Origin of the sequence: Cryobacterium cheniae (genome assembly GCF_004403395.1) — a bacterium.
GTDB lineage: Bacteria > Actinomycetota > Actinomycetes > Actinomycetales > Microbacteriaceae > Cryobacterium > Cryobacterium cheniae.
Window position 1 is genome coordinate 1 of record NZ_SOGN01000024.1, and the last position, 55,910, is coordinate 55,910.

Annotated in this window: 53 protein-coding genes, 2 tRNA genes and 2 pseudogenes (1 of these 57 running past the window's edge); 23 read left to right on the plus strand and 34 right to left on the minus strand. The window is 67.6% G+C overall.

All coding sequences use genetic code 11. The features are described from left to right. Both E3T23_RS03780 and E3T23_RS03785 read right to left on the minus strand, forming a co-directional pair. Positions 1 to 2,540: non-ribosomal peptide synthetase (locus E3T23_RS03780; RefSeq protein ID WP_134369083.1), on the minus strand; the 2,540-nt coding region annotated here is incomplete at its 3' end. Positions 2,541 to 2,662: 122 nt separating this feature from the next. After that, positions 2,663 to 3,520: a Cof-type HAD-IIB family hydrolase gene (locus tag E3T23_RS03785; RefSeq protein WP_166806192.1), complete on the minus strand. Its 858-nt coding sequence runs from the start codon at positions 3,518 to 3,520 to the stop codon at positions 2,663 to 2,665. 261 nt (positions 3,521 to 3,781) lie between these two features. On the opposite strand from E3T23_RS03785, the gene E3T23_RS03790 reads away from it, so the two are divergent. Further along, on the plus strand, positions 3,782 to 6,136 hold the full coding sequence (locus tag E3T23_RS03790) for an FdhF/YdeP family oxidoreductase (RefSeq protein ID WP_134369085.1): 2,355 nt from the start codon (positions 3,782 to 3,784) through the stop codon (positions 6,134 to 6,136). A 5-nt stretch (positions 6,137 to 6,141) separates the two neighbouring features. Here E3T23_RS03790 and E3T23_RS03795 read toward each other — a convergent pair whose 3' ends face one another. The 7 genes from E3T23_RS03795 to E3T23_RS03825 all read right to left on the minus strand — a co-directional run bounded on the left by E3T23_RS03795 (position 6,142) and on the right by E3T23_RS03825 (position 11,882). Beyond that, positions 6,142 to 6,456, minus strand: coding sequence for a DUF6457 domain-containing protein (locus E3T23_RS03795; protein ID WP_134369086.1), 315 nt, complete (start codon positions 6,454 to 6,456; stop codon positions 6,142 to 6,144). Between the two features lie 141 nt (positions 6,457 to 6,597). Continuing rightward, positions 6,598 to 7,677, minus strand: coding sequence for a YihY/virulence factor BrkB family protein (locus E3T23_RS03800; RefSeq protein ID WP_134369087.1), 1,080 nt, complete (start codon positions 7,675 to 7,677; stop codon positions 6,598 to 6,600). 112 nt (positions 7,678 to 7,789) lie between these two features. Further along, positions 7,790 to 7,861: transfer RNA gene (locus E3T23_RS03805), tRNA-Arg, on the minus strand. Between the two features lie 159 nt (positions 7,862 to 8,020). Further along, complete coding sequence (locus tag E3T23_RS03810) at positions 8,021 to 8,947, minus strand: CHAP domain-containing protein (RefSeq protein WP_166806193.1); 927 nt, start codon at positions 8,945 to 8,947, stop codon at positions 8,021 to 8,023. 224 nt (positions 8,948 to 9,171) lie between these two features. Further along, entirely contained in the window at positions 9,172 to 9,669 is a 498-nt protein-coding gene (locus E3T23_RS03815) for an HNH endonuclease (protein ID WP_134369089.1), read from the minus strand. A 361-nt stretch (positions 9,670 to 10,030) separates the two neighbouring features. Continuing rightward, positions 10,031 to 10,744, minus strand: coding sequence for a C40 family peptidase (locus E3T23_RS15435; RefSeq protein WP_198416175.1), 714 nt, complete (start codon positions 10,742 to 10,744; stop codon positions 10,031 to 10,033). 430 nt (positions 10,745 to 11,174) lie between these two features. Further along, positions 11,175 to 11,882: an iron-dependent transcriptional repressor DtxR gene (locus tag E3T23_RS03825; protein ID WP_134369090.1), complete on the minus strand. Its 708-nt coding sequence runs from the start codon at positions 11,880 to 11,882 to the stop codon at positions 11,175 to 11,177. A gap of 73 nt (positions 11,883 to 11,955) precedes the next feature. Between E3T23_RS03825 and serC the strand changes: the two genes are divergently transcribed. Both serC and E3T23_RS03835 read left to right on the plus strand, forming a co-directional pair. Further along, entirely contained in the window at positions 11,956 to 13,074 is a 1,119-nt protein-coding gene (gene serC, locus E3T23_RS03830; protein WP_134369091.1) for a phosphoserine transaminase, read from the plus strand. Positions 13,075 to 13,082: 8 nt separating this feature from the next. Further along, a complete protein-coding gene (locus E3T23_RS03835; protein ID WP_134369092.1) occupies positions 13,083 to 13,316 on the plus strand; it encodes a DUF2530 domain-containing protein in 234 nt (77 codons plus the stop codon). A gap of 207 nt (positions 13,317 to 13,523) precedes the next feature. On the opposite strand, the pseudogene E3T23_RS15960 reads toward E3T23_RS03835, so the two are convergent. Further along, a pseudogene (locus tag E3T23_RS15960) lies at positions 13,524 to 13,898 on the minus strand (DUF3027 domain-containing protein); the annotation flags it as partial. Beyond that, complete coding sequence (locus E3T23_RS03845; RefSeq protein WP_134369093.1) at positions 13,891 to 14,271, minus strand: cold-shock protein; 381 nt, start codon at positions 14,269 to 14,271, stop codon at positions 13,891 to 13,893. The gene E3T23_RS03845 and the pseudogene E3T23_RS15960, both read right to left, overlap by 8 nt. Before the next feature lie 92 nt (positions 14,272 to 14,363). Between E3T23_RS03845 and E3T23_RS03850 the strand changes: the two genes are divergently transcribed. From E3T23_RS03850 to E3T23_RS03860, 3 genes are read left to right on the plus strand one after another with little or no spacing between them, the layout of a single operon-like run. Next, positions 14,364 to 14,639, plus strand: coding sequence for a hypothetical protein (locus tag E3T23_RS03850; protein WP_134369094.1), 276 nt, complete (start codon positions 14,364 to 14,366; stop codon positions 14,637 to 14,639). A gap of 2 nt (positions 14,640 to 14,641) precedes the next feature. Then, positions 14,642 to 16,516, plus strand: coding sequence for a helicase-associated domain-containing protein (locus E3T23_RS03855; RefSeq protein WP_134369095.1), 1,875 nt, complete (start codon positions 14,642 to 14,644; stop codon positions 16,514 to 16,516). Positions 16,517 to 16,556: 40 nt separating this feature from the next. Then, a complete protein-coding gene (locus E3T23_RS03860) occupies positions 16,557 to 18,212 on the plus strand; it encodes a DNA repair helicase XPB (protein WP_134369096.1) in 1,656 nt (551 codons plus the stop codon). A gap of 106 nt (positions 18,213 to 18,318) precedes the next feature. On the opposite strand, the gene E3T23_RS03865 is transcribed toward E3T23_RS03860, so the two are convergent. Genes E3T23_RS03865 through E3T23_RS03875 form a run of 3 tightly spaced genes read right to left on the minus strand, consistent with a single transcriptional unit; the run spans position 18,319 to position 21,198 of the window. Beyond that, entirely contained in the window at positions 18,319 to 19,032 is a 714-nt protein-coding gene (locus tag E3T23_RS03865) for a pyrimidine reductase family protein (protein WP_134369097.1), read from the minus strand. A gap of 2 nt (positions 19,033 to 19,034) precedes the next feature. After that, positions 19,035 to 19,943: a dihydropteroate synthase gene (folP, locus tag E3T23_RS03870; RefSeq protein WP_134369098.1), complete on the minus strand. Its 909-nt coding sequence runs from the start codon at positions 19,941 to 19,943 to the stop codon at positions 19,035 to 19,037. 10 nt (positions 19,944 to 19,953) lie between these two features. Beyond that, positions 19,954 to 21,198 (minus strand): NAD(P)/FAD-dependent oxidoreductase, encoded by a 1,245-nt coding sequence (locus tag E3T23_RS03875; protein ID WP_134369099.1) that lies wholly within the window; start codon positions 21,196 to 21,198, stop codon positions 19,954 to 19,956. Between the two features lie 108 nt (positions 21,199 to 21,306). On the opposite strand from E3T23_RS03875, the gene E3T23_RS03880 reads away from it, so the two are divergent. The 3 genes from E3T23_RS03880 to E3T23_RS03890 all read left to right on the plus strand — a co-directional run bounded on the left by E3T23_RS03880 (position 21,307) and on the right by E3T23_RS03890 (position 24,225). Next, the gene (locus tag E3T23_RS03880; RefSeq protein ID WP_134369100.1) at positions 21,307 to 21,999 is read left to right on the plus strand and encodes a response regulator transcription factor; all 693 of its coding nucleotides are present in this window, start codon (positions 21,307 to 21,309) and stop codon (positions 21,997 to 21,999) included. 30 nt (positions 22,000 to 22,029) lie between these two features. Then, positions 22,030 to 23,745 carry a sensor histidine kinase gene (locus E3T23_RS03885; protein ID WP_134369101.1) on the plus strand — a complete coding sequence of 572 codons (1,716 nt, stop codon included), beginning with the start codon at positions 22,030 to 22,032 and terminating at the stop codon, positions 23,743 to 23,745. Between the two features lie 189 nt (positions 23,746 to 23,934). After that, positions 23,935 to 24,225 carry a WXG100 family type VII secretion target gene (locus tag E3T23_RS03890; RefSeq protein ID WP_134369102.1) on the plus strand — a complete coding sequence of 97 codons (291 nt, stop codon included), beginning with the start codon at positions 23,935 to 23,937 and terminating at the stop codon, positions 24,223 to 24,225. A gap of 93 nt (positions 24,226 to 24,318) precedes the next feature. Here the strand turns inward: E3T23_RS03890 and groL are convergent, their stop codons facing one another. The 5 genes from groL to E3T23_RS03915 all read right to left on the minus strand — a co-directional run bounded on the left by groL (position 24,319) and on the right by E3T23_RS03915 (position 28,595). Beyond that, complete coding sequence (groL, locus tag E3T23_RS03895; protein ID WP_134365272.1) at positions 24,319 to 25,938, minus strand: chaperonin GroEL; 1,620 nt, start codon at positions 25,936 to 25,938, stop codon at positions 24,319 to 24,321. 119 nt (positions 25,939 to 26,057) lie between these two features. Further along, positions 26,058 to 27,032 (minus strand): DUF3048 domain-containing protein, encoded by a 975-nt coding sequence (locus E3T23_RS03900; protein ID WP_166806194.1) that lies wholly within the window; start codon positions 27,030 to 27,032, stop codon positions 26,058 to 26,060. 199 nt (positions 27,033 to 27,231) lie between these two features. Next, complete coding sequence (locus E3T23_RS03905) at positions 27,232 to 27,435, minus strand: cold-shock protein (RefSeq protein WP_134369104.1); 204 nt, start codon at positions 27,433 to 27,435, stop codon at positions 27,232 to 27,234. Positions 27,436 to 27,647: 212 nt separating this feature from the next. Continuing rightward, positions 27,648 to 28,220: a LytR C-terminal domain-containing protein gene (locus tag E3T23_RS03910; RefSeq protein ID WP_134369105.1), complete on the minus strand. Its 573-nt coding sequence runs from the start codon at positions 28,218 to 28,220 to the stop codon at positions 27,648 to 27,650. Between the two features lie 57 nt (positions 28,221 to 28,277). Further along, positions 28,278 to 28,595, minus strand: a complete 318-nt coding sequence (locus tag E3T23_RS03915; RefSeq protein ID WP_134369167.1) for a DUF3263 domain-containing protein — start codon at positions 28,593 to 28,595, stop codon at positions 28,278 to 28,280. Positions 28,596 to 28,795: 200 nt separating this feature from the next. Between E3T23_RS03915 and msrB the strand changes: the two genes are divergently transcribed. Beyond that, positions 28,796 to 29,197 (plus strand): peptide-methionine (R)-S-oxide reductase MsrB, encoded by a 402-nt coding sequence (gene msrB / locus E3T23_RS03920; RefSeq protein ID WP_134369106.1) that lies wholly within the window; start codon positions 28,796 to 28,798, stop codon positions 29,195 to 29,197. Positions 29,198 to 29,200: 3 nt separating this feature from the next. Further along, positions 29,201 to 29,749, plus strand: coding sequence for a nitroreductase family protein (locus tag E3T23_RS03925; protein WP_338145443.1), 549 nt, complete (start codon positions 29,201 to 29,203; stop codon positions 29,747 to 29,749). A 4-nt stretch (positions 29,750 to 29,753) separates the two neighbouring features. Here E3T23_RS03925 and E3T23_RS03930 read toward each other — a convergent pair. Further along, a tRNA-Thr gene (locus E3T23_RS03930) sits at positions 29,754 to 29,826 on the minus strand. 72 nt (positions 29,827 to 29,898) lie between these two features. Next, positions 29,899 to 30,813, minus strand: a complete 915-nt coding sequence (locus E3T23_RS03935) for a DsbA family protein (protein ID WP_134369107.1) — start codon at positions 30,811 to 30,813, stop codon at positions 29,899 to 29,901. A 255-nt stretch (positions 30,814 to 31,068) separates the two neighbouring features. Here E3T23_RS03935 and E3T23_RS03940 point away from each other — a divergent pair, with 255 nt between their 5' ends. Together E3T23_RS03940 and E3T23_RS03945 are read left to right on the plus strand one after the other, a co-directional pair. Further along, positions 31,069 to 32,166, plus strand: coding sequence for an ABC transporter ATP-binding protein (locus E3T23_RS03940; RefSeq protein WP_134369108.1), 1,098 nt, complete (start codon positions 31,069 to 31,071; stop codon positions 32,164 to 32,166). Positions 32,167 to 32,261: 95 nt separating this feature from the next. Next, positions 32,262 to 33,590: a DUF4032 domain-containing protein gene (locus E3T23_RS03945; protein WP_134369109.1), complete on the plus strand. Its 1,329-nt coding sequence runs from the start codon at positions 32,262 to 32,264 to the stop codon at positions 33,588 to 33,590. A 94-nt stretch (positions 33,591 to 33,684) separates the two neighbouring features. Here the strand turns inward: E3T23_RS03945 and rlmB are convergent, their stop codons facing one another. The 4 genes and pseudogenes from rlmB to E3T23_RS03965 all read right to left on the minus strand — a co-directional run. Beyond that, positions 33,685 to 34,812 (minus strand): 23S rRNA (guanosine(2251)-2'-O)-methyltransferase RlmB, encoded by a 1,128-nt coding sequence (gene rlmB, locus E3T23_RS03950; protein ID WP_134369110.1) that lies wholly within the window; start codon positions 34,810 to 34,812, stop codon positions 33,685 to 33,687. Then, positions 34,812 to 36,227, minus strand: a complete 1,416-nt coding sequence (cysS, locus tag E3T23_RS03955; RefSeq protein ID WP_134369111.1) for a cysteine--tRNA ligase — start codon at positions 36,225 to 36,227, stop codon at positions 34,812 to 34,814. The genes rlmB and cysS overlap by 1 nt, the downstream gene beginning before the upstream one ends. After that, a complete protein-coding gene (ispD, locus tag E3T23_RS03960; protein WP_134369112.1) occupies positions 36,224 to 37,444 on the minus strand; it encodes a 2-C-methyl-D-erythritol 4-phosphate cytidylyltransferase in 1,221 nt (406 codons plus the stop codon). Before ispD ends, cysS begins: the two co-directional genes overlap by 4 nt. A 176-nt stretch (positions 37,445 to 37,620) precedes the next feature. Then, a pseudogene (locus tag E3T23_RS03965) lies at positions 37,621 to 38,088 on the minus strand (CarD family transcriptional regulator); the annotation flags it as partial. A gap of 164 nt (positions 38,089 to 38,252) precedes the next feature. On the opposite strand from E3T23_RS03965, the gene E3T23_RS03970 reads away from it, so the two are divergent. After that, positions 38,253 to 38,729: a hypothetical protein gene (locus E3T23_RS03970; RefSeq protein ID WP_134369113.1), complete on the plus strand. Its 477-nt coding sequence runs from the start codon at positions 38,253 to 38,255 to the stop codon at positions 38,727 to 38,729. Positions 38,730 to 38,793: 64 nt separating this feature from the next. Here the strand turns inward: E3T23_RS03970 and E3T23_RS03975 are convergent, their stop codons facing one another. Next, on the minus strand, positions 38,794 to 39,474 hold the full coding sequence (locus E3T23_RS03975) for a response regulator transcription factor (RefSeq protein ID WP_134369114.1): 681 nt from the start codon (positions 39,472 to 39,474) through the stop codon (positions 38,794 to 38,796). Further along, positions 39,471 to 40,625 carry a sensor histidine kinase gene (locus tag E3T23_RS03980; protein WP_134369115.1) on the minus strand — a complete coding sequence of 385 codons (1,155 nt, stop codon included), beginning with the start codon at positions 40,623 to 40,625 and terminating at the stop codon, positions 39,471 to 39,473. Before E3T23_RS03980 ends, E3T23_RS03975 begins: the two co-directional genes overlap by 4 nt. Positions 40,626 to 40,806: 181 nt before the next feature. On the opposite strand from E3T23_RS03980, the gene phoU reads away from it, so the two are divergent. After that, positions 40,807 to 41,463, plus strand: coding sequence for a phosphate signaling complex protein PhoU (gene phoU / locus E3T23_RS03985; RefSeq protein WP_134369116.1), 657 nt, complete (start codon positions 40,807 to 40,809; stop codon positions 41,461 to 41,463). 79 nt (positions 41,464 to 41,542) lie between these two features. Here the strand turns inward: phoU and E3T23_RS03990 are convergent, their stop codons facing one another. The 4 genes from E3T23_RS03990 to E3T23_RS04005 form a co-directional block, all read right to left on the minus strand. After that, positions 41,543 to 42,295 (minus strand): phosphoglyceromutase, encoded by a 753-nt coding sequence (locus E3T23_RS03990; RefSeq protein WP_134369117.1) that lies wholly within the window; start codon positions 42,293 to 42,295, stop codon positions 41,543 to 41,545. A 53-nt stretch (positions 42,296 to 42,348) separates the two neighbouring features. After that, positions 42,349 to 43,521: a CAF17-like 4Fe-4S cluster assembly/insertion protein YgfZ gene (gene ygfZ, locus E3T23_RS03995; protein ID WP_134369118.1), complete on the minus strand. Its 1,173-nt coding sequence runs from the start codon at positions 43,519 to 43,521 to the stop codon at positions 42,349 to 42,351. A 43-nt stretch (positions 43,522 to 43,564) separates the two neighbouring features. Further along, positions 43,565 to 44,173 carry a heme-binding beta-barrel domain-containing protein gene (locus E3T23_RS04000; RefSeq protein WP_134369119.1) on the minus strand — a complete coding sequence of 203 codons (609 nt, stop codon included), beginning with the start codon at positions 44,171 to 44,173 and terminating at the stop codon, positions 43,565 to 43,567. 206 nt (positions 44,174 to 44,379) lie between these two features. After that, on the minus strand, positions 44,380 to 44,643 hold the full coding sequence (locus tag E3T23_RS04005) for a hypothetical protein (protein WP_166806191.1): 264 nt from the start codon (positions 44,641 to 44,643) through the stop codon (positions 44,380 to 44,382). A 72-nt stretch (positions 44,644 to 44,715) separates the two neighbouring features. On the opposite strand from E3T23_RS04005, the gene E3T23_RS04010 reads away from it, so the two are divergent. The 8 genes from E3T23_RS04010 to pstB all read left to right on the plus strand — a co-directional run bounded on the left by E3T23_RS04010 (position 44,716) and on the right by pstB (position 53,731). Next, positions 44,716 to 45,408 carry a winged helix-turn-helix transcriptional regulator gene (locus E3T23_RS04010; protein ID WP_174843835.1) on the plus strand — a complete coding sequence of 231 codons (693 nt, stop codon included), beginning with the start codon at positions 44,716 to 44,718 and terminating at the stop codon, positions 45,406 to 45,408. Beyond that, positions 45,383 to 46,291 carry a mycothiol synthase gene (gene mshD / locus E3T23_RS04015; protein ID WP_206750236.1) on the plus strand — a complete coding sequence of 303 codons (909 nt, stop codon included), beginning with the start codon at positions 45,383 to 45,385 and terminating at the stop codon, positions 46,289 to 46,291. Before E3T23_RS04010 ends, mshD begins: the two co-directional genes overlap by 26 nt. Positions 46,292 to 46,347: 56 nt before the next feature. Beyond that, positions 46,348 to 48,522: an RNA degradosome polyphosphate kinase gene (locus E3T23_RS04020; protein WP_134369123.1), complete on the plus strand. Its 2,175-nt coding sequence runs from the start codon at positions 46,348 to 46,350 to the stop codon at positions 48,520 to 48,522. Next, entirely contained in the window at positions 48,519 to 49,457 is a 939-nt protein-coding gene (locus E3T23_RS04025) for an NUDIX hydrolase (RefSeq protein ID WP_134369124.1), read from the plus strand. The genes E3T23_RS04020 and E3T23_RS04025 overlap by 4 nt, the downstream gene beginning before the upstream one ends. Before the next feature lie 174 nt (positions 49,458 to 49,631). Further along, on the plus strand, positions 49,632 to 50,720 hold the full coding sequence (gene pstS, locus E3T23_RS04030) for a phosphate ABC transporter substrate-binding protein PstS (protein ID WP_134369125.1): 1,089 nt from the start codon (positions 49,632 to 49,634) through the stop codon (positions 50,718 to 50,720). Between the two features lie 144 nt (positions 50,721 to 50,864). Beyond that, positions 50,865 to 51,809 (plus strand): phosphate ABC transporter permease subunit PstC, encoded by a 945-nt coding sequence (gene pstC, locus E3T23_RS04035; RefSeq protein ID WP_134369126.1) that lies wholly within the window; start codon positions 50,865 to 50,867, stop codon positions 51,807 to 51,809. Continuing rightward, a complete protein-coding gene (gene pstA / locus E3T23_RS04040; protein WP_134369127.1) occupies positions 51,809 to 52,909 on the plus strand; it encodes a phosphate ABC transporter permease PstA in 1,101 nt (366 codons plus the stop codon). Before pstC ends, pstA begins: the two co-directional genes overlap by 1 nt. Before the next feature lie 42 nt (positions 52,910 to 52,951). Next, positions 52,952 to 53,731: a phosphate ABC transporter ATP-binding protein PstB gene (gene pstB / locus E3T23_RS04045; RefSeq protein ID WP_134369128.1), complete on the plus strand. Its 780-nt coding sequence runs from the start codon at positions 52,952 to 52,954 to the stop codon at positions 53,729 to 53,731. A gap of 40 nt (positions 53,732 to 53,771) precedes the next feature. Here pstB and E3T23_RS04050 read toward each other — a convergent pair whose 3' ends face one another. The 3 genes in view from E3T23_RS04050 to sigK are tightly spaced (at most 33 nt apart) and all read right to left on the minus strand, a layout consistent with a single transcriptional unit that may run on beyond the window. Next, the gene (locus E3T23_RS04050; protein ID WP_134369129.1) at positions 53,772 to 54,674 is read right to left on the minus strand and encodes an aminodeoxychorismate lyase; all 903 of its coding nucleotides are present in this window, start codon (positions 54,672 to 54,674) and stop codon (positions 53,772 to 53,774) included. A gap of 33 nt (positions 54,675 to 54,707) precedes the next feature. Next, positions 54,708 to 55,697: an anti-sigma factor gene (locus E3T23_RS04055; RefSeq protein ID WP_134369130.1), complete on the minus strand. Its 990-nt coding sequence runs from the start codon at positions 55,695 to 55,697 to the stop codon at positions 54,708 to 54,710. Then, on the minus strand, positions 55,694 to 55,910 hold the 3' end of the coding sequence (gene sigK / locus E3T23_RS04060; RefSeq protein ID WP_241977591.1) for an ECF RNA polymerase sigma factor SigK. It continues 368 nt past the right edge of the window; the window shows 217 of its 585 coding nt (coding positions 369-585); its start codon lies off the right edge, out of view — the gene reads right to left on this strand; its stop codon occupies positions 55,694 to 55,696. The genes E3T23_RS04055 and sigK overlap by 4 nt, the downstream gene beginning before the upstream one ends.

The window sequence follows — 55,910 nt, forward strand, 5'->3', positions numbered from 1 at the left end:
CAGCGGCTCCCGCGCGGCGGGCGCTCGGCCGGCCAGGAGCCGCGGGCGGCGCCCACTCGGGCGGCCGGGGACCCCGCCCAGCGTTCGCCCGGTGGCACCGGCCCGGAGACGGCCGAGGCCGGCTCGATCACGGCGCCACGCCCGATGTCGGCGCCGCCGAACAGGGCGCTGCGGGAGCCGACCGTGGCGCCGGCGCCGATCCGCACCCGCCCGATGCGCAGCACGTCGCCGTCGATCCAGTATCCGGACAGGTCCGTCTCGGGTTCGATGGCCGCCCCCTCGCCGATTTCCAGCATCCCGGTCACCGGCGGCAGGGAGTGCAGGTCCGCGTTCGGGCCGATGCGGGCGCCGAGGGCCCTGGCGTAGTAGCTGATCCACGGGGCACCGGCCAGGCTCACGGCGTCCGAGAGCAGCGCCACCTGCTCGGCGAGCCACAGGCGCAGGTGAACGGACCCGCCGCGCGGGTAGTTGCCCGGTGCCACGCCGCGCAGCAGCAGCCGGGCGGCGACGACGGAGATGACCATCTTGCCGGGCGGGGTGACGAAGATCACGAACCCGAGCGCCACCCACCACCAGGAGATCGTGGGCGCGAAGGAGGCACCGGCCCAACCGGCGAGCAGGTTGTTCGCCGCCGCCAGGTAGACCAGCCAGCGTGCGCCGACCAGCACGTGCAGCGGCACCCCCAGCAGGGTGAGGGCGAGACCGCTACGCCGGGGTACCGGCAGAACCTCTCGCACCGCGCTCGGTGCCGCGGGTGCGCGGCCGTCGAGCTCGTCGGCGAGGGACCCGATCCGGGGGTAGTCGTAGATGTCGGAGACGCGGGTGTCGGGGAACCGCCCGCGGATGGTCGAGACGAACTGGGCCGCGGAGAGCGATCCGCCGCCGTGGGCGAAGAAGTCCGCGTCGGGGCCGTCGGCCGGCACTCCGAGGATGGCCGCCCAGCCGGCGGCGAGCCACTCAGCCGTGGGCGAGAACGCCTCCGCCTGCTCGCCGCCGGCGGCCGGCAGCGGCCAGGGCAGGGCGCCGCGGTCAACCTTGCCCGAGGTGCGGGTGGGAAGTTCGTCGACGACATGCAGCAGGGGCACGAGCGCGGCCGGCAGCTCTTCCCGCAGACGGATGTTGGCCGCCGACCGGTCGAAGACGGCCCCCTCCACCTGGGCGAGGTAGCCGACCAGGATCTGGTTGCCGGCCGGGGTTCTCTGCACGACCGCGGCGGCCCCGGCCACTCCCGGGAGCGCGCGCAGCGCAGCCTCGATCTCGCCGAGTTCGATCCTCCGGCCGCCGAGCTTGACCTGGTCGTCGGCCCGGCCGACGAACACGAGGCCCTCCTGTTCGTAGCGCACCAGGTCGCCGCTGCGGTAGGCGCGGTTCCAGCCCAGCTGGGCGTGCGGGGCGTACTTCTCGGCGTCCTTGCCGGCGTCGAGGTAGCGGGCCAGCCCGACCCCGCCGATGATGAGCTCCCCCGTCTCGCCGTGGGCCACCCGGGTGCCGGCGGCATCCACCACGGCGAGGTTCCAACCGGCGAGGGGCAACCCGATCCGCACCGGTCCCCGGCCGTCGAGCAGGGAGGCGCAGGCGACGACGGTGGCTTCGGTCGGGCCGTAGGTGTTCCAGACCTCCCGCCCGCGCACGGCGAGGCGCGCGGCGAGCTCGGGTGGGCAGGCTTCGCCGCCGAAGATCAGCAGCCGCACCCGCTCCAGCGATTCCTCCGGCCACAGCGCCGCGAGGGTCGGGACCGTCGACACCACGGTCACGCCGTGCTTGATCAGCCACGGGCCGAGGTCGACGCCCGAGCGCACCAGGGAACGGGGCGCCGAGACGAGGCAGGCGCCGTTTCGCCAGGCCAGCCACATCTCCTCGCAGGACGCGTCGAAGGCCACGGACAGGCCGGCCAACACCCGGTCCGCGGGCCCGATCGACTCGGACCGGAGGAACAGGTCGGCCTCCGCGTCGACGAACGCGGCGGCGGAGCGGTGGGCCACCGCCACCCCCTTGGGCACCCCGGTGGAGCCGGAGGTGAAGATCACCCAGGCATCATCGTCGGGAGTCGGCATGGCGCCGATGGTGCCGGCGAGGGCCAGGTCGTCGCCGGGCGCCAGCGTCCGTTCGGCGAACAGTTCCGCGTCGATGCCGCTGCGCACCTCGAACACGCCTCGCGGCCCGATCACCCCCACCACCCGGGCCTCGCCGAACACGAGCCGGGCGCGTTCCTCGGGGTCGTCGGCGTCGACCGGCACGTAGGCGGCGCCGACCAGGAGGGTCGCCAGGATGGAGAGGTACAGTTCCCGGGTTCCCGACGGGATCCGGATGCCCACGGTGTCGCCGCGGCGCACCCCGCTGCGGCCCAGCTGCACCGCCTGCTCGGTGACCAGGCGCATCAGGTCCCGGTAGTTGAGGGCCCCGTCGACGTCTTCGAGGGCGAGGGCGCTCGGATGCCGGGCGGCGGTTTCGAGGAGAATGTCGACGAGGGTGCGGGCCGGAGGTGCGCGGTGTCCGGCCGCGAGCACGTCCTGGCCGGGCTGAATCGGGGTCAGGGTCACGCAGGCTCCTCGTCGGGGTCGCGATGCCAGTCACCGCGCGCCATCAGTTTAGAACGCTCGGGTGACGGGGAGGTGTCCGTTACCGGACCCCGCGTCACTCGCTTCGTGGGCGCGCCTCCCGGTCAGACCAGACCGTTTCGGCGGAAGGCGTTCCAGACGCCGTCCTCGAGCACGGAGGTGGTGACCTCGTCGGCGTGGGCCTTGACGGCATCCGTGGCGTTGCCCATGGCGATGCCGACCCCGCAGACCTGCAGCATCTCGATGTCGTTGCTGCTGTCGCCGATGCCGATGGCGGATGCCGCGTCGAGGCCGAGCCGGTCGAGCAGCCGCAGGATCGTGGAACCCTTGTTCACGCCGTTGAGCGTCACCTCGCCGCTGCCGCGGCCCATGTGCGGGATGGTGCCGGTGATGACATGGAAGTCAGCGCTGAGCGCTTCCGAAACACGGTCGTACGCCCGGAGGTCGCCGGCGAGGAACACCGACTTGGCGATGCCCGTGAGGCTGTACGGGCGAACATCGGCGAAAGCCTTCAGCGCCGGGTTTGCAGCGGCACCGGTGACGGATGCCGGGTCGGACGCGGTTCCCGCCTGCCGTCTGCTGTCGGACGCGTAATACTCCGCGAAGCGGTCGTGCACGCCGGGGCTCGGGTAGAGCTCGTCGAAGGACTGCAGGTAGAAGTCATACCCGGACTCCTCGTAGAAGCCGATCATCCGGGTGACCGCTTCTGCGGGCATCGTGCGTTCGATCACAAGGTCATCGCCGATTTCCGCGAACCCTCCGCCGGAGCTGATGGCTCCGTCGAATCCGATCTCACGGATCGCCGGGTAGATCTCGACCGACGCCCGCCCCGTGCTGAGGTACACCAGGTGCCCGTTGTGTCTGGCGGTGCGCACCGCCTCGATGGTCGAGTCTGCGATCTCCGAGCCGGTCTCGATCAGGGTGCCGTCGACGTCGACGAATGCGATGCGGGGGGAAATCATGAGGTGCTCCAGACGAGGTCGTCTCCGGGCCGTTGCATCATCGGAGACGACCGGAGCGGGGTGATCGTGCATGACGACGCTATCTGAGATTCAGTTCCATGCTCCACGACGGCACCCGCACTCCCGACGACACCCCACAATCGCCCGACGAAAAGTGGCATTCCTTTCCGATGACCCTCGTCGGGTGATTACTGTTGATCGGGGGTGCAACCCCGCCTTCGGGGGCCTCCTTCGAAGTTACTGGATCTGAAGGGGACGGCCATGGTGAGCAAGACTCCGAAAATTGAGGAAGCCGACGAGAGCCAACTCGAGGTCAGTAAGCCCAAGGAATGGGCCGCCGGAATCCCCGGCGTAGTGCATTCCCTTGTGCCGGCGCTCGAGCACATGGGAGTCGACCGCACCCGGAAGACATTGCTTGCCATGAATCAGAAGAAGGGCTTCGACTGCCCCAGTTGCGCCTGGCCTGACCCGCACCACCGCAAGGCGTTCGAATTTTGCGAGGAGGGCGCCAAAGCCGTCACCTGGGAGGCGACTCCCGTCGTCATCGGTCCTGACTTCTGGGCCGAGCATTCCGTGAGCGACTTGCGGGGACGAAGCGAGTACTGGCTTGGCATACAGGGCCGGCTGACCGAGCCCGTTTACAAGCCCGCCGGTGAGGACCACTACCGCCCCATCCCCTGGGACGAGGCAATCGAACTGGTCGCCACGAAGCTCAACGCCCTGGCCTCCCCGGAGGACGCGGCCTTCTACACCAGCGGCCGCACGTCCAACGAGGCGGCGTTCCTGTACCAGCTGTTCGTGCGCGGTTACGGCACCAATAATCTGCCGGACTGTTCGAACATGTGCCACGAGTCCTCCGGCTGGGGCATGGGCCAGACAATTGGCATCGGCAAGGCAACGGTCACCTTTGACGATTTTGCGGCGGCGGACCTGATCATTTTGATGGGTCAGAACCCGGGCACGAACCATCCCCGAATGCTCAACGAGCTGGAGGCCTGCAAGCGCAATGGAGGCTCCCTGGTCGCTGTGAACCCCCTGCCCGAGGCGGGGCTGAAGCGGTACAAGAATCCGCAGACGGTCCGCGGCGTCGCCGGTAAAGGCACCGAATTGGCCGACCAGTTCCTGCAGATCAGGCTTGGCGGCGACATGGCCCTACTTCAGGCCGTTTCCAAACGGGTACTCGAGGCCGAGGCCCGGAACCCCGGCACGGTTTTGGACCACACGTTTTTGGCGGAGCACTGCGAAGGCCTTGAAGACCTGAAAGAGCACCTTGCTCAGCTCGACGAGCAGGAGGTGCTCGACGCGACCGGTCTGCGGATCGAGGAGATCGACGAGCTCGCCGAGCGCTACCTGAAAGCGGACAAGGTCATCATCACCTGGGCCATGGGTATCACGCAGCAGAAGAAGGGGGTCGCCACCATCAAGGAGATCATCAACCTGCTGCTGCTGCGCGGCAACATCGGCAAGCCTGGGGCCGGTGCGTCCCCGATCCGCGGCCACAGCAACGTCCAGGGCGACCGGACCATGGGCATCTGGGAGCAGATGCCCCCTGCGTTCATGGACGCCCTGGGGAGGGAGTTCGACTTCGAACCTCCACGGCAGCACGGTGCCGACGCCGTGGAAACGATCCGTCGCATGCGGGAAGGAAAAATCAAGTTCTTTCTGGCCCTCGGTGGAAACCTGGTAGCGGCGATCTCGGACACGCAGGCAGCGGAAGCGGCGATGGAAAATTGTGACTTCACCGCCCAGATCTCCATCAAGCTCAACCGTTCCCACACCGTCACCGGCAAAGCAGCCCTCATCCTCCCCACGATGGGCCGGACTGAGATCGACGTTCAGGAGACCGGCACGCAGTTCATCTCCGTCGAGGACACCGTGTGCGCGGTGCACGCGTCCTGGGGCACTGTGGAACCTGTTGCGCACACACTCCTGTCCGAAGTCACGATCATTTCTCGGCTCGCCAAAGCGACCCTCGGTGACAGGATCAACGCCGACTGGGACGGCTTCGAGAAGAATTATGACTTGATCCGCGATCACATTTCCCGGGTCGTGGAGGGGTGTGAGAATTACAACGAGCGGATCCGGGAAGACGGCGGCTTCATCATGCCGAACGGCCCCCGCGATTCCCGCACCTTCAACACACCCACCGGCAAAGCCGTGTTGACCGCGAACGACTTGGAGCCGGTGGAACGGCCCGTGGGGACCCTGATCCTGCAGACCCTGCGTTCCCATGATCAGTGGAATACGACCATCTACGGCTTCAACGATCGATACCGCGGCATCCGGAAGGGCCGCGACGTCATCATGGTCAACGCCGAAGACATCACCGAACTCGGTTTGGCCGACGGACAGCTGGTGGACATCGTCGGCGAGTACAAGGACGGCAAAAATCGCGTACTGCGAAAATTCCGCGTGGTCTCCTACCCGACGCCGCGCGGGTGCGCCGCTGCTTACTATCCGGAGGCCAACGTCCTGGTGCCGCTTGATCACGTCGCGGATGGCAGCAACACGCCGGTCTCGAAGGCGGTCATCGTTCGCCTGAAGCCGTCCGAGTCCGTGGCTGAACCGGCTGGGCCGGCGGCGACGACCAGTGCCGGGACAGCCGCCCCGGCCTAGCGCCTTTACTGGGCTGAGTCCACCCAGCCCTGGTTGTCCGGGCCGCCCTGAGTGCCATCGGCCACGAGCCCGTGGACCTTCTTCAGGGCGGTCTCGACGGCGGACTGAACGTTCTTCTTGCCGCTATTGGTCGCCTGTCCGGCAGCGAAGCCCACAATGAAGGTACTGACGGGTCCGGCGGAGGGACTCACCGACCGTGATTCCTCGGCCAGCCGCAGGATCGCCTGGGTGTCGACTTCGAGGTCCAGGATCTGCAGGGCCTGCGTCAGCCGTCGACTCCACTGGTCCAGGGCCAGCTCTTCCTCGGATGAAACGGTCATCGGTTCTCCTCTTCTGGTGGCTCATCCCGGAAGGCCCCGAAACAGCATCCGTCAAGACTGGCACCGCCGGCGGCAATGCACAACGCGGGGCGCAGGGCGGGGGTGACGAGACTTATTTCGGGGCTTGCCAGGGACGCGCGTTCATTTCTTCTTCTTCGGTTCGGGGTCGTCACTCGTCTTGCTCTTCAGCCGCAGTCGTCGGCCGAGTGTGATATCCTCACGGGCCTTGTCGGCGGCCTTGTCGCTCTTGCGGGTGTCCCGCGGCGGCAGCTGGATCTCTTCTTCGGCGGCGATGCCCGCCTGCAGCTGCCGGCCCCGTTCCAGTTCGGCGTCGAATTCGGCGCCGAGAAGCAGGGCGAGGTTGGCTATCCAGAGCCAGAGCAGGAACACCACGATGCCGGCCAGGGAACCGTAGGTGCGGTCGTAGCTGGAGAAGTTGGCGACGTAGAGGCCGAACAGGAACGAGGAGATCACCAGGGTGATGAGCGCGAGTAACGCACCCAGGCTGATCCACCGGAACTTGGGCTGCTGGGCGTTGGGTGTTGCGTAGTACAGGATGGCGATGATCAATACGGCTGCCAGCGCCAGGATGGGCCACTTGATCACGGACCAGACGATCTGCACGGTCTGCCCCAATCCGAGCGCGCTGCCGAGGGCGTCGGTGACCGGACCCGACACGATCAGGGCAACGAGCACCACCACGATGAGCAGAATGCAGATCACGGTCACGCCCAGTTGCATCGGGCGCAGCTTCCAGAACGGCCGGCCCTCGTCGATTTCGTAGATGCGGTTCATGGCCCGGCTGAACGCACCGACGTACCCGGATGCCGACCATAGGGCCAGCAGGATGCCCACGACGAGGGCGACGCCGGCCGCCGGCGACGAGCTGAACTGCTCGAGCGGGCCCCGCAGCGTGTCGGCGGTCCCGCCGGGGGCGACCTGGTCGATGAGTGAGAGAATCGAGTTCGTCGAGTTCGCCCCCTGACCGAACACTCCCAGGAGCGAGACGAGCGCGATCAGTGCGGGGAAGATCGACAGCACGGCGTAGTAGGTGAGGGCGGCGGCGAGGTCGGGGCATTGATCGACCGAGAACTCACGCAGGGTCTTGCGCAGCACATACTTCCAGGACGGCTTCGCGATCTCGCTCAGGGAATCGGGTTTGCGGGAATCGTCGGGCGCCGGGGCCCCATCGCTCTTTTCGCGGGTGGTGTTTCTAACCATGGGGTGCTCTCCTCGGCTTCGCCAACGAACGATTTCTGATGGAGGTATGCCCGCCGCTTGCGGAACGGATCGGCGACGAAGCGATGCCGCTGCATCGACAGGTGAATCCGGGTGCCCCTGGAGGGATTCGAACCCCCAACCGTTTCCTTAGGACGGAACTGCTCTTCCGTTGAGCTACAGAGGCTGGCCCTTGAAGTTTAGCGGTTGTCCGCCGCCGCCGCAGCGCATCCGCCGTCTCGCGGCGCAGGGCAGAGAGAGCGGCGCACGTTCCACCTTGCGCCCGCTTCCACAGGGTGCGCCACGGGGCAGCGCAGCAGGGGCCGCGCGGCCGGTTCGCCGGCGGCTACTTGGGCGGGTAGAGGAAGAGCGGAACCTCACTGGCCGACACGGTGCGTGTGTTGTACGCGTGGCTGCCGTTCCAGTTGTATTCCTCGAGCACGACCGAACCGTCGCTGTTGACCGACTGCACATAGGCGACGTGGTTGTAGTTGAACCAGGCGACCGCGCCCACGACGGGAGTGTCACCGGTGGCCCAGCCGTGGTCGGCCCAGGCGCCGGCCCAGGCGCTCCCGTCTCCGCCGCCGGGGGTGAGGTTGCCCCAGGTCCAGGTCCATGGGGAGCCGCTCGACCCGGCGTCGCGATTGAGCCGCCACGCCACGAAATCCACGCATTCGCGGTAGTAGTAGCCGAGCGGGGACAGTCCGCCGCCCTGGTCGTCGGTGGCCCGGTCGTACCAGGGGTAGTCGTCGCCTTCGGCCCGCACGCTGTAGACGGCGAAGTCGGCGGCGGCCGATCGGGTCGCCGCGGCGGACTCCTGCGCAGCCAGGGAAGCCTGCGCGGCCTGCGCGGCCTGCGCGCGCTGGGCTGCGGCACCGCGCTGGGCGAGTTCCTCGGTCGTGGTCGCCGTGAAGCCGTCGCGGGCGACGGTGATGGCGGCGGCGCCACTGGCCACGGTGACACCCTGCGCCTCGGCACCCGACGAGGTCGCGGCGGCGGTTTCGCTGCCGCCGGGCGAGAACGCATAGGCGGGAAGACCGGCGGTGAGGAATAGTCCGGGGATGGCCAGCAGGGTCACCGCGATCTTCAGCGGCCTCCGCCGATGCGACCGGGGCACCGGGCGGGCGGCGGCGACTCTCGGCGGCGTGACCGGCGCGAGCCGATTGCTCCGCGTCACGATCGACGCCACGTCGACGTCTGGAATTGCGGTTTTCGCGCCCACATCCCGGATGCGAACGCCAACCGGCACCTCCACGCTCACCGGACTGATCACGGTGGCGTCCGCCTGGGCCGACGTTGCCTCGCGGTGCGCACGCAGCTCGCGGCGCGTGGGAGGAGAAATCGGGGTCTCTGGCGAACCAGAAGTGCCAGGTACGCCGGACTGGGGCAAAAGATGATCCTCTAACGCACCAAGATCGGAGTTCGGCGCTCTCCAACCTTAGGGGACCAGGACCGGGAAGTCACTTTCTGGCGTTACATCCCCGTTACATTTCGCGATCAGGCCGCGGGAGCCAGGAATTCGTCCCACTGCGGCAATGGTCGTTCAGCTCCGCGCACCACCCAGGTGCTGCCGACCGGCAATCCCGGGTGGAAGAGGAGCTTCCAACCCATCTCGGCCGGCGTACGGTCGCTTTTAAGGTTGTTGCAGCGCAGGCAGCAGGCCACGAGATTGTCCCAGGTGTCCCGGCCGCCCCGCGACCGCGGCAGCACGTGGTCGATCGTGCTGGCCGTCTTTCCGCAGTACCCGCACCGGTGCTCGTCCCGGCGCAGCACGCCCCGCCGACTGACCGGCACGGCCCGAGACCGCGGAATACGCACATACCGCGTGAGCAGGATGACACTCGGCCGCTCCCAGGAGCCGGACGCGGCACAGATCGGGTGCCCCTGGTCGGCCTGCACGATCGTTGCCTTGTGATTCATCACGAGCACGAGTGCTCGCTTGAAAGACACCACGGCAAGGGGCTCATACCCCGCATTGAGGACCAGTGTGCGCATGCGTTCCCTTTCGAAAAGGGCTGGACGGCTTCCAGCCATTCGAACTACGACAGTCAGCAAGAAGGAGCGAACAGGCAAACAAAAAGGGCGCCGTCACAATGACAACGCCCTACCGGCCACACCGTGTCCTCGACACGCGCAACTCAGGTGTGCTCGACTGCTCCGCCGCAACGCGGAGCGGCAGCGCACATCCATGGTGTGGATCGTGCGTCGCCCGCGCTTTGGCTCTCCCGAAAACTCGCAAAACATCAGAGCATCAGGTTAACCCACATTCGGCACCCCTGCGAAGTGACGGGCGCCGAATGTGCTACGTGTTACGAAACATTCATCTTGGGCCGGGCGGCCCTGTTGCTACGGGACTTCAGGTTCCGAGCCGGACAATGTAGTAAAAGCTGGTCCAGATCGGCTGTACACGCACGGACGCACCCTCATACGGGGCGTGCAGGATGTTGCCGTTGCCGGCATAGAAACCGTCGTGGCCGTCCATGATGACGAGGTCCCCCGGCTGGGCCTCCGAAACGGGGATCCGGGTGCCCGCCGCGCCTTGCCCGGTGGAGGAATGCGGCAGCGAAATGCCGAACTGCGCGTAGACGTACATGACGAGACCGGAGCAGTCGAACCCGGCCGGGGTGGCCCCGCCATAAACATAGGGAACGCCCTGGTAACCGGAAGCGACGCTGTAGACGGATCCCAGGTCGACAGTCGAGTAGGCAGGGGTGGCCAGGTAGTCGGCCGACGACGGTCCGGAATACGACGCTGCGTAGGAGGTCATCGCCGCAGCGGCTTTCTGTCGAAGCTCCTCGGCGGCCACCGCCTCGGCGGCGGCAACGGCTGACGCGGCGGCTGCCGCTTCAACCGCGGCCGCTTCGGCCGCAGCTGCCAGCTCCTCGGGGGTGGTGGCCGTGAACCCGTCGCGCGCGACGCTGACGGTATCGGCCAGGGCAGCAACCTCCACGGACTGCGCACCCGTTTGCGTCAACTCGGCCGACGCCGTGGCGGCGTGTTCCGCGTCGGTCGGGGCGAACGCATAGGCCGGGATGGCCATGGTCGCGACCAGCCCACCGGCGAGCGTCATGAGGACGATGTGCGCCACAGCACCGCGGCGGCGTGACCGTGGGACAGAGCGAGGACCGGCGGCCCGGAAGTGACTGAGCTCCGCATGTTCAATGTCACGGGGGATCGAACCGTTGGTGATGGATGTCGAGTTCGGGGCTCGATGGGACAGTCTGTTACCTGATGCAGCCAAAGTGTTGACCTCCGGCGCCTCGACAACACTAGGGAGTTGTCCCGTCCACTGCGCTCATCGCGGGTGTAAGAACCGAAGCAAGAGACGGGAAAGAAAGGCGACTTGATCCGTGCCCGTCGGCCGGAGGGCCTGTGGACGCCTCCAAGTTACGGGACGCTCATCCGTTTGTCACGCGAAATGCCATTCTTTCTAACAGATTGATAACGAAGTGGTGGGCAACGAGGGCACATCGGCAATGTCGACGGCAACGCCCACGCAGCTACGCGGCAGCGGCCGGAGTGGTGACGAAAATGTGACCGGCGACCTCGTTGGGCAGCTCGAGACCGACCTCGAACCCGTGCACCTGCACGAGCACGTAGGACCCCATGGCGGAGAAAACCCCCGTAGCCCCGGGGAGCACCCCGGAGTTCTTCAGCTGTGCCAGGAGTTCGGGGTCCACCTGTACGGGTTCGCCCAGGCGGCGCACGACGGCGGTGATCCGGCCGGTGGAACCGGCGACCAGGTCGACGAGGCTCGTCACCCCGGCCATGAACGCGACCGCCGGCGAATCGCCCAGCTCATCGAGGCCGGGGATCGGGTTCCCATACGGCGACTCGGTGGGGTGGCCGAGCATTTCAAGGATTTTGCGCTCCACCCGCTCACTCATGACATGCTCCCAGCGGCATGCTTCATCGTGGACGAATTCCCATTCGAGCCCGATCACGTCGCTGAGCAGGCGTTCCGCCAAACGATGCTTGCGCATCACGTGCACGGCCTTGCGGCGCCCGTCGACGGTCAGCTCGAGGTGCCGGTCGCCGGAGACGACTACGAGGCCGTCCCGCTCCATCCGGGCCACGGTCTGAGACACGGTCGGGCCGGAGTGCCCGAGGCGTTCGGAGATGCGAGCCCGGAGGGGAACAATGTTCTCCTCTTCGAGGTCGAGAATCGTGCGAAGGTACATTTCGGTGGTGTCGATCAGATCCGTCATGTCCAGCTTTCCTCTCGGCTCGGGTGCACTGCCCCACCTTATCGCCGCGGCTGGCGGCCATTAGAATCGCCATATGTCGAACCTGATAATTCCCCCGGAACTTCTGCCCAGCGATGGTCGATTTGGCTGCGGCCCGTCAAAAGTCCGGAAGGAACAACTCGAAAACCTCTTAAAATTCGGCGCGAGCGTGATGGGCACCTCCCATCGTCAGGCACCCGTCAAGAACCTGGTGGGTCGCGTTCGCACGGGCCTGGCGGACCTCCTCCGCGCCCCTGCCGGTTATGAAGTCATCATCGGCAACGGTGGGTCCACCGCCTTCTGGGACGCCGCCGCATTCTCCCTCATCCTCCGCCGCAGCCAGAATCTCGTTTTCGGCGAGTTCGGCGGCAAGTTCGCCGCGGCCGCGGCCGCACCGTTCCTCGAAGCGCCCGACGTGGTCAAGGCACCGGCCGGATCGCGTAGCGAGTTCGTTGTGACCGAGGGCGTTGACGCCTATGCCTGGCCCCAGAACGAGACATCGACCGGCGTGATGGCCCCGGTCACCCGCGTGGTTGCCGATCCCGGCGCCCTGACCGTGATCGACGCCACCAGCGCGGCGGCCGGCATCGACTATGAGGCCGACCAGGCGGATGTCTACTACTTCGCTCCGCAGAAGAACCTCGCTTCCGACGGCGGCCTGTGGATGGCCCTGTTCTCCCCCGCCGCGATCGAGCGCGTCGAGCAGATCGCCGCGAGCGGCCGATACATCCCCGAGTTCCTCAGTCTGAAGAACGCGATCGACAACTCTCGCCTCAACCAGACGCTGAACACGCCGGCCGTGGCCACGCTTCTGCTGATCGAGAGCCAGCTCGACTGGATCAACGGAAACGGCGGCCTGGCGTGGGCATCCGCGCGCACCCGTGAATCGTCATCCGTTCTCTACGACTGGGCCGAGAGCGTGTCGTTCGCGACACCGTATGTCGCCAACCCGGATCACCGGTCACAGGTGGTCGCGACGATCGACTTCGACGACGCGATCGACGCCGCCGCCATAGCCAAGACCCTGCGCGCCAACGGGATCTCCGACACAGAGCCCTACCGCAAGCTCGGCCGCAACCAGTTGCGGGTCGCCACCTTCACCGCGATCGAGCCCGAAGACGTGCGTCAGCTCGTCCGTTCGATCGAGTTCGTGGTGCAGGACCTGGGCAAGTAGGCCTCGGCATGCGGCTTTGGCTGAAGGACAGTGAACGTCGGCCAGACCCGCTGCCGGCTCGAACGGATGCCCGCAAGGCTTTCCTTGCGGGCTCCGCCGGCTGGCTAGTAGCCCTGGTGCTCGCGGTCGCCTTCCGGGGCGAACTCGCCGCCGCCGGAGTCGGCTGGTGGCTCTGGGCTGCCATCATCGGTCTCGGCCTCGGTCTGGTCGGACTCGCCTGGGTGCGGCACCGACGCCGTTAGGGCTTCACCGAAGTCGATCCCGTCGAGCACGTCCTCGCCGCGGTCCTCGTCCTCTTCGTCGTCGTCTTCGTCGTCGTCGTCGTCTTCGTCGTCGTCTACGTCGTCGTCGTCTACGTCGTCGTCGTCTACGTCTTCGTCGTCTTCGTCGTCTACGTCTTCGTCGTCTACGTCTACGTCTTCGTCTTCGTCTTCGTCGTCCGCTTCGCCCGATTCGTCGTCGTCAACGTCCAGCGATTCGGCCAGGGCAACGGCTGCGGCGAGCTCCTGAGCCGTGCGGTAGTCGGCCAGACGGTCAGACCATGGCACCCACTCCGGCGCGATCAGGGCGTCGTCGCCCGGCGTGAGCTCGGCTTCCAGAACCGACGGCTCGGAAATCCCGTCCACGCGGGCAAGGGTGACCGTCCAGCGCCAGCCCGGGTAGCCGGACAGGTTGCAGTCGAACAGCAGTGAGAGCACACGCTCACCCTCGACAATGTGACCGAGGGGTTCGCCGATGCTGTCGGCCGGAGTGATCTCCAGCAGCGCGGTGCGCGCCTGGTCTACCGCGGCCAGAAGGCGCTCGTCGGCGATGGCCTCAGGCATCGAGTTCCTCCGCGACCTTGCGCAGCATGGCCGCGATCTTGTGGCTGTGGGCGCTGTCGGGATAGCGGCCGCGGCGCAGGCTCGCTCCGATGCCGTCGAGGAGCTTCACCAGATCCTCGAGGATGATGGCCATGTCGTCAGCCGGCTTGCGACTGAGTTTGACCAGGCTCGGCGGCGCTTCGAGGATGCGCACGGACAGCGCCTGAGCGCCTCGCTTGCCGTCGGCGATGCCGAATTCGAGCTTCGTTCCGGCCTTGACCGTTACTCCGGCGGGCAGTGCAGAAGCGTGGAGAAAGACCTCGTGGCCGTCATCAGAGGCGATGAAGCCGAAACCCTTCTCCTCGTCGTAGAACTTGACCTTGCCGGTGGGCATCTGGACCTCGCTGGATTCCGGGCGCGCGGAATACGCGCCAACCGGTCCAGCCTATTCGGTCGGACCGGTTCCTGCCCCGTATCCTTGACTCTGTGACCAATCAACCCCCACACGCCGCGAACCGGCTCGAACGCATCCTTGCTTACATGGTTGCGGGTGTGGTGGGTCTGTCCATCCTCGCGTTCCTTGCCGTCATCCTCGGCACGGCGGCCGGGGCCGGGGCGGACAACGGTTTCGGCCAGGGGGTCTGGCCGGCGGTGCTTGCTTTGCCGCTGTTTGGATTGCCTCTCGGATTCGTGCTGATCATCATCCTCATGGTGATGTCCGGCATGCGTCGCACTCGTGAGGCACGACAGAATAAGGAGTAGCAATGCTCACACTCGCTTCGCGCCTTCGGGCGCTGGATGACGCAACGTTGCGTCGCACGATCGACATTCGCGCGGTCTCGCCCACGGGCATCCGTGACTTCTTCGATCTGGCCGAGGCGCTCCTCGAGCCGGACGCGATCCAGCGGGTGCTGGCCCGGCTCGACCGGGCCACCCTCTCTGTCCTCGCGGTCGCCGGTGAGCTCAGCCAGGGGTTAGAGGTCGGCACGGATGCCGCGCCGTCACTGTTCGACCTCGCCCAGCGCCTGTCCGAACTGGCGGGTTCGCCCGTCGACGTGGCCGAGGTCGCCGGCCGCGCGGCCGAGCTGGACTCGCTGATGCTCGCGCGCCTGGCGGACGGGCGCTTCAGCCCCTACGCGGCGGTGGCCGCGCAGCTGCTGACCTGGCCTGACCAGGGCCTGCCGACCGCACTCGAACTGGCGTCAACGCCCTCACCCGCGGCGCTGGCCAGCGTCGACAATACGGATGCCCGGTTCACCGACCGTCTTGCGGCGGAGCGCGCCTTCGCCGCGGTGTCGTCCATCGCCGAACTGGTCACCGAGCTCGCCCGCGAGCCGGCCAGGGAACTCAGCCGGGGCGGACTCGGCCTGCCTGACACCAAGCGCCTCGCCGCCGTGATGGGCGTCGACCTCGAATCCGCGCCCGCCTTCGTCGCGACCGCGGCCCGGGCCGAACTCATCGCGCAGTGCGAGGGGTACTGGAATGAGACCGGGACCGGGGAGGCCTGGCTGCTGGAAAGCACCGCCCGCCGCTGGGCGACCCTGGCCGAGGCTTGGCAGGCGGCCCTGCCGCCGGATGTGCGCGGCATCCTCGCCCGCCGGCCCGGCGTTTCCTGGGGTGACGTGCTGCGCAACTTCGTGGCGTGGCTCTACCCGGCCGGCGGCCAGTGGATGGACGACCGGGTCACCGAGTTCGCCGGGGACGCCGAGTTGATCGGCATCACCGCCCACCAGACCACGAGCTCGGCCGGTGCCGCAGTGCTGGCCGGAGACCTTGAGGCGGCCGTCGCCACCATGGCAGCATCGCTGCCGGCAACCGGCGGCGCGGTGTACCTGCAGAACGACCTGTCCATCGTGTCCCCCGGGCCGCTCGCGCCCTCGATCGACACGCGCCTGCGCGGGCTCGCCGACGTGGAGAGCCGGGAACTGGCCCTGAGCTACCGCATCACCGCCACCTCGGTGAACCGTGCCCTGGCGGCCGGCGAGACGGCGGAGACCCTGCTCGAGTTCCTGCGCACGGTCTCCCTGACCGGCATCCCGCAGCCCGTCGATTACCTGATCCGGGAGTCCGCCGCCCGCTACGGGCGGGTGCGCGTCGGCCCGGCCGACGACGTGGAGTCCCCGGCGCAGGCCTACGTCCAGTCCGACGACGCAGCCCTGCTGAGCACCATCGCCGTGGACCAGACGCTCGCCTCCCTCGGTCTCATTCCCGCCGCCGAAAGCCGGCTGACCAGCCGGTTCCCCTCCGACGTGGTCTTCTGGGCGCTCAGCGATGCGCGCTACCCCGTCGCCGCGGAGGACGCGACGCACGAGATCGTGCACCTGCGCCGGCACCAGCTCGCCCGGGTCGCGCCGAAAGACGCGCCCGATCCGGCCGTCGCACTGGTCGAGACGCTGCGCGCCGCAGACGGCGGCGAAGGTCAGGCAGCGGATGCCTGGCTCGCCCGCCAGCTCGACTCGGCGATCAAGGCGAAACAGACCGTTGTCGTCAGCATCGCCATGCCCGGCGGCGTGGTGGTGGACTACCTCCTCGAGCCGGCCAGCGTGGGCGGCGGGCGTTTCCGGGCCCGGGACCGACGCGCGGACATCGAACGCACTCTGCCCCTGTCCAGCATCATCAGCATCACTCCGGCGCCGTAGGTGCGAGCCTTCACACTGACGGGGCGTAGGATCGACGGTTATGTCTGATGGCCCGCTGATCGTCCAAAGTGACCGCACGGTTCTGCTCGAAGTCGCGCACCCTCTCGCTGAGGATGCGCGCCACGACCTGGCCGTCTTCGCCGAGCTGGAGCGTGCGCCCGAGCACATCCACACCTACCGCATCACCCGGCTGGGGTTGTGGAATGCCCGTGCCGCGGGGCACGACGCGTCCAACATGCTGGCCACGCTGGAAAAATACTCGAAGTTCGCCATCCCGCAGACCGTCAGCGTGGACATCGCCGAGACGGTGGGCCGGTACGGCAGGCTCGTCATCGACCGCGACTCCGAGGGTCAGCTCATCCTGAAGAGCAACGACGAGGCCGTGCTCACCGAGATCGCCGGGGCCCGGCGCATCGCGCCCCTGCTGATCGGGAATCCGTCGCCGGACTCGTTCCTGGTCGAACCGTGGGCCCGCGGCCAGCTCAAGCAGGAGCTGGTGAAACTGGGCTGGCCTGCCGAGGACCTCGCCGGCTACACGCCGGGAACGCCGCATCCGATCGATCTGAAGGAAGACGGCTGGGCGCTTCGCGACTACCAGAACAAAGCCGTCTCCAGCTTCTTCGACGGCGGCTCCGGCGTGGTCGTGCTGCCCTGCGGGGCAGGCAAGACGCTGGTCGGCGCCGGGGCCATGGCCACCGCCAAGACCAACACTCTCATCCTCGTCACCAACACGGTCTCCGCCCGCCAGTGGCGCGACGAGCTACTCAAGCGCACGACCCTCACGGCCGACGAGATCGGCGAGTATTCCGGGCAGGTCAAAGAGGTCAAGCCGGTCACGATCGCGACCTACCAGATCCTCACCGCCAAGCGGAAGGGCGAATACGCGCACCTCGAGCTGCTTGACGCCATGGACTGGGGCCTCGTCATCTACGACGAGGTGCACCTGCTGCCGGCCCCCGTGTTCAAGCTGACCGCGGAGCTGCAGGCCCGCCGCCGCCTCGGCCTCACCGCCACCCTGGTGCGCGAGGACGGTCGCGAAGGCGACGTCTTCAGCCTGATCGGCCCCAAGCGGTTCGACGCACCCTGGAAGGAGATCGAGGCCCAGGGTTTCATCTCCCCGGCCTCCTGCTACGAGGTGCGCATCGATCTCCCGCAGTCCGAACGGCTCAGCTATGCCGCCGCCGCGGACGACGAACGCTACCGGATGGCCGCTACCGCGCCCGCGAAGCTCGACGTCGTCAAGCGTCTGGTGGCCAAGCACCCCGGGGAACGCATCCTCGTGATCGGCCAGTACCTCGACCAGATCGACGAGCTCGCCGAAGCCCTGGACGCACCCAAACTCACCGGGGCCACCCCCGTCGACGAACGCGAACGCCTCTACCAGGCCTTCCGGGTCGGCGAGGAGAACCTGCTCGTGGTGTCGAAAGTCGCGAATTTCTCGGTCGACCTGCCCGAGGCCACCGTCGCCATCCAGGTCTCGGGTTCCTTCGGCTCCCGCCAGGAGGAGGCCCAGCGGCTCGGACGGCTGCTGCGGCCCAAGGAGTCCGGCCTGTCCGCGAACTTCTACACGCTCGTGGCCCGCGACACCGTTGACCAGGACTTCGCCCAGAACCGCCAGCGTTTCCTCGCCGAGCAGGGGTACAGCTACACGATCCTCGACTCGCAGAACCTGGACGCGGAGGCCGTGGTCGTCTGACCGCCCGCCGCACCTTCGCCGAACCGTGATTTCGGCCCCGTTTCCAGGCCGGAACAGGGGCGAAACTCACGGTTCGGCGGGTTGAGGGGCGAGGGGCCGGGCACAGTCAGGACGCCTCCCGGCGGGCGTAGCGCAGGAAGAGCATGTCCCCCGCGGTCAGCACGTGCAGCAGCGACATCTCCCGGGTGACGGCGGCGACGCCGGCGGAGATCCGCCCCGCCGGGCCGCCCTCGAGAACCGGGCTGACGGTCAGGCACAGCTCGTCGACGCAGTCGGCCTCGATCATCGCGCCGAACAGGTTCGGCCCGCCCTCGCAGAGCATCTGGGCGAAGCCCCGCCGAGCCAGGTCCGCCCGCATCCGGCGCGGGTCCACGGCCTCCTCCCCGCAGACCAGCACGTCCGCCACCTCGGCGAGCTCGGCCCGGCGCCCCAGCGGCGACGCGGCGTGGGTCACGACCAGCGGTCGCACAGCGGCGTCCGTGAACAGAGGGTGGCCCGGGTCGAGGTCCAGCCGGGAGGACACGACGGCGACCGGCGGTTGCGCCGGGAGTCCGTGCCGGACCCGCCACGCGGCATCCGCGGGGCCAAGACGGATGCCGCCGTAACCCTCGGCGCGCACCGTGCCCGCGCCGACCACGAGCACGTCGGCGAGCATTCGGAGGGTGTCGAAGACGAGCCTGTCGTCGGCGTTCCCGAGCCCGCCGCTCACACCCGCACGCGTGGCGGCGCCGTCGAGGCTCGCGATGAAATTCACCCGCAGGTGCGGCTGGGTCCGGTCGGGCACCCGGTAACGGATGATCAGCTCGTCACGATCCAGCATCGTCAGGCCAGGTTGTGGCGCACGTACGCCGGTTCGCGGAAGCCCAGGATCGCTTCGGTCATCCGCACGGCGTCGACCGCGGCGACGACGTTGTGCATCCGCACGATCCGGGCACCCTGCAGGATGCTGTACACGGCGGCGGCGAGCGAGCCCGGGGCTCGGTCGCCGCGCTCGCGATTCAGCGTCTCCCCGATGAAGTCCTTGTTGGACACGGCGACCAGGGTGGGGTGGCCCAGCCCGGTGATCTCGCCGAGCCGCCGGGTCAGCTCGAGCGAGTGGTAGGTGTTCTTGTTCAGGTCATGCCCCGGGTCGACGATGATGCGGGATGCCGGAACGCCGCGACGAAGCGCCAGCGCGACCCGTTCATTCAGGAAGGCCGCGACCTCATGCACCACGTCGCCGTAGGTGGGCGCCGGCCACGGCGTTCGCGGTGGCGCGAGGCTGTGGGTGATCACGAGCGTGGCGTCGCTGTCCGCGACGACATCCGCCATGGCCGGATCGTGTACCCCGGTGGTGTCGTTGATCACGTGGGCGCCGGCGGCGAGGCTGGCACGCGCCACGGCGGGGTGGAAGGTGTCGACGGAGATGACGACGCCCTCGCCGCGCAGGGCCTCGATCACCGGCACGACCCGGTCGATCTCCTCCTTGATCGGAATGGAGGGGCCGGGCGCGAATTTCACCCCGCCGATATCGACCCAGTCGGCGCCGTCCAGGATCGCACGCCGAGCCGCCTTCACGGCCTCATCGAGGCCGAAGGTCGCCCCCTTGTCGTAGAAGGAATCGGGGGTGCGGTTGACGATGGCCATCACGGCCACCTCCCGCGAGAAGTCGAACAGGCGCCCACCGATCAGCCGCCGAGGGTGGATCAGATCGGGCAGCAGCAGGCCGGGCCCCGTGGTCACATCGTCCATGTCAGGTCCTTCACTCGGGTGCGCCGGCGAGCAGTTCGTCCAGTCCAATGCTCTCATCCGCGAGCCGGGCCGCGTCGACCCGCACCTCCGTCCGGATGAAGCGCTGCACCATCTCATTGACGTCCCACACATTCACATTCATGCCGGCGACGACCCGGCCGGACACCAGCCAGAACGCGATGAATTCCCGCGCCGCCGGATCGCCCCGGAACACGACCTCCGCATCCCGGGCCAGCGTGCCGTACCCCGAGTACTCCATCCCGAGGTCGAACTGGTCGGTGTAGAAGTACGGGATCGCGTCGTAGCTGACCGCCTGGTCGAGCATGGAGCGGCCGGCCGCGGCGCCGGCCCGCTCGGCGTTGTCCCAGTGCTCGACGCGCAGATGGTGCCGCAGCACCGGGTGGAAGACCGCGGCGACGTCGCCCGCCGCGTAGACGTCAGGGTCGATGGACCGGAACGCCGCGTCGACGACGATGCCGTCGTCGACGGCCAGGCCCGCGGCCCGGGCCAGCCCCGTGTTCGGCACCGCACCGATCCCGATGACGACGACATCGGCGGGCACAACCTCTCCGCCCGGAAGGCTCACCCCGGCGACCCTCCCCTGCCTCTCGATCAGCCGGTCGACGTGCGTGTCCATTCGCAGCGTCACACCGTTCACGCGGTGCAGCTCCGCGAAGACCGATCCGACCTCGTCGCCGATCACCGGGGCCAGCGGCACGCTCTCCCGACCGAGCACCGTGACGGTGTTGCCGTAACCGCGGGCGGCCGCGGCGACCTCGAGGCCGATCCAGCCGGCCCCGACGATCACGACCCGGCGGTTACCCGGCTCCAGTTCGGCCCGTAGCACATCCGACTCGTCGACCGTGCGGAGATGATGCACCCCGGCCAGGTCAGCGCCCTTGCCGGGGAAGCGCCGTGCCGACGCGCCCGTTGCGAGAAGCAGCCTGTCGTAGCGCACCGGCCGGCCCTTCCGTAGTGTCAGCAGGTGGGTGTCGAGCGCCAACCCGGCCACCCGGGCGCCCAGCCGCACGTCGATGCCCCGCTCGTCGTACCACCTCGCCGGGCGCACGTCGATCGTGTCCCGGGCCGCCCGCCCGGCCAGGTAGTCCTTGGACAAGGGCGGCCGCACATAGGGGTATTCGGCTTCTCCGGCTAGCAGCACGATGACTCCGGCAAACCCCTCGGAACGGATGGCTTCGGCCGCCCGGGCCCCGGCCAGGCCGGCCCCCACAATCGCAAAGGTCGGTACGCCCATCCTGGTCTCCCCACGCCGCGACAGCCTGATTTGCAGCCCAATCTACCCGCCGATACGCGCACCGGGCTTTTTCAGTGAACATCCAGCTAACGCGCAGATACTAGGGACATGACTGACGGCCCCCGCATCCTTATTGTCGACGACGAGCCCAATATCCGGGATCTCCTCACCACCAGCCTTCGCTTCGCCGGCTTCGCCGTCCGAGCCGTGGGCAACGGCGCCCAGGCGATCTCCGCCGTACTCGAAGAAGAACCCGACCTCATCATTCTCGACGTCATGCTGCCGGACATGAACGGCTTCGGTGTGACCAAGCGTCTGCGTTCCGCTGGTTACACGGCCCCGATCCTCTTCCTGACGGCGAAGGACGACACCGAGGACAAGATCACCGGCCTGACGGTCGGCGGGGACGACTACGTCACCAAGCCGTTCAGCCTCGACGAGATCGTCGCTCGAATCAAAGCGATCCTGCGCCGCACGATGCACGCCGACGAGGATGCCGTCATCCGCGCCGGCGAACTCACCATGGACCAGGACACCCATGAAGTCCTGGTCGGCGAGGCTCCCATCGAGCTCAGCCCCACCGAGTTCAAGCTTCTGCGCTACCTGATGCTGAACCCGAACAGGGTCTTGTCGAAGGCTCAGATCCTGGACCACGTCTGGGAGTACGATTTCAACGGCGACGCCGGCATCGTCGAGTCCTATATTTCGTACCTCCGCCGCAAGGTGGATGCGCACTCGACCGAACCCCTCATCCAGACCAAGCGCGGCTTCGGCTACATGCTCAAGGCCGCCAAGGCGTAGTCACAGCCTCCGCCCATACACTGGCCTTCTATGCATCAGTCACTTTCGGAGCGGTGGAGCCGCGTTTCCTTGCGTTCGAAGATCACGGGCGTGACGGTCCTGATGTTGACGCTCGGCCTGCTGGTTTCCGGCATCGGCACGATGGCCATGCTCCGGCAGTATGTGATCAAGCAGGTCGATTCGCAGCTGCAGGTCGACGCCCAGTCCGCCTCGAACAGCTACTCGGCGGCCGCCCTCGGCCAGGGCACCACGGCCGTGGTTTCCTCCGATTACTACGTCGCCCTGTATGACGAGAACGGCGCCCTCAAGGACCACACCTGGCGGGACATCCCGCGCCGTGAGCTACCGGTCGTGACCGGTGCGCTCGACCTGCAGACGGTGATGGAGCTCGACGGCAAGACGATGACGCTGGAGGACGCTGCGCGCGACACCGAGTTTCTCGCGGTCGCGGTTCCGCTCGTGATCTCACCGCAGGGAACGCTCGGCACGTTGGTCATGGCGGTCTCGTTGAAGCCGACCGAGAACACCATGGCCACCTACCTCACCATTTTCCTGGGTTTCGGACTCGGGGTTGTACTGGTGGGCGCAATGCTCACGCGGCTCCTGGTGACCTCCACTTTCGCGCCGCTGCGCGAGGTGGAACGCACGGCCGCCGCCATTGCCGACGGCGACTTCAGCCAGCGGCTGGGCGGAGCCACACCCAACACCGAGGTCGGGCGCCTCAACCGATCGCTCAACACCATGCTGAGCCGCATCGACCGTCTCTTCAAAGACCGCGCCCGCACCATTGACCAGATGCGCCGCTTCGTCGGCGACGCCAGCCACGAGCTGCGCACTCCCCTCGTCTCGGTGCGCGGCTACGCCGAGCTCTACCGGATGGGCGCCCTGCAGTCGCCGGAAGAGATCGCTCAGGCAATGGAGCGGATCGAGAAGGAAGCGATCCGCATGGGCGGTCTCGTGGAAGACCTGCTCGAGCTGGCCCGGCTCGACGAGACGAAGCCGCTGGCCCTCGCGCCGGTCGATCTGATGCCGCTGGCCCGCGACGCGGCGCTGGACGCCATGGCCTCCTCCCCCGGTCGAACCATCACCGTCCTCACGCCGATCCCCGCCGAGTTCGAGGACACCGTCGAACGCACCGCCATCGACCTCGCGCATTCCACCGGCGAAGTCCCCTCTGCTGGCGCGAGCGAACCGAAGCAGGAGGAGCCGAACCATGCGGCGAGCGGGTCGGTTTCGTTCGCCGGGGCCACACTGGCCCGGCTGCGCACCCGCAAACCACGCAAGACGGATGTCCCGGCGCCGGCGCCGGAACCGGCTCGCGTCACCGAGCCGGGCACCGTTCACGCCGTGGTGATGGCCGAGGAGAACAAGCTTCGCCAGGTCATCACGAACCTGATGGGCAACGCCCTGCGGTTCAGCCCGGCGGACAGCCCGGTCGAACTCGAGGTCGCGGTGGACCGCCGCAACCAGCGTGCGTCCATCGCCGTGATCGACCACGGCGAGGGCATCCCGCCGCAGATCCGCGACAAGATCTTCCAGCGCTTCTGGCGCGCCGACACCTCCCGCGCGCGGGAGACCGGCGGCAGCGGGCTCGGCCTGGCGATCGTCGCCTCGATCATCGCCAGCCACAACGGTACCGTGCAGGTCGAGGACACCCCCGGCGGCGGCGCGACCTTCCGGGTCTGGTTCCCGCTGGCGTGTTCCCCGAGCGCGCCCCAGCGGGTTGCCCCCGTCGTGACCTCGTAGCGCACATAACCTCGCAGCGCGCATAACTTCGCAGCGCGCATTCCCTCGCAGGGAGTTCCGTGCTCCGCCCGAGCGGTTCCTCCCCCGCGGAGCTTTCACCCGGATTCTCACTCAGCGACACGGGACACCGGCAGCGGCTCTGTCCGGCTGCGTAGCCTGATCGGCACGTACACCTGCCGAAAGGACCCCATGACCCGTTATCAGGTCGACAGCGAAGCAGTGCTCCACACCACTTCCGTGGCGCGGGCCACCATCGGGCGCATCCAGAGCGAGGTCGCCGGGCTGATCGCTCAGCTGACCGCGCTGGAGGGTTCCTGGTCGGGCCAGGCCGCGACCGCGTTCCAGGCGGCCGTCGCGGACTGGCGTGCGACCCAGCAGCAGGTGTCCCAGAGCGCGGAGGGACTGAACCTGGCCCTGAATCAGGCCGGCCAGCAGTACGCCGAGATCGAGCAGGCCAACGCGCGGCTCTTCCTGCGTTAGACGACAGCGACATTAACGACGCAGGGCGCCTCTCGAAGGAGGCGCCCTGTGTTGTGAAGCGGTGAAGCGGTGAAGCGGTGAAGCGGTGTGGACTTAGAAGTCCATTCCGCCGCCCTGGTCGCCGACCGGAGCAGCGTTCTTCTCCGGCTTGTCGGCGACGACGGCCTCGGTGGTGAGGAACAGCCCGGCGATCGACGCGGCGTTGAGCAGCGCGGAGCGGGTGACCTTCACCGGGTCATTGATTCCGGCGGCGAGCATGTCGACGTACTCACCGGTCGCGGCGTTGAGGCCCCAACCGATCGGCAGGTTGCGCACCTTGTCGGCGACGACGCCCGGCTCCATGCCGGCGTTGAGGGCGATCTGCTTGAGCGGAGCGTCGATGGCGACCTTGACGATGTTCGCGCCCGTTGCCTCGTCGCCGACCAGTTCGAGCTTCTCGAACGCGGTCTTGCCGGCCTGGATCAGTGCAACGCCACCACCGGCGACGATGCCCTCTTCGACGGCAGCCTTCGCGTTGCGGACGGCGTCTTCGATGCGGTGCTTGCGCTCCTTGAGCTCAACCTCCGTCGCGGCGCCGGCCTTGATGACTGCCACTCCGCCGGCGAGCTTGGCGAGACGCTCCTGGAGCTTCTCACGGTCGTAGTCGCTGTCGGTGTTCTCGATCTCGCTGCGGATCTGCTGGACACGTCCGGCGATCGCTTCGGGGTCGCCGGCACCTTCGACGATGGTGGTCTCGTCCTTGGTGATGACGATCTTGCGGGCGTTGCCGAGGAGGTCGAGCGTGACGTTCTCGAGCTTGAGGCCGACCTCTTCGCTGATGACCTGTCCACCGGTGAGGATGGCGATGTCCTGCAGCTGGGCCTTGCGACGGTCACCGAAGCCAGGAGCCTTGACGGCGACCGACTTGAAGATTCCGCGGATCTTGTTCACGACGAGCGTGGCCAGGGCCTCGCCGTCGACGTCCTCGGCGATGATGAGGAGCTGCTTGCCGGTCTGGATGACCTTGTCCACGATGGGGAGCAGGTCCTTGATGTTGGAGACCTTGGAGTTGACGATCAAGATGTAGGGGTCTTCGAAGACCGCTTCCTGACGGTCGGGGTCGGTCACGAAGTAGGCGGACAGGAAGCCCTTGTCGAAGCGCATGCCCTCGGTGAGCTCGAGCTCGGTGCCGAGAGTGTTCGACTCCTCGACGGTGACGACACCCTCCTTGCCGACCTTGTCGATGGCCTCGGCGATGATGGCGCCGATCTCGGCGTCGCCGGCAGAGATGGAAGCGGTGGCCGCGATCTCTTCCTTGGTCTCGACCTCTTTGGCGTTGGCGATGAGCTCGGCGATCACGGCAGCCGTGGCCTTCTCGATGCCGCGCTTGAGGCTGATCGGGTCTGCTCCGGCCGCGACGTTGCGCAGGCCTTCGCGAACGAGCGCCTGAGCCAGGACGGTGGCGGTGGTGGTTCCGTCGCCCGCGACGTCATCGGTCTTCTTGGCGACCTCTTTGACGAGTTCGGCACCGATCTTCTCGTACGGGTCGTCGAGTTCGATCTCCTTGGCGATGGACACGCCGTCGTTGGTGATCGTGGGAGCGCCCCACTTCTTCTCCAGCACCACGTTACGTCCGCGCGGGCCGAGGGTGACCTTGACAGTGTCAGCGAGGATGTTCAGGCCACGCTCAAGGCCGCGACGGGCCTCTTCGTTGAAAGCAATGATCTTTGCCATATGTGTTTCTCGTCCCTCCCGGACGTTACCAAAACGGTGATGGGTTGGCACTCAAACAGAGAGAGTGCCAAGTCGATTCTGGCACTCTGGGGTCGAGAGTGCAAGTGAACGGCAGGGGGCTACGGCACCAGCACGACGGCGCCTCGGTCAGACGGCACCAGCTCGATCCAGGTGTTGCCGGCGGCCAGTCGAATCGTCACACCGGAGTCGTCGACCAGACGGATGGGTGCGGCCTGGTCGGCCTTGGACCAGACGGCACGCACGGACTTACCGCCGGCCGAGACCCAGGCCTCCCCCGAACCGATCATGGTCGTCAAGGGAACATCCCCGTACCTGTCGTCGATATCGACCCGCAGGATGAGGACGTTGGTCGCGCGGAGCTGTGCACCGGCGGCGTCGAGGTCGGGTGCTCCCTCCTGGGATCGCAGGTAGGCGGCGCCGGCCGCATCCCACGTCCAGCCGGGCGCGCTGGCGGTGGAGAAACTGGAGTTGATCGCCGACGTGGCAGTGCCGTCGACGGCCGCAGACGATCCCCGCACGGTCGCGGAGTAGGCGAATTGCTGGGACGGCGGCGCAACGGCGGCGTTCCGCGCGACGAGCGCAGCGGCCTCGAGGTAGACATTGTGCGGGGCTTCCTTCTCGTCCGAGCGCGCGAAGAAACCGGTGTCGTCGGTATCGAAGACGGCGTTGACCATGTCGGTGGCCTCCATCATGTCGATGAACTTCTGCTGGCCACCGGAATAGGCAACGATGCCGCCGAACGGGGCGACAATGTCCGGGTCCATGGGCCGGATCGACCGCACCGGCCCGACGAGCTCGGGCACGTCGGAATGCCAGACCGCGACGTACCGGGTCAACCCGCCCTCGACGAGTTCTTCGAAGACGATGTCGGCGCGCTCGAGGGCGAGCTGCGGCCTGGCCGCTGGGTGGTTGTCGATCTTCACCGAGAGGGCAGGATCCTGGAGGCTCCCGGCAGAAACACTCGTGCCCCGCAGCGGAGCGACCACCGTGCCGGCGCTGGTGGGTGCAGCAGACTGCGGTGCATCATCGGTTCCGGCGCACGCGGAGACCAGGAGCAGAGACGGCAGAAGCACGACCCCGAGGATCCGGATGGTCCGAATTCTGGAGGCCGTGCTTCGCCGCCGCGCTTGAATCATCATCTTCATCGTCACGCCCAAACACTAACGCGGCTTCAACGCCGCGCAGATGCGCCCCGGAGCGTAACCCGAAGAACCCGCTCGAACTGCAGCTCTCATCAACCTGACGGTCGACCGCCGCACAACCCCCGCTGGATCAGACCGGACGAACCGCTTCTGCCTGGGGCCCCTTCGCCCCTGTACCCAGTTCGAAGATGACGTGCTGTCCCTCTTCCAAAACCTTGTAGCCGTGCATGTCGATGGCCGAGTAGTGGACGAAGACGTCCTGGCCACCTCCATCGACCGTGATGAAGCCGAAACCCTTTTCAGCGTTGAACCATTTGACGGTTCCGTTCGCCATGTGTAACTCCCTGTTGCTGTGAATTCGTCGACACGCGCCCGTTGGCCGTACCGGGCCTGGCGCAGTGACTGCGTCCATTGCATTCGACCGGTGGAATACGCCCCTTGCGAGAGCGACCGGTGGAACAAAATGAGCGACCACGGACCAACTTACGGAAGCCATGGAAGAACGAAAGGGGGTTGACGTGCCAGCGCCCGACGTATAGGCGGCGGCTATTCGGCGGGCTCGTAGTCGCTGCCGACCACGACGGTAAGGGCCGCCGCAGTGTCGGCGAAGTCACTCGAAAGCAGCACCTCTGCCCCGGGCAACGATTCCGCGACTCCGCGGGCCGCTCCCTCCAGGGCCGCATCGGCATAGTAGACGGTCGTGGTCTGCACGTCCTCCGAGCTCGCGTTGTCCAACTCCTCGATCGTCCAGCCATCCGCTTCGAGGACCTCGCCGACGGATCGGGCGATACCTTCGCCGGCGGTCCCGTTCAGAACCGTCACGGTCGAGTCAGGATCCACTGTCGCGACCGGCGTCGGCACCTCGGTTGGCGTGTCACTCGCACTCGGGTCGGCCGTACTCGCAGCGGTCGTCGACGTGCCCGGTAACTCCAAGTTCAGGCTGTTGTTCAACACAGCCAGGCCGACGACTCCGGCACCGACGAGCACGATGGTTGCGCCGAGGGCCCACCAGAACGCCACCCAGCCACGCCCCTTCTTGCCGGGTGCACGGTGAGCGCCCACCCGTTCCAGGGAGTGCGGGAGGTGGTCGAAACGGTCTTTCGCATAGGAACTCGGCATCGTCAGACTGGTTCGATCCTTTGTGGGCGGTAATTCGGCATGGACTGGGGTCCGGTGTCAATCGGTGGCATGGAGTGACCGGTCGACCCGCGCCTGCGACCGGGCGTCACGCATCCGCTGCAGGCGTTTCACCAGCATCGGGTCGTGGGCCACCGCAAGTGGGGAGTCGATTACAGCCCCCAGTAATTGATAATACCGGGCGGCCGATAGACCGAACTCGGACCGGATCGCCTGCTCCTTGGCGCCGGCATGCTTCCACCACTGCCCCTCGAAGGCGAGGATCGACCGGTCGCGCGCGGACAGGCCTGCCGAGGAGGGGAGCTCAGAGGACGGGGACTCCGGGGCCGGGGCCTCGGGAGGCTCCGAAACGGGTATTGCGTCCACGTGCCACCTCCCTCGATCTCTACCATCCTATTTGTCGGCGCCTGCATAACCGCCGGGCCAATCGGTAACATGCCGTCGGGGCCGAAGACTCGACGCTCTTCCCGATCGAGGAATACCGTCGCGTTCCGGCGAGTTTAGTGTTGGTACGAATAGATTTCGGTCTCTCCGGGCCGAGCAGGAAAGGATGGAACATGGACTACGAGGTCGAGAAGTCGGATGCGCAGTGGCGCGCGGAACTGAGCGCAGAGCAGTACGCCGTCCTCCGCGGCGCCGCCACGGAGCGGGCGTGGACCGGCGAGCTCCTCGATGAGGGCCGCTCGGGGATTTACACCTGTGGGGCCTGCAATGCCGAGCTGTTCAAGAGCGGAACGAAGTTCGACTCCGGGTGCGGCTGGCCGAGCTTCTACGAGTCCGTGCGCCCCGAGGCCGTTGAACTACTCGAAGACCGCACCCTCGGCGTCGTGCGCACCGAGGTGCGCTGCGCGCAGTGCGGCTCGCACCTGGGGCACGTCTTCGATGACGGATTCGGGACGCCCACCGGCGACCGGTACTGCATGAACTCCATCTCACTCAACTTCAAGCCCGTCGAGTAAGCGTTGTCCGACCTCCTCGATATGGTCGGTCGGCGGCGGTCCCACTCCAAGGTCACCGACCAGGCACCGAGCCACCCGGAACTGCTGCCTCTGGTGGCGGTCGCGGCCCGCGTTGCCGACCATGGTGCCCTGCGTCCGTGGCGACTGATCGAGCTGCGCGGTGACGCGCGCCGCGGATTGGGCAAGGCCATGGTCGAGGCCGCCGGCGTGACCGGCGCCGACGCCGACAGGCTTGCCGCGAAGCCACTGCGCGCCGAGCTCCTGATCGCCGTCGTCGCGAGCCGTCGCGACAGTGACACCGTGGCGGTCTGGGAACAGGACGCCGTCGCTGCCGGAGTCGCCCATATGCTGAGCCTGCTCCTGGCCGCCCAGGGGTGGGGAGTGATGTGGCGTTCCGGCCCTCTGGTCCGCACGCAGCCGGTGCACGACGCCCATGGGCTCGCCGTTTCGGAAGAACTGCTCGGCTGGCTGTATGTCGGAGGCGTGCCGACCGATGCGAAGCCGGGTGTGCGCCAGGCCATCGATCCGGCGGACTTCCTCACCGCGCTCTGAACGGGGCCGGCCACGGGACTTGAACCCGTAACCCCCACTTTACAAGAGTGGTGCGCTACCAATTGCGCCAGGCCGGCATGAGGCGATTGACGCCTCGACACACCATCCTAAATGACGAACCCGAGTTACGGAGCCATCGGCGCGGGAGCCTACTCGGCCGGCGCCGGCTTGGGGGTCGGCGTCGAGGTGGAGTACGTCTCACCGGCCGACTGGAGTACAAAGGCTGCGAATTCCTTCGGATCGTCGAGGGCGCCGACATACTGCTTCCCGTTCACGAGCACCGTGGGCGTGCCCGTGATGGCCTCGACCTCGGTGTTCGGCAGCGGACCGGACAGCGCCCGGTCAGTGGATGCGATGACCCAGGACTTGAAGGTCGTGTCGTCGATGCACTCGTTGATCTTCGACACCCCCTCGTTCACGCCGGCGTCCTTGACGAGACCCTTGATGGCCGCGTCATCGTGGCCGGCGGTGCCCTCCTTGGGCTGCTTCTGGAACAGGATGGCGTTGAAGTCGTAGAAGTTCTCGGGAGCGTAATTCGCCACGCACGCCGCGGCGTTCGCGGCCCGAAGCGAGTATTTCGTGCCGGAAGATTTGTGGGTCAGGATCGAGACCGGATGAATCTCCACGGTCGCGGCACCCGTCGTGACCCATTGACTGATCTGCTCGCTGTTGGCGGCTTCGAACTCGCTGCAGAACGTGCAGAGGTAGTCGGCGTAGACACGGATGTCGGCCACGGTGCCGGTCGCATCCGGTTCTGACGGTATCGGCTTCGCCTCGGGCTGGAGCGCGGATGTCGTGACCGGCGCCATGCCTTCGGAGATCAGCACGCCGTCACTGGCCATGTTCGCCGGACCGGGACCGACCGGGGGGATCGAGTTGATGATGACCACCACGATGACCGCGGCGATGGCGACACCGACGGCCGTCAAGCCGCCGCGGAGGGCGACCCGGTTGCGGCGGTCCTTCTTCTTCTGTTCCTCGCGGAACCGCTTGGCCTTGGTGCGTACCGCGTCGCGATGATGATTCTTAGAGGGACGGCTGTCGCCCGGTCCGCCAATAGTCATGAATGCTCGCTCCGAATAGTTATAAGTGCAGAGGCAAGCCTTTTGCGAATGCCTCCCAAATAGTAGGTCCCCTTTCTGGGAAACGACCAGACGGGGCCTGCATGCGGGCTCCGCCGCTTCTTTCCCGCCGACGCCGCGCTCCCCCGACATGACATACTAAGGGAGTTGACCTGTAGCACATGACGCGCGGCAGGCGTAGTAACCCATCACAACGGATCGTCCGGCACGTACCTGCCGGTGAAGGAGAAAACAACCATGGCTTCAGTCACTTTCGAAAAGGCGACCCGCCTGTACCCGGGTTCCGCCATTCCCGCCGTTGACAAGCTCGACCTGTCGGTTGCCGACGGCGAGTTCCTCGTGCTGGTCGGACCGTCCGGCTGTGGCAAGTCCACGTCCCTGCGCATGCTCGCCGGCCTCGAAGAGGTCAACGACGGCAACATCTTCATCGGTGAGCGCAACGTGACGGATGTCCCGCCGAAAGACCGCGACATCGCCATGGTCTTCCAGAACTACGCTCTCTACCCGCACATGACGGTCGCCGAGAACATGGGCTTCGCGCTCAAGATCGCCGGCGTCAACAAGGATGAGCGCGCCACCCGCGTCCTCGAAGCGGCCAAGCTGCTCGACCTCGAGCCGTACCTGAGCCGCAAGCCTAAGGCGCTCTCCGGTGGCCAGCGTCAGCGCGTCGCCATGGGTCGCGCCATCGTGCGTCAGCCCCAGGTGTTCCTCATGGATGAGCCCCTGTCCAACCTCGACGCCAAGCTGCGCGTGCAGACCCGCACCCAGATCGCCTCGCTCCAGCGCCGGCTCGGCGTTACGACGGTCTATGTGACTCACGACCAGACCGAAGCACTCACCATGGGCGACCGGATCGCGGTCCTCAAGGATGGCGTGCTCCAGCAGGTCGGCACGCCACGCGACCTGTACTCGAAGCCGAACAACGTTTTCGTTGCCGGCTTCATCGGCAGCCCGGCCATGAACCTGTTCCTGGCCGACACCGTCGACGGCGGCATCAAGTTCGGAACCGCCACGATCCCCGTGCCCCGCGAAACCCTGGCCGGTTCCACCGGCAAGAAGGTCACCATCGGCGTTCGTCCGGAGGACATCCACCTGTCCACCACGCACGGTGAGGGACTCGAAGTCGCCGTTGACCTCGTCGAGGAGCTCGGCGCCGACGGTTACCTCTACGGCCACTCCACGGTCGAGGGCAAGCGCACCGACATCGTCGCCCGCGTCGACGGCCGCTCGCACCCGTCCGCTGGAGACACCGTGTACCTCACCCCGACGCCGCACCACATGCACGTGTTCGACGCCGAGACCGGCCTCCGCCTCGGTGGAGCAGTCGCCGACTAGGCACCCGCTCGTCAATGAACGGCCGGATGGAGCTTGCTCCGTCCGGCCGTTTTTTGTCGTCCCCAGGCCCCGGAGCACACCGGTAAACTCAGGAGATGAGCGGTTCACTCAACATCACATCGGCCACTGCCGATCCAGCCCTGCTTGACCTTCCCTGGCACCTCCCACTGGACGCCTGGCCGAACGAGAACATCGCGGCCCTGCCCAAGGGCATCTCCCGCCACCTCGTGCGCTTCGCGCACCTGAGCGGCCGCGTCGTCGCCATCAAGGAGACCACCAGCGAGATGGCTAAGCGCGAGTATGAGATGCTCCGCACCCTGCAGGGCCTGGAAATCCCGTGCGTCGAGCCGCTCGCCGTGATCACCAACCGCACGAATGATGATGCCGAGCCGCTGAACTCGGTGCTCGTCACCCGGCACCTCAAGTTCTCACTCCCCTACCGCGCCCTCTACTCCCAGACCCTGCGGCCCGACACCGCCACCCGGTTGGTCGACGCCCTCGCCCTGCTGCTGGTGCGCGTGCATATGGCCGGCCTGTTCTGGGGCGACGTTTCGCTCTCCAACACCCTGTTCCGCCGCGACGCCGGTGCGTTCGCCGCCTACCTGGTCGACGCCGAGACCGGTCAGCTGTACCCGGGCGGGCTGTCAAACGGCCAGCGCGAGAACGACCTGGAGATCGCCCGCGTCAACATCGCCGGAGAGCTCATGGACCTCGAGGCCGGCGGCCGCGCAGCCGACGAGCTTGACCCCATCCGGGTCAGCAACGGCATCGTCGCCGCCTACCGGCTGCTGTGGAAGGAGCTGACCGGGTCGGAATCCTTCTCCAGTTCCGAACGCTGGCGCATCACCGAACGCGTCGAACGTCTCAACGACCTCGGTTTCGACATCGAGGAACTGGCGATCAAGACCGACGACAAGGGAACGACCGTGCGCATCCAGCCGAAGGTCGTCGATGCCGGCCACCACCAGCGACGCCTGCTGCGGCTGACCGGGCTCGACGCCGAGGAAAACCAGGCCCGGCGCCTGCTCAACGACCTCGACTCCTACCGGGTCTCCTACGGTGACCCGGACGCCGATGAGGAGATGCTGGCACACGAGTGGCTGGTGCGAGTCTTCGAACCCGTGATCCGGGCGATCCCCCGCGACCTCATGGGTAAGCTGGAGCCCGCCGAGATCTTCCACCAACTGCTCGACCACCGCTGGTTCATGGCCCAGAACCAGTCCAGAGACATCCCGTTGGCGGAGGCCGTCACCTCCTACGTCAAGGATGTGCTGCGGCACCGCCGCGACGAGGCCACGGTGATCGAACCGGCCACCGGGGAGATCACCATCCCGATCGACGTGACCGATGACGAGACCGCCGCCCTGGCGGACGCGCACGAGTCGGCCGCCGACGACGAGGCCGACTGGCGCCTCAAGGTCTAGCCGACGGGCCCGCCCGCCCCCGCGAGATGCGGAGAAAGCACCCTCGTTGTGGAAACGAGGGTGCTTTCTCCGCATCTCGCGGGACGAGGGTGAGCTAGGAGGCGGGGGCGGAGGCTGCAGCTGCCGCCGCCGCCGCCGCCGCGGAGGCTGCCTGCTTCGCGATTTTGGCGGCCTTCGCGGCCGCGCGCAGGCGGGAAACCTCGTACAGCGTCACTCCGGCCGCGATCCCCGCATTGAGGGACTCGGTCGAGGCGCTGATCGGGATCGACACGATCGCGTCGCAGGTTTCCGTGACGAGGCGGGACAGGCCCTTGCCCTCGCTGCCGACGACGATCACGATCGGGCGCTCGGCGAAACCGATGCCGAGCTCGGGCAGCTGGGTGTCTCCGTCACCGGCAAGGCCGATCACGAGCACGCCGCGCTCCTTGAGCGCCTTGAGCGACTGGGTCAGGTTGGTGGCCATCGCGACGGGCAGGCGGGCCGCGGCCCCGGCCGAGGTCTTCCACGCCGACGCGGTCACGCCGACGGAACGACGCTGCGGCACGATCACACCGTGTCCGCCGAACGCGGCCGTCGAGCGGATGATGGCGCCGAGGTTGCGGGGGTCGGTGATGCCGTCGAGGGCGACGAAGAGCGGCTTGTGGCCACGGCTGATCGTCAGTTCCAGCAGCTCGAGGGGCTCGGCGTACTCGTAGGCCGGCACCTTGAGCGCGAGGCCCTGGTGCACCGAGTCCCGCCCGGCCAGGCGGTCGAGCTCCGGGCGCATGACCTCGAGCACGGGGATGCCGCGGGTCGTCGCGAGGGTGAGGACTTCCTTCACCCGTACGTCCATTTCAATCCGCGTGGCGATGTACAGGGCGGTGGCGGGGATCTTCGCCCGCAACGCTTCCAGCACGGAGTTGCGCCCGGTCACGACCTCATGCTCGTCGATCTGCTTGGCCCGGCGGGTGGACGCTCCGCCGCCGCCGGTGTTGCCGGTGGTGGCGCTGCGCGGCGCGCTCTTAGGACCCGCGGAGCCGCGGCTGCGGCCGCCGCCCGCCGCGACGAAACGGTCCTGGGCGAGCTTGCGCTTGCCGGCGGGGTGGTACGGGCGGTCTTCCGCCTTGGGCGTGGGCTTCTTGCCCTCGAGCGCCTGGCGCCCCTGGCCGCCGGAACCGACCTGCGGTCCCCGGCTGCCCTTGCGCACGGCCCCGGTGCGGGACTTGCGGTCTGTGTTCTTCATTAGTCAAAACTCCAATGGGCACCCGACGGGGTGTCTTCGATGGTAATTCCGGCGGCGACGAGCTCGTCCCGGATACGGTCTGCGGCCGCATAGTCGCGGCCCTGCCTTGCGATTTCGCGGTCGTCGAGCAGGCGCTCGACGAGGGCGGTGAGTGCGATCATGGCCGGTTCGTCCGTTGCCACGGACCATCCCGGCGACAGCGGGTTGATTCCGAGAACCTCACTCATGGCGAGCACGTGGCCACGCGCGGCGGCCGCCGCGTGCAGGTCCTCGGCGTCCAGCGCCGCGTTGCCGGTGCGGACGGTGTCGTGCAGCACGGCCAGAGCCTGAGGCACGGCCAGGTCGTCGTCCATGGCGGACGCGAACTCGTCCGGGACGATTTCGACCCCGGATCCGGCGAAACGAGTGTCCGCCAGGCGGCGGTCTGCGCGGTCGAGGAAGCTCTCGATCCGTTCGAGGGCCGCTTCGGCCTCCAGGAGGGAACCCTCGTGGTAGTCGATGGTGGATCGGTAGTGGGCAGCCCCCAGGTAGTAGCGCACGACGATGGCGCGCGCCTGGTCGAGCAGCTCCGCGGCGAAAACCGAGTTGCCGAGCGACTTGGACATCTTCTGCCCGTTCACGTTGACGAGCCCGTTATGCACCCAGTAGTTCGCGAAGCCGTCGCCGGCGGCCGCGGACTGCGCCAGCTCGTTCTCGTGGTGCGGGAAGCGCAGGTCGAGCCCGCCGCCGTGGATGTCGAAGTGGGACCCAAGGTAGCGGGACGCCATGGCCGAGCACTCGATGTGCCAGCCGGGACGACCGGCTCCCCACGGAGACGGCCAGGAGGCGGACTCCGGCTCGTCGGCTTTGCGCCCCTTCCACAGGGCGAAGTCCCGCGGGTCCTTCTTGCCGCGCGGGTCGGCATCCGCTGCCGGTTCCATGTCTCCGCGGCGCTGGCGGGTGAGGTCGCCGTAGTCGGGCCAGCTCGCCGTGTCGAAGTACACGTCGCTGGAGCCGTCGTCGGCCGGATAGGCGTGCCCGAGGTCGGTCAGTCGGGTGATCAGATCCTGCATCTGCTGGATGCTGGCGGTCGCCCGCGGTTCGTAGCTGGGGGCGAGGATGCCGAGCCGCTGGTATCCGGCGGTGAACTCCAGCTCGTAGCGGTAGGCGAGGGCCCACCACTGCTCGGTGCCGCCGGCAGAGTGGGCGAGGATCTTGTCGTCGATGTCGGTCACGTTGCGCACGAAGGTGACGGCGAAGCCGCGGTAGGTGAGCCAGCGGCGCAGTTGGTCGTAGACGAGGGCGCTGCGCAGGTGGCCGATGTGAGGCGAGGACTGCACGGTGGGTCCGCAGACGTAGATACCCACCGCGCCGGGCGTGAGGGGTATGAAGTCGCGGAGGGCCTGGGCCCTGGAGTCGTAGAGTCGCATGGTCACGCATCCCAGCTTAGGTCAGGGTCTGCCGGGTGTTCGGGGAGAATGAGCGCCGTCGCAATGGCGGCGAGGCCCTCTCCGCGGCCGGTGAAGCCCAGGGCGTCCGTCGTGGTCGCCGAGACGGAGACCGGTGCTTTCAGCAGCGATCCGAGTAGCGCTTCCGCCTCGGCGCGGCGCGGGCTGAGTTTGGGCCGGTTGCCGATGATCTGCACCGTGACGTTGCCGACCCGGAACCCGGCGTCCGCCAGGAGGCGCAGTGTCTCGCTCAGGAACACGTCACCGTGGGCGCCGTCGAGGCGCGGATCCGACGTGCCGAAGACACCGCCGATATCGCCCAGGCCGGCGGCGGCGAGCAGGGCGTCGCAGATGGCGTGCACGGCGGCGTCGCCGTCACTGTGCCCGGACAGACCGCGCTCCCCCGGCCAGTGCAATCCGGCCAACCACAGCTCGGAGTCGTCGTCGAACGCGTGCACATCGAGCCCGGTGCCCACGCGGGGCCCGGAACCGGCGGGCACCCGCGCGCCGAGCAGGGACTCGGCCCGGCCCAGATCCCACGGTGTCGTGATCTTGAAGGCCATCGGGTCACCGGCGATCACGCTCACCGGGTAGCCGGCGGCGGCCACCACGCCCGCGTCATCGGTCGCCTCGAGCGATGAGCCGGCGGATGCCGCGGCAGCCGCGGCCGCCAGCATCTCCCGCGGGAAGCCCTGCGGCGTCTGCACGGCGGACAGTCCGGCGCGGTCCACCGTGCCCGTGATCCCGCCGGCGGCGGAGACACTTTTGATGGTGTCGACCACGGCCAGGCCGGGAACGATGCCGTGACCGGTGGCCCGCACCGCGTCGACGACGGCGTCGCAGAGCGCGGCCGGGGTGAGGGCGCGCGCGGCGTCGTGCACGAGGACGGTGCGCACGCCGGGGTGCAGCATGGCCAGGCCGCGGTTCACCGACTCCTGCCGGGATGCTCCGCCGGGCACGACGTCGACGGATGCGCCGCCGGCGGCCCTCGAGGCGACCCGGCGGGCGTGGGCCAGGTGGGTGTCGGGCGCGACGACGATGACCTGCACCGGGTCCCGCATCCCGAAGACGGAGAGCAGCGCGCGCTCGAGCAGGGTGCGTCCGGCCAGAGAGACGAATGCTTTCGGCTCGGCCCGGCCGAGGCGACTGCCGGTCCCGGCGGCGACGACGATGACCGCGACCTGGGGGGCAGGGGTTTCAGTCATGTCTGGAGGCTATCTGGTGAGGTCGGCGACGAATAGACGCGGAGGGGTGGGTGACGAAGTAGTGCGGGGGGGGGGAGTCGGAAGCTGCACATGCGAAAGGCGGCACCGCTCGGGCGCCGCCTTCCAGCGAAAGCAATTCCAATTCTGACGGTCAGGAGGCCAGGACCTCGTCGANCCTCGTCGAGGACCGTGGAGGCCTTCTCTTCGTCCGTTTTCTCGGCCAGGGCCAGCTCGGAGATGAGAATCTGACGGGCCTTGGCCAGCATCCGCTTCTCGCCGGCGGACAGTCCGCGGTCCTGGTCTCGGCGCCACAGGTCGCGAACGACCTCGGACACCTTGATGACATCGCCGGAAGCCAACTTTTCCAGATTGGCCTTGTACCGGCGGGACCAGTTGGTGGGCTCTTCGGTGAACGGCGCACGCAGCACCTCGAACACCTTGTCGAGGCCCTCCTTGCCGATCACGTCGCGAACGCCGACCAGGTCGACGTTCTCGGCCGGCACCTCGATGGTCAAATCGCCTTGGGTGACATTGAGCTTCAGGTAGAGTTTCTCTTCACCCTTGATCATCCGCGTCTTCACCTCGGTGATCGTCGCAGCACCATGGTGGGGATAAACGACGGTTTCGCCAACCTCAAAAAGCATATGTGTATCCCTTCAGCAGCGTCTATAATACCACAGCTGTCGGTGGTAAGGTTCGCCGCGCCCGGGCGCGCGCTGCCCGTCCCGGCTGGAGCCAGTAGGCTGGGGCGAAAGCTAAATTTGCAGCGTTTGGCCATCGGGCGGAACGGTGAACTGTTGGAGGCGTTGTGAGAGCTCGTATCATCGTGTCCGTCGTCGTGGCGGCCGGCATCCTGTTGGGGACCAGCGGCTGCAACCTGCTGGCACCGCAGTCGACGACCGCGAAGTATGACGCGAGCGACGGAGTCAGCGGCAACGTCGGCGACCTCGCCATCCGCAACGCCATGCTGCTGTCGGACGACGGCGCCGTCGCCAACCTCGTCGTCACCGTGGTCAACTCGGGCGACTCGGCGCACAGCCTGAGCGTGCAGTACGACGACGGCACGGAGAAGGTCACCCAGGACGTGAACGTGGACGCGAACTCCAGCGTCACGCTCGGCACGCCTGAGGCCCCGACCGTCACCGTCACGGCCGACGTCACGCCGGGGTCGCTGTTCCCGGTCTTCTTCCAGTACGGCAACGAGACCGGCGCCGAGATTCTCGTTCCGGTGCTCGATGGAACGCTCAGAGAGTACTCGACGCTCCTGCCGACCTCGGCCCCGTAGGGCGAGAGCCTCAGCGCTCAGGCCTCACCTCAGGCCTCAGGCCTCAGGCCTCAGGCCTCAGGCCTCAGGCCTCGAAGCGGTAGCCCAGGCCACGCACGGTGACCAGCATGGTCGGATCCGACGGGGTGGCCTCGATCCGCGACCGGATCCGCTTGATGTGCACGTCGAGGGTCTTGGTGTCACCGAAGTAATCGCTGCCCCAGACCCGGTCGATCAGCTGACCTCGGGTGAGTACCCGCCCGGCGTTGCGCAGCAGGAATTCCAGCAGCTCGAATTCCTTCAGCGGCAGGTTCACAATCTCGCCGGACACCGTCACGGCGTGCCGCTCTGTGTCCATGCTCACCGTACCCGCCGAGAGCAGGCTCGGGTCTTCCCCGGCCTCGTCGGTGCGGCGCCGGGAGACGGCCCGGATGCGGGCGAGGAGTTCCCGGGTCGAATACGGCTTGGTGACGTAGTCATCTGCGCCGAGCTCGAGCCCGACCACGATGTCGACCTCGGAGTCCTTGGCGGTCAGCATGATGATCGGCACCGACGACCGTGTACGGATCTCCCGGCACACCTCCGTGCCCGGGATACCGGGCAGCATGAGGTCGAGCAGGATCAGGTCAGCGCCGGTGCGGTCGAACTCGGTGACGGCGCTGGGCCCGTCTTCGGCAACGGTGACCTCGTACCCCTCCCGTTCGAGCAGGAAGCTCAGCGGCTCGCTGAGCGCGCTCTCGTCTTCGACCAGAAGGATATGGCTCATGGGGTGTCTCCTATCGCCGCCGGAGCGGGGTACGGCGCCTCCGGGAGGCGGATGGTGAAGGTCGACCCGCTGCCGGGCTGCGACCAGACGCGGATGTCGCCGCCGTGGATCTGAACGATGTGCTTGACGATCGCGAGGCCGAGCCCCGTGCCGCCGGTATGCCGGGAACGAGCCTGGTCCACGCGGAAGAAGCGTTCGAAGATCCGATCGAGATCGGCCTCCTCGATGCCCACGCCCTGGTCGGTGACGCTGATCTCGACGACTCCGGCATTCTTGCGCACGCCGACCCCGACGCGGGAGCCGTCGCCCGAGTAATTCACGGCGTTGGCCACGAGATTGTGCACGGCCATCACGAGGAGCCGTTCGTCGCCGCTCACCTCGGCACGGGACTTCTTGCCGAGGGCGATCGTGACCTGGGCGGCCTCCGCGGTGACCCGGCTCTGATCCACCGCGGCGGCCACAATGGCGTCGACGTTGACGATCTCCGGCTCGGTGAGGGAATCCTGCGCCTGCAGGCGGGACAGTTCGATGATCTCCTGCGTCAGACGGCTGAGCCTCCCGGACTCGGTGGTGAGGCGGGTCGCGAAGCGGCGTACCTGCAGCGGTTCGTCCGCCGCCTGGTTGAGCGCCTCGGCCAGCAGCCCCACGGCGGCGATGGGCGTCTTCAGTTCATGGCTGATGTTGGCGACGAAGTCGCGGCGCACCTCGTCGAGTCGGAAAGCCTCGGTACGGTCCTCCGCCAGCAGAAGAACGTACCGCGTCCCCAGCCGGGCCAGGCGCACCCGCACCCGCATGCTGGCATCGCCGAAGGGTCCGCGGGAAAGAATCAGGTTCTCCGAGATCGGCTCGCCGGAGCGGCGCACCTGGCCGATCAGGTCCAGGAGCTCGGTGTGAACCAGCTGCCGGTTCCAGACCAGCCCCATCGACACCGCGGCCTGGGACGCCTTGATCACGTTGTTGGACGGGTCGACCACGGCGCCGGCCGTCTCGAGAGCATCGAGCACCTGGTCGACCCCGTCGGGGACGGCGGGGTTCACCACCTCGGCGGCGCGCCGGCCGTGATGTTCGGCCATGTGCAACAGCGTCATGAATCCGGCACCGACAGCGAGACCCAGTGCCAGAGCGACCAGCACAAGCCCTGTCGATTCCATTTATCCAGATTACTGACACTTATAACCGGCAGGTGACCTGAGCGTTCCGGAGCGCAGGCTACTTTAGGTAGTGTTCAAGACCACGGCACCTGCCGTTAACCTCGCTCCCCCACGCTTGTGTGGAGCCCAGGTGGGTCTCACGTGTCTGCGCGTTACGCGCGCCCAGGAAGGACCACACACCATGCGTGAAGTATTCCAGCAGGAACTCGCCGAAGTGCAGGATCGCCTTGTCGAGATCTCCCGTCTTGTGGCGATCTCCATCGAGAAGGCCACGCGCGCCTTCAACGAGTCCGATGTCGGCCTGGCCGAGGAAGCGATTTCCGAAGACGAGAAGATCGACGAGCTGACCATCGAACTCGATGAGCTGGCCATCACGATCCTCGCCCGCCAGCAGCCGGTGGCACGCGACCTGCGGATCGTCGTCAGCGCCCTGCGGATCAGCGCATCGCTGGAACGGATGGGCGACCTGGCCACGCACATCGCCCAGTTGGCCCGCTACCGGTTCCCCGACAAGGTTGTGCCTAAGAGCCTGCGCGGTACGTTCGCGGAGATGGGCATACTCGTCACGGCGATCTCCCGCATGCTCACCGAGCTTCTGACGAATGAGGACATGGTCCTGGCCGAGACCATCCGCAACGAGGACGACAAGGTCGACGCGCTGCACCTCAGCGTGTTCGACGCCGTCCTCGGGGCGACCTGGAAGGGCCAGGCGGCCGACACAGTCGACTCCACCCTCGCCAGCCGGTACCACGAGCGCTTCGCCGACCACGCGGTCTCGATCGCGAAGAAGGTGCAGTACCTCGGTACCGGCGCCTGGAAGCAGGACACGAACGCCTAGCGTCCCGGCACCGCACGAACGAGAAAGCCCCGGAAGCGACTGCTTCCGGGGCTTTCTCGTTCGTGGTGGGTGAGAGGAACTACTTCTTGTTGCCCTGGGCCGCGACGGCCGCGGCACCGGCGGCGGCAGCCTCGGGGTCGAGGTAGCGGCCGGGGCCGAGCGGCATCATGTCGGCGCCGAGGCGGTAGACGAGCGGGATTCCGGTGGGGATGTTCAGCTCGGCGATGTCCACGTCGCTGATGCCGTCGAGGTGCTTGACCAGCGCGCGCAGCGAGTTGCCGTGGGCGGTGACGAGGACCGTCTTGCCCGCACGCAGGTCGGGAGTGATGTCGGACTCCCAGTACGGCAGCATCCGGTCGACGACGTCGCTGAGGCATTCGGTGCGGGGGAGGTCGGCGCCCAGTGCCGCGTAGCGCGGGTCATGCGCCTGGGACCAGGGGGAATCGTCGGCCAGCACGGGCGGCGGCACGTCGAAGGAGCGGCGCCACAGCTGGAACTGCTCGGGCCCGAATTTGGCGAGGGTCTCCGCCTTGTCGAGGCCCTGCAGGGCGCCGTAGTGGCGCTCGTTCAGGCGCCAGGAGCGCTTCACGTCGATCCACAGCCGGTCGGCTTCTTCCAGCGCGATGTTCGCGGTCTGGATGGCGCGGGTAAGTAATGAGGTGTGCAGGATGTCGGGCAGCAGGCCCGACTCGGCGAGGAGCTCGCCGGCGCGCTTGGCTTCACCCGCGCCCTGCTCGCTCAGCCTGACATCCACCCAGCCGGTGAAGAGGTTCTCTTGGTTCCATAGGCTTTGGCCGTGACGGAGAAGAATAAGATTGTATGCATCTGACATGAGATCGATACTACCGACGTGGCGGGCGCACCGGGGCTGCGTCAGCAGCCGGGTCAGCGGCCGGGCGTGCGGATGCCGAGTCGGGGCAGGCGGGGGATGTCGGCGACGGAGCCGGCCGACTGAGGCACGATGACCTCCTGGGCGGCCGCGACGAGGATGCCCTGGGACGCCACGTAGAGGGTGACCGTGGCGGGCACCGTGCGCTTGACCGTGGCGAGCGCGATCGGACCGAGTTCGTAGTGGATGGCGCTGGAGGTGATCTGACCGATTCCGCGGTGCTCGGTCGTCCCGTCCTGCAGCTGCTTCACCGCCTGCACCTCGTCGCCGTGCACGGGGAGCACCGCGTCGGAGCCGTCCAGGTGCAGCAGCACCAGCCGGCGCGGCGGATGCCCGAGGTTGTGCACCTTGGCCACGGTTTCCTGGCCGCGATAGCAGCCCTTGTTCAGGTGCACGGCGCTGCGGAGCCAGTCGAGTTCGTGCGGCAGGCTCTTTTCGTCGACCTCCGTGGCGCGGCGCGGGCGCCAGGCGGCGATCCGCAGGGCCTCGAGGGCGAGAAGCCCGGCCGCGGTGACCTGTTCGTTTCGTACGGCGTCGCTGAGGGCCGGCAGGGACGCGCGCGGCACGAGGGTCTCGGTCCAGTGCCACGAGGCGGCCGGGTGCGCCGGTCCGGGCGCGTACTGGTATCCGCCGTCGGCAACCTGGGTCCAGGGGTCGCGCCAGACCAGGGGCACGCCGTTGGGAGTGGCCGGAGTGAGCGGCAGCGCCGACGGGTCACCCATCGCCCCGATCACGGCGTAGGCGAGAGTGTGATCGACGACCTGCACGCGCAGAGTGAAGCGCATCTTGTCGAGCCACGCGTGCAGCCCGGGCAGCTGGGCCGCTTCCACCAGCAGCCAGGTCTCCACCCCGTCGTCGATGACCTCCATGGCGTACTCGACGTGGCCGTTCGGGTCGAGCAGGAGCGTCTCGGTGGACTCCCCCGGCGTCAGGCGGCGCAGCTCCTGGCTGGAAATGGAGTTGAGCCAGGTCAACCGGTCCGGCCCGGCCACGCTGAGCACGCCGCGGTGGGACAGGTCGACGACGGCTCCCCCGGCCAGGAGCCGGCGCTGCTCGGACAGAGGTGCGCCGTAGTGCGCGGCCACGCCGGCGTCGATACCCTCGGCCTGCACGGCGCCGTCGAGTTCGAGCAGTGGGGAGGGGGGAAGGGGCAGGGCTGCCGGGGTCATGGGGACTCTTTTCAACGGACGGTTCGGCGTCGTGGCGCCCGGTTCATTCGACGCGCGCGAGGCGGCCGGACGCATGGGTGCGCAGGCTCTGGCCGAGGGCGGCGATGTCCCAGGCCCAGAGCAGATGGCTGTCGACCAGACCATAGAGCCTCGTCGCGGCCGAGTAGGGTTTAGCACCCTGGGTGCGCATCACGGCATCCGTCGCCAGATCGATGCGCGGGCCCTTGACCTGGCCGAGGTAGATTTCCGCGACCCCGCCGGGGTGAACCAGGGTCACGTCGATGTCGAAGCCGTCGTCGGCGTTGCGGAGGGTTTCGACCGCCGCTGCGGTGACGAACGGATGCTCCCCCTCGGCCGGCAGCAGACCCGGACCCGGATCACCGATCCCCTGGGCGCGGCTCAGCCGCCAGTACCCGGTTTCCGTCATCAGCGGCGTCTTCTCACCGCCGGCGGAGTCGGGCTCGAGCCAGGTGTAGGAGCTGTAATTCAGGTGCGGCAGGCCGTCGTGGCTGAAGCTCAGCCGGTGCCCGAACTCGCGGCTGACCGACTCATCGCCGATCTGGTAGTCGATGACTCCCGAACCTTCCCACACCCCGAGGAGCCACGCCAGTGGCACGAGTTCGGAGGGGAGTTGAGTGGGGAGCTCAAACATCGAGGACTACCGCTGCCCCCGGTACAGCTTGAACAGAACGATGCCGGACACCCAGGCGATCGACAGGCTCGCCAGCGCGAGCAGCCCCAGGAAGAAGATTTCGATAGCGAGGATAGACATGTCCCATACTCTAGCCCGCTCGCAGGCGATAACCCCCCGGACCGTCCGATCAGAGCCAGGCAAGTCGGCGCAGAGCCGGTGCGGGGTCAGACGAGCCCGGTCAGAGCGAAGATTCCGGTGGCGGCGGCGAGCACGGTCACGGCCCCGACGAGACTAATCGTGACGCGGTCCACATAACCTTCTTTGCGGCCGGTCGCAAGCTGGACGCACAGGGTCCCGATCGTGCAACCGGCGAAGGCGAGGCTGATCCAGACCAGATGTTGGCCGGGCAAGGACAGCCATCCGGTCAGCACGGCGCACACGAGCGCGAACAACCACACGACGACGACGCTCTTCCACTGCCAGCTCACCCTCTCATTCTGCCCTGCTCGGGACCCTTTCCGCGGCAGGCTAGGATTGGCACCGATCCTTGGAGGGTGCGCGTGGCCCAGTTGTTGATCCTGACCTCGGCGGACAACAGTGACGTTCTACCCGCCCTCGCCCTGCTGTCACACGGCACGCACGTCATCCCCGCACAGCCGGACCGGCTGGTGACCGCGCCCGACGCTGACCTCCTGCTCGTGGACGCCCGCTCCGATTTGATGGCGGCCAAGTTGCTCTGCCAGATTCTGCGCAGCACGGGAAGCACCGTTCCGCTGCTCCTCGTGCTCACGGAGGGTGGCCTGGCCGCGGTGAGTCCGGACTGGGGCGTCGACGATGTCATCCTCGAGACGGCCGGGCCGGCCGAGGTGGATGCCCGCATCCGTCTCGCCGCCGGGCGCGTGCCGCGCCCGGAGGAATCCGCCACCATCCGCGCCGCCGGGGTCATCATCGACGAGGACAGCTACTCCGCCAAGGTGCACGGCCGACCGCTCGACCTCACCTACAAGGAATTCGAGCTCCTGCGCTTCCTGACCGCGCACCCGTCGCGGGTCTTCACCCGGGAGCAGCTGCTCAGCGAGGTCTGGGGCTACGACTACTTCGGCGGCACCCGCACGGTGGACGTGCACGTGCGGCGGCTGCGGGCCAAACTCGGCGACCAGGAATCCCTGATCGGCACCGTGCGCAACGTCGGTTACCGGTTCAATGTGCAGGAACAGGACGGTGCCCGTGGAATTCATCCGGTTCGCGCCTGATCTGACGGATGCCGCCTTCGCGGCCGAGTTCCACCGGATCAGAGCCGCCGCCACCCGGGCCGACGGCTACCCACCCTTCAACGAGCAGTCCCTCTTCGATGCGGCAGCGGGTCACCGCTCCCCGTTCCTGGTCGCGGACGGGGACGTCGTCGTGGGCGCGGGCATCCTCGGTGCCGGTGAACTCGACCTCGTCGTCGCCCCGACAAGGCGCCGGCTCGGACACGGCGCGGCCGCCCTGGCCTCTCTCCTGGCCGACGCGTCCGGGGAGCTTCGCATCTGGTCGCACGGCGATCACCCCGCCGCCCGGGAGCTCGCCGACCGGTTCGGGTTCACGGCCGAGCGCACCCTGCTGCAGCTACGTCTGGACCTGGCGGGGGCGACGGCGATCGGCGTCCCGGCCGAGCCCCAAGACCCGGCGCGCGCCGGCATCCGTGCCGACATTGAGATCGGCGCTTTCCGGCCAGGGCAGGACGACGCGGAGTGGGTGGCGCTCAACGCGCTGGTGTTCGCCGCGCACCCGGAGCAGGGGGCGCTCACCGCGGGGGATCTGACCGCACGCCTGGCCGAACCCTGGTTCGCAGCCGACGACTTCCTGGTGGCCCGTGACGCCGGCGACGGCCGGATGATCGGTTACAACTGGCTGAAGGTCGAGACGGGCTCCCCGGTGGGTGAGATCTACGTCGTCGGTGTTCACCCGGATGCCGCCGGTCGCGGCGTCGGCCGACGGCTCATGCTGGCCGGGCTCGACCGCCTCCGCGAGCGCGGCTGCGTAACCGCGGACCTGTACGTGGAGGCCGACAGTACGGCCGCGGTGGACCTGTACCGTTCGCTCGGTTTCACCGAGCGAACCATCGATGTGCAGTACCGCCGACGACCGCGTTGACCAGTGTTCATCTCAGATCGTCGCATTCGCGCGGTCGGCAGTGTCAAGATGGTCAAATGGACGGCGATAACATTCAGACCGACTCGGGCCTGGGCAACGACTTTGACGATGATTTCGATCCCCTGATCGGCGAGAACGATCCGGCGCTCCCCACCGAGCGCTACCTCGACCGGGAGCTGAGCTGGCTGGCCTTCAACCAGCGGGTGCTCGAGCTCGCGGAGGATCCCGATCTGCCGGTCCTCGAACGGGCGAACTTCCTGGCCATCTTCGCCAGCAACCTCGATGAGTTCTTCATGGTGCGGGTCGCCGGCCTGAAGCGACGCATCCTCACCGGGCTGGCCGTACCGACAAACATCGGGCGCGCCCCGCAGGACGCCCTCTCCGATATCTCCACCACCGCCCACGTTCTGCAGGACCGGCACGCCCACGCCTTCCAAGACCTCGTCAGCCCGGCCCTGGCCGAAGCCGGGATCGACATCGTCAACTGGGACACTCTGGACGAAGCCGACCGCCGTTCCCTGCGGGACTACTTCTCGAACCAGATCTTCCCGGTGCTGATGCCGCTCGCGGTCGACCCGGTGCATCCGTTCCCCTACATTTCCGGGCTCTCACTCAACCTCGCGGTCCGGGTGCGCAATCCGAAGACCGGCAAGCAGGAATTCGCCCGGCTCAAAGTACCCACCATGCTCCCCCGCTTCGTGCGCGTGGATCGCCGCGAGAAGGCCGACAGTGTGCGTTTCATCACGCTCGAGGACCTGATCGCGAATCACCTCGGGGATCTCTTCCCGGGCATGGACATCCTCGAGCACCACATTTTCCGCGTCACCCGTAACGAAGACGTCGAGATCGAAGAGGACGAGACCGAGAACCTGATCAAGGCCCTCGAGAAGGAACTGCTGCGCCGCCGGTTCGGCCCGCCCATCCGGCTCGAGATCACCGAGGACATGGACGAGGTCACCCTCGGCCTGCTCGTGCGCGAACTGGACGTCACCGACCAGGAGGTGTACCGGCTGCCGGCGCCGCTCGACCTGGGCGGGCTGTTCGACCTGCGGATCGACCGTCCGGACCTGCGCTACGTGAAGCACGTGCCGACGACGGCCGTGCAGCTGCTGGCACCGGAACCGAACGCGCAACCGGACATTTTCAGCGCCATCTCACGCCAGGACATCCTGCTGCACCACCCGTACGAGTCGTTCGCGACCAGTGTGCAGGCGTTTCTGGAGCAGGCCGCGGCCGACCCGGATGTGCTCGCCATCAAGCAGACCCTGTACCGCACCTCCGGCGACAGCCCCATCGTCGAGGCACTCATCGCGGCCGCCGAGTCGGGCAAGCAGGTGCTCGCCCTGGTGGAGATCAAGGCCCGCTTCGACGAGCAGGCCAACATCACCTGGGCCCGCAAGCTGGAGAAGGCCGGCGTGCACGTGGTCTACGGTCTCGTGGGCCTGAAGACGCACTGCAAGCTGGCCCTCGTGGTGCGAAACGAAAACGGCGTGCTGCGCCACTACAGCCACATCGGCACCGGCAACTACAACCCCAAGACCAGCCGGCTCTACGAAGACCTCGGGCTGCTCACGGCGGACCCGCAGGTCGGCAAGGACCTCACCCGTCTGTTCAACGAGCTCTCCGGCTACGCGATCGAGAAGAAGTTCAAGCGCCTGCTGGTGGCGCCGCTGCACCTGCGCCGCGGCCTGCTGAAAAGCATTGCGGCGGAGACCGCGGCCGCCCAGGCCGGAAAGCCGTCGGGCATCCGGATCAAGGTGAACTCCATGGTCGACGAGGCCATCATCGACGCGCTCTACCGGGCCAGCCAGGCCCGCGTGCCGATCGAGATCTGGGTGCGCGGCATCTGCAGCCTGAAGCCCGGCGTCCCCGGGATGAGCGAGACCATCAAGGTGCGCTCGATTCTCGGACGGTACCTGGAGCACTCCCGGATCTTCTCGTTCCACACCAATGGCGACCCGCAGGTCTACATCGGCAGCGCCGACATGATGCACCGCAACCTCGACCGCCGGGTCGAGGCGCTGGTGCGCCTCGTCGACCCTGACCACCTCGCCGAAATCGACGCCCTCTTCACCCGGGCCATGGACGACCGCACCTCATCGTGGTGGCTGGACAGCTCGGGCGAATGGACGCGCCACCACCAGGACGCCTCCGGCCACCCGCTCGACGACATGCAGGACCGGCTCATGCAGCAGATCACCCACCGCAAGCGCCCGACGGGCCGCCGATGAGTGAGCCCGCCGTCTACGCCGCGGGCGCCGTTTGCTGGCGCCTGATCGACGGCAAGATCCACGTTCTCCTGATCCACCGCACCGTGTACGGCGACGTGACCATCCCCAAGGGGAAGGTCGACCCGGGCGAGACCCTGCCGCAGACGGCCGTGCGCGAGATCGAGGAGGAGACCGGCCTGGCCGTGGCCCTCGGCGTGCCGCTGGGCGTCTCCGCCTATTCGCTGCTCAACGGCCGCGAGAAGATCGTGCACTACTGGGCCGCGGAAATCTCGGCCGAGGCCATCCAGCACTCGACCTTCGTGCCCAACGGCGAGGTCGCGGCGATCGAGTGGGTCACCATCAAGAAGGCCCGCAGCTATCTCAGCTACACGCCCGACGTGGACATCATCGATGCGTTCGCGAAGCTCGTCGACATGGGGGTCACCCGCACCTTCGCCCTGATCGCGCTTCGCCACGGCAAGGCCGTGCAACCCGGCCAGTGGTCGGGCCCGGACTTCAGCCGCCCACTGACCGAGCGCGGAGTCCAGCAGGCCGCCGCGATCGTGCCCACGATCACCGCCTGGCAGCCCCAGCGGATCGTGTCGAGCACGGCCACCCGCTGCGTGACCACCGTGGCCCCGCTCGCGGCGGCCACCGGCATCCAGATCAAGCGCACCGACCGCTACAGCCAGGATGCGTTCGAACAGGGTCTGGCGGATGTCCGTTCCGGCATCGGCAAGCGGGTGCGGTCGCGCAAGACCGCCGTGATCTGCAGCCACGGGCCGGTTCTCCCCGAGATCCTGCACGAGATCGCCCTGGCCACGGGGAGCACCCACGGTGCGTACATCTCCGACGCGGCGGCCCTCGAAACGGGGTCTTTCTCGGTGGTGCACCTGTCCGCCGACAATCCGAGCGCGGGGATCGTCGCCATCGAGACTCATTCACCTGCCTACTGACCAGGCATTTCACTGAGTCACCGGCTGCTTGTCCTGCCCTGCCCCGCCGCGTTCACCCGCCGTTAACCTTTTCGCAGGGGTGTCGTTAACCCGGCGGAATATGGTCATCCCGAGGCCAGCACCGGCCTCGAACTTGCAGTCACTTTTCTGAAAAAACCCTCGAAAGGGATCTCTGTGAATTTCACGCGTTTTGGCCGACCCGCGGTCATCGCCGTCGTCGCCGCTCTTGCTCTGTCTTCCTGCGCCGCGAATGAAGGCGCCGCACCGGAGTCCGACTCCGCCAGCGCCCTCACCGGCACGATCAACGCCGGCGGCGCCTCCTCCCAGGGCTCAGCCCAGGAAGCCTGGATCGCCGCCTTCCAGACTTCGAACCCCGACGTCACCATCAACTACGACCCGTCCGGTTCCGGCGCGGGTCGCGAGGCGTTCATCGCCGGTGGTCTGGACTTCGCCGGCTCCGACTCCTACCTGAGCGATGAAGAACTCGCCGGCACCTTTGCTTCCTGCGCAGCGGACACCACCGCGGTAGACCTGCCCACGTACATTTCCCCGATCGCCGTGATCTTCAACGTCGAAGGGGTCGACGAGCTCAACGTCGACGCCGACACGCTGGCCAAGATCTTCGCCGGCACCATCACCACCTGGAACGACCCGGCCCTCGTCGCGCTGAACGAGGGCGTCTCGCTCCCGTCGACCGCGATCACCGCCGTGCACCGCTCGGATGACTCGGGTACCACGAAGAACTTCGCGGACTACCTCGGCCAGAACGCCCCGGCCGTGTGGACCGAGAAGGCCTCCGACACGTTCCCGTTCCAGACCGGTGAGGGCGCCCAGGGCACCTCGGGTGTCGTCGACGCCGTCACCAACGGCGTGGGCACCATCGGCTACGCCGACGCATCGCGTGCCGGCGACCTCGGGGTCGCCAAGCTCAAGGTCGGTGACGAGTTCGTCGCCTACACCGCCGAAGCCGCCGCCGCCGTCGTCGACGGTTCGCCCATGGTCGAGGGCCGCGAAGCCAACGACCTCGCGTTCGACCTCAACCGCACGACCACCAACCCGGAAGAGTACCCGCTCGTTCTGGTCAGCTACGCGGTCGTCTGCACCGAGTACGCCGACGCCGCCCAGGCTGAGCTCGTCAAGGCCTACGTCGGCTACATGGCCAGCGCCGAGGGACAGGCCGAGGCTGAGGCATCCGCCGGCGCCGCACCGATGACGACCGAACTGCAGGACAAGGTCGCAGCGGTTCTCGAGACCGTCAAGTAACACCCGCTCCACCGCTTCTCCGCTGCCCGATCCGGTGCTCGCTTAGTCTGCGAGCACCGGGTCGGGCAGACTGGGGTTCGTGGCCTGTGACATGAACCTCTCCTTCCCCGCTTTCACCCTCACCCTCCCAGGGAGATTTACGGCATGACGACCGCAGTCGAGCGCCCCACGCTCAAGGCCAAGGAACGCCCCGGCGACCGCATCTTCTCCACCAGCACGATCGTGTCCGGCAGCCTTATCCTGGCCATCCTCGCCGCCGTCGCCGCGTTCCTGCTCGTGCAGAGTCTGCCGGCCTTCGTGGCCGATCCGGAGGAGTTCAAGGGTGACGCCACCAACTTCTGGCAGTACGTCGGACCGCTCGCCTTCGGCACGCTCTGGTCGGCCTTCCTCGCCCTCCTCATGGCCGTGCCCATCGCCATCGGCATCGCGCTCTTCATCTCGCACTACGCCCCCCGCAAGCTCGCGCAGGGTCTGGGCTACCTGATCGACCTGCTGGCCGCAGTGCCGTCCGTGGTCTTCGGGCTGTGGGGCATCGGCGTGCTCGCCCCGCTCGTGCAGCCGTTCTACACGAACCTGGTCGAGTGGTTCGGCTGGTTCCCGCTCTTCGCCGGCCCGGTCTCCGGCACCGGGCGCACCACGCTCACCGTCGCCATCGTGCTCGCCGTGATGGTGCTGCCGATCATCACCGCGCTGTCCCGGGAGATCTTCCTGCAGACCCCCGTGCTCTACGAGGAGGCGTCGCTGGCGCTCGGCGCTACCCGCTGGGAAATGATCACCATGGCCGTGCTGCCCTTCGGCCGCGCCGGCATCATCTCCGCCTCGATGCTCGGCCTCGGCCGCGCCCTGGGCGAGACCATGGCCGTCGCCATGGTGCTCTCACCGAGCCGGGACGTCATCTTCCAGCTGTTGACCTCGCAGAACCCCACCACGATCGCCGCGAACATCGCCCTTAACTTTCCGGAGGCGAACGGCGTCGGCGTCAACATCCTGCTCGCGACAGGCCTGATCCTCTTCGTCATCACTCTCGTGGTGAACATGATCGCCCGCGTCATCATCAACCGCCGTAAGGCATTCTCCGGAGCGAACTGATGAGCCTGACGAGAACGACCGCACCCACGGCCGCGCCGCTGACGAACTCCCTCACCGCGGGCAAGCTCCCCCGGCACTCCCCACTCATCGTGCTGCTGGCCAGCTGGCTGGTCACCGGAGCGTTCTTCTTCGTGCTCATGCTCTCCGGGGCCGCCGAGGGATTCAACATCGTCGGAACGCTCTTCTTCGGTACCGTCGTCTACTGCGTCGCCATCTTCCTCCTCTCGTATTACGTCGAGGGTGTGCGCAAAGCCAAGGACCGCCTGGTCACCGCCCTCGTCACCGTGGCCTTCGTGGTGGCACTGCTGCCGCTCTTCTCCCTCGTGTTCACGACCCTGGTCAACGGGCTTCCGGCGTTCCTCACGCCGAGCTTCTTCACCCAGTCCCAGCGCAACGTCGTGGGCGAGGGCGGCGGTGCCCTGCACGCGGTCATCGGAACGCTCCTGATCACCGGTGTGGCCACGCTCATCTCGGTTCCGATCGGCCTGCTGAGTGCGATCTACCTCACCGAGTACGGCCGTGGCCGGCTCGCCCGGGCGATCACATTCTTCGTCGACGTCATGACCGGGATCCCGTCGATCGTGGCGGGACTGTTCGCCTTCGCCCTGTTCTCACTTCTGTTCAACGACCCCGGCATCCGCTTCGGGTTCGGCGGCGCCATCGCGCTCACGGTTCTGATGATCCCGGTCGTCGTCCGCTCCAGCGAGGAAATGCTCAAGCTCGTTCCCAACGAGCTGCGCGAGGCGGCGTACGCCCTGGGTGTGCCGAAATGGCTGACCATCCTCAAGGTGGTGCTGCCGACATCCCTCGCCGGGATCGTGACCGGGATCATGATCTCGATCTCCCGAGTGATCGGGGAGACGGCCCCGTTGCTGATCATCTCCGGGTTCACGGCGAGCATGAACTACGATCTGTTCAACGAGCGCATGATGACCCTGCCCGTGTTCGTCTACACCCAGTACGCCAATCAGGGCGCGGACACCCAGGCGTACCTCGACCGTGCCTGGGCCGGTGCCCTGACGCTCATCCTGATCGTGATGCTGCTGAACCTCGGCGCGCGCGTCATCGCCAGAATCTTCTCCCCCAAGCTCGGCCGCTAGGCTCCACCTCCCGGCCTTCGGCCGTCCGAACCAAAGGAATGCATGTCCAAGCGCATTGAAGTCAACGACCTCAACGTCTACTACAGCAAGTTTCTCGCTGTCGAGGAGGTGTCGTTGGTGATCGAGCCTCGCACTGTGACGGCCCTGATCGGGCCCAGCGGCTGCGGCAAGTCCACGTTCCTGCGCACGCTGAACCGCATGCATGAGGTCATCCCCGGGGCGTACGTCACGGGCGAGGTTCTCATCGACGGCAACAATCTCTACGGCCCGGGCGTCGACCCGGTGCTGGTGCGCCGGCAGGTGGGCATGGTGTTCCAGCGCCCGAACCCGTTCCCGACCATGTCGATCGGCGACAATGTCCTGGCCGGCGTGAAGCTCAACAACCGCCGGATGGCCAAGTCCGATGCGGACGACCTGATCGAGAAGTCGCTGATGGGTGCGAACCTCTGGAACGAGGTCAAGGACCGCCTCGACAAGCCCGGCTCGAGCCTCTCCGGCGGGCAGCAGCAGCGTCTCTGCATCGCGCGTGCGATCGCTGTGCAGCCGGACGTCATCCTGATGGACGAACCCTGCTCAGCCCTCGACCCGATCTCGACCCTGGCGATCGAGGATCTGATCGAGGAGATGAAGGCCGACTACACGATTGTGATCGTCACCCACAACATGCAGCAGGCATCCCGGGTCTCGGACCGCACCGGGTTCTTCAACATCGCCGGCACCGGCAAGCCCGGCAAGCTGATCGAGTACGACGACACGACCACGATGTTCTCCAACCCGAGCGTGCAGGCCACCGAGGACTACGTCTCCGGCCGCTTCGGCTAGAGTTCAGCGCCCTGCTGGGGCGAGGCGCTGCCGCGGAACGTCAGGTGGTGCGGGCGAGCAGGGCGGCGTTGAGGGCGCGGGTGCGCTCGAGATCGACGGGCAGCGGCCTGCCGTCGAGTTCGGTCACGCTCACGGCCATACGAAGGCTGGAGAGCAGCCAGACGGCATCCGCCGCCCGCAGCTCGTCGACGCGCACGTCACGGTACTCCGTGTGCTCCCCGGCCGCCCGCAGGTGCTCGAATGCGCTCTGCTGGGTGGTGCCGTGCAGGATGGCCCTGCTCGGGACGGGAGAGACGTAGACGCCGCCCGTGCGGAGCATCACGGTCGAGGTGGGGCCCTCGAGCACGAAGTCGTCGTGGGTGAGGAAGATGGCGTCGTCGGCGCCGCGGCGACGGGCTTCCCTCAGTGCGGCCATATTGACCGCGTAGCTGAGCGTCTTCGCGCCCATCAGAAGCCACGGCGCCTGATCGGCGACCCCGTGCGGGTAGCCACGGTCCAGGGTGACAGCTCGGATGCCGCCCTCGCGGACAGGGCCGAAGTCAGGCGCGGCGGTCGCGTGCAGCCAGGCCGTGGGTGCCGGGCCCGACTCGACGCCGCGGCTGTAGACGAGCTTCAGCACGATTTCGCCCTCATCCGGGACACGGTCGACCACGTGCGCGATCGCGGCCTGCCATTGGGTGGTGTTCGGCTCGGGCAGCTCGCAGATCGCGGCCGAGGTTCCCAGCCGGGCGAGGTGCGGGCCGACCGCCTGCGGGCGGCCGCCGATAACCCCGAGGGTCTCAAAGACGCCGTCGCCCCGCTGGGCGCTGAGCTCCCCCACGCGCAGCGCCGGGGCGCCGGGGTCCACCTCGTGGAAGGTGCCGCCGAAGGCCGTCTGCGGTGAATCCGCAGGGACCGGGTCGATGAGCAGGGTGAAGGGCAGCGTCCTCGGCCGAACAGTCATCCTTCGAGCCTAGAGGATCGGGCCGGGAACCGGTCAGGAACTCTGGATGGCGAGGATCGGGTCGCTGGTCGGCTGCTTCGAGCCGCCCTTGGGCTCGACCGTGACGCCGATCGTGTCGCCGGCGGTGAGGCTACCGTCGAGCACGCGCCACACGGTCCCGGAACCGGACGAGTCGAAGGTTCCGGCCGAAACCGCGCCCGAGCCGCCGATGTACCAGAGCTGGTAGTCCTGGTCGGACGACAGGGCCGGCAGGTCGTCGACCAGGAGCGCGGACAGGCCGCGCTCCTCGGACCAGACCAGGGTGGCCTCCTGACCGTCGGCGGTCGTCGCCGAGGCCCGTTGCGTGTCGGAGGCCGCCGTGATCTGCACCAGGCCGGCGGCCTGCTCCTGCGCGAACTGGTCCGACTCCAACGACTGTCCGACGAACGTCCCCCCCGCGAACAGGGCGACGGCTGCCGCGGCCGCCGCGAGCACGCTGGCGGGACGCTGGAACCAGCGCACCCGGGCGCGTTCGGCGGCGGTGCGTTCGGGGGCGGCGCGCTCGGGTGCCGTACCTGGGTTCGGTGCCGGATCGTTGGGCGGCGCGGGAGCATCCGTCGCCTCCGGCCACGACCGGGACGACTCGAGCTGCGGAGCCGGAGCGAGCCGGGGGGCTGCGGGCTCCTCGGATGCGGTGCCCGCTGCGGTTGCTGCTGCTGTGGCCGGCGGAGCGGCCGGTGCGGCGGCCGGTGCGGTCTGATCGCCCGGCAGGGGCGCGAGCTGCGGCGTGGAGGCGAGCCTGGCCATCAGGGAAGCCTTGAGCGCGGCCGGGGGCTGTACGGGGGCGACGGCAAGGCCCAGCGCCACCGCGGTGTCACTCAGCTCGGCGGCCTCGATGCGGGCCTGCTCGGACGCTGCGAGGTGTTCCTCATAGTCGGCGGCGTCCTCCTCGCCCAGAGCGTGGAGGGCGTAAGCACCGGCCAGCTCGCCCGGGTTCTCCCCGGCGGTGTTGCGGGTTTCGTCATCCCGGGTGTTGTCGCTCATGACGCCACTCCCAGTTCATCGCGCAGGCGGATCATTCCGTCGCGCAGCCTCGTTTTCACGGTTCCGAGAGGGATCTGCAACCGCTCGGCGACTTCACTCTGACTGAGGCCACCGTAGTAGGCGAGGCTGATCGCCTGGCGTTGCAATTCCGTCAATCTGGCCATCGCCTTCTCCACCCTCTCGTGCTCGATTCGTACTCCGACTGTCTCGGCC

Excerpts from the sequence above, each read along its gene's own strand:
- E3T23_RS03785 (WP_166806192.1), bottom strand. The coding sequence starts at position 3,520 with ATGATTTCCCCCCGCATCGCATTCGTCGACGTCGACGGCACCCTGATC.
- E3T23_RS03790 (WP_134369085.1), top strand. The coding sequence starts at position 3,782 with ATGGTGAGCAAGACTCCGAAAATTGAGGAAGCCGACGAGAGCCAACTC.
- E3T23_RS03795 (WP_134369086.1), bottom strand. The coding sequence starts at position 6,456 with ATGACCGTTTCATCCGAGGAAGAGCTGGCCCTGGACCAGTGGAGTCGA.
- E3T23_RS03800 (WP_134369087.1), bottom strand. The coding sequence starts at position 7,677 with ATGGTTAGAAACACCACCCGCGAAAAGAGCGATGGGGCCCCGGCGCCC.
- E3T23_RS03815 (WP_134369089.1), bottom strand. The coding sequence starts at position 9,669 with ATGCGCACACTGGTCCTCAATGCGGGGTATGAGCCCCTTGCCGTGGTG.
- E3T23_RS15435 (WP_198416175.1), bottom strand. The coding sequence starts at position 10,744 with ATGACGCTCGCCGGTGGGCTGGTCGCGACCATGGCCATCCCGGCCTAT.
- E3T23_RS03825 (WP_134369090.1), bottom strand. The coding sequence starts at position 11,882 with ATGACGGATCTGATCGACACCACCGAAATGTACCTTCGCACGATTCTC.
- serC (WP_134369091.1), top strand. The coding sequence starts at position 11,956 with ATGTCGAACCTGATAATTCCCCCGGAACTTCTGCCCAGCGATGGTCGA.
- E3T23_RS03835 (WP_134369092.1), top strand. The coding sequence starts at position 13,083 with ATGCGGCTTTGGCTGAAGGACAGTGAACGTCGGCCAGACCCGCTGCCG.
- E3T23_RS03845 (WP_134369093.1), bottom strand. The coding sequence starts at position 14,271 with ATGCCCACCGGCAAGGTCAAGTTCTACGACGAGGAGAAGGGTTTCGGC.
- E3T23_RS03855 (WP_134369095.1), top strand. The coding sequence starts at position 14,642 with ATGCTCACACTCGCTTCGCGCCTTCGGGCGCTGGATGACGCAACGTTG.
- E3T23_RS03860 (WP_134369096.1), top strand. The coding sequence starts at position 16,557 with ATGTCTGATGGCCCGCTGATCGTCCAAAGTGACCGCACGGTTCTGCTC.
- E3T23_RS03865 (WP_134369097.1), bottom strand. The coding sequence starts at position 19,032 with ATGCTGGATCGTGACGAGCTGATCATCCGTTACCGGGTGCCCGACCGG.
- folP (WP_134369098.1), bottom strand. The coding sequence starts at position 19,943 with ATGGACGATGTGACCACGGGGCCCGGCCTGCTGCTGCCCGATCTGATC.
- E3T23_RS03875 (WP_134369099.1), bottom strand. The coding sequence starts at position 21,198 with ATGGGCGTACCGACCTTTGCGATTGTGGGGGCCGGCCTGGCCGGGGCC.
- E3T23_RS03880 (WP_134369100.1), top strand. The coding sequence starts at position 21,307 with ATGACTGACGGCCCCCGCATCCTTATTGTCGACGACGAGCCCAATATC.
- E3T23_RS03885 (WP_134369101.1), top strand. The coding sequence starts at position 22,030 with ATGCATCAGTCACTTTCGGAGCGGTGGAGCCGCGTTTCCTTGCGTTCG.
- E3T23_RS03890 (WP_134369102.1), top strand. The coding sequence starts at position 23,935 with ATGACCCGTTATCAGGTCGACAGCGAAGCAGTGCTCCACACCACTTCC.
- groL (WP_134365272.1), bottom strand. The coding sequence starts at position 25,938 with ATGGCAAAGATCATTGCTTTCAACGAAGAGGCCCGTCGCGGCCTTGAG.
- E3T23_RS03905 (WP_134369104.1), bottom strand. The coding sequence starts at position 27,435 with ATGGCGAACGGAACCGTCAAATGGTTCAACGCTGAAAAGGGTTTCGGC.
- E3T23_RS03910 (WP_134369105.1), bottom strand. The coding sequence starts at position 28,220 with ATGCCGAGTTCCTATGCGAAAGACCGTTTCGACCACCTCCCGCACTCC.
- msrB (WP_134369106.1), top strand. The coding sequence starts at position 28,796 with ATGGACTACGAGGTCGAGAAGTCGGATGCGCAGTGGCGCGCGGAACTG.
- E3T23_RS03935 (WP_134369107.1), bottom strand. The coding sequence starts at position 30,813 with ATGACTATTGGCGGACCGGGCGACAGCCGTCCCTCTAAGAATCATCAT.
- E3T23_RS03940 (WP_134369108.1), top strand. The coding sequence starts at position 31,069 with ATGGCTTCAGTCACTTTCGAAAAGGCGACCCGCCTGTACCCGGGTTCC.
- E3T23_RS03945 (WP_134369109.1), top strand. The coding sequence starts at position 32,262 with ATGAGCGGTTCACTCAACATCACATCGGCCACTGCCGATCCAGCCCTG.
- rlmB (WP_134369110.1), bottom strand. The coding sequence starts at position 34,812 with ATGAAGAACACAGACCGCAAGTCCCGCACCGGGGCCGTGCGCAAGGGC.
- ispD (WP_134369112.1), bottom strand. The coding sequence starts at position 37,444 with ATGACTGAAACCCCTGCCCCCCAGGTCGCGGTCATCGTCGTCGCCGCC.
- E3T23_RS03975 (WP_134369114.1), bottom strand. The coding sequence starts at position 39,474 with ATGAGCCATATCCTTCTGGTCGAAGACGAGAGCGCGCTCAGCGAGCCG.
- E3T23_RS03980 (WP_134369115.1), bottom strand. The coding sequence starts at position 40,625 with ATGGAATCGACAGGGCTTGTGCTGGTCGCTCTGGCACTGGGTCTCGCT.
- phoU (WP_134369116.1), top strand. The coding sequence starts at position 40,807 with ATGCGTGAAGTATTCCAGCAGGAACTCGCCGAAGTGCAGGATCGCCTT.
- E3T23_RS03990 (WP_134369117.1), bottom strand. The coding sequence starts at position 42,295 with ATGTCAGATGCATACAATCTTATTCTTCTCCGTCACGGCCAAAGCCTA.
- ygfZ (WP_134369118.1), bottom strand. The coding sequence starts at position 43,521 with ATGACCCCGGCAGCCCTGCCCCTTCCCCCCTCCCCACTGCTCGAACTC.
- E3T23_RS04000 (WP_134369119.1), bottom strand. The coding sequence starts at position 44,173 with ATGTTTGAGCTCCCCACTCAACTCCCCTCCGAACTCGTGCCACTGGCG.
- E3T23_RS04020 (WP_134369123.1), top strand. The coding sequence starts at position 46,348 with ATGGACGGCGATAACATTCAGACCGACTCGGGCCTGGGCAACGACTTT.
- E3T23_RS04025 (WP_134369124.1), top strand. The coding sequence starts at position 48,519 with ATGAGTGAGCCCGCCGTCTACGCCGCGGGCGCCGTTTGCTGGCGCCTG.
- pstC (WP_134369126.1), top strand. The coding sequence starts at position 50,865 with ATGACGACCGCAGTCGAGCGCCCCACGCTCAAGGCCAAGGAACGCCCC.
- pstA (WP_134369127.1), top strand. The coding sequence starts at position 51,809 with ATGAGCCTGACGAGAACGACCGCACCCACGGCCGCGCCGCTGACGAAC.
- pstB (WP_134369128.1), top strand. The coding sequence starts at position 52,952 with ATGTCCAAGCGCATTGAAGTCAACGACCTCAACGTCTACTACAGCAAG.
- E3T23_RS04050 (WP_134369129.1), bottom strand. The coding sequence starts at position 54,674 with ATGACTGTTCGGCCGAGGACGCTGCCCTTCACCCTGCTCATCGACCCG.
- E3T23_RS04055 (WP_134369130.1), bottom strand. The coding sequence starts at position 55,697 with ATGAGCGACAACACCCGGGATGACGAAACCCGCAACACCGCCGGGGAG.